The organism is Pseudoalteromonas sp. S3785, assembly GCF_005887365.1.
Lineage (GTDB): Bacteria > Pseudomonadota > Gammaproteobacteria > Enterobacterales > Alteromonadaceae > Pseudoalteromonas.
Genome location: NZ_PNCT01000052.1, coordinates 1 through 57,671 on the forward strand (window position 1 = coordinate 1; position 57,671 = coordinate 57,671).

The 57,671-nt window shown below is 40.6% G+C and carries 55 protein-coding genes (1 of these 55 running past the window's edge); 33 read left to right on the forward strand and 22 right to left on the reverse strand.

Going from position 1 to position 57,671, the window contains the following annotated elements:
- Positions 1 to 90: 90 nt before the first annotated feature.
- The 7 genes from prpB (at position 91) to CWC17_RS13100 (ending at position 12,634) form a co-directional block, all read left to right on the forward strand.
- Positions 91 to 969, forward strand: coding sequence for a methylisocitrate lyase (gene prpB / locus CWC17_RS13070; RefSeq protein ID WP_138540766.1), 879 nt, complete (start codon positions 91 to 93; stop codon positions 967 to 969).
- 42 nt (positions 970 to 1,011) lie between these two features.
- Positions 1,012 to 2,139 (forward strand): bifunctional 2-methylcitrate synthase/citrate synthase, encoded by a 1,128-nt coding sequence (gene prpC, locus CWC17_RS13075; RefSeq protein WP_138613291.1) that lies wholly within the window; start codon positions 1,012 to 1,014, stop codon positions 2,137 to 2,139.
- 116 nt (positions 2,140 to 2,255) lie between these two features.
- The gene (acnD, locus tag CWC17_RS13080) at positions 2,256 to 4,865 is read left to right on the forward strand and encodes a Fe/S-dependent 2-methylisocitrate dehydratase AcnD (protein ID WP_138613293.1); all 2,610 of its coding nucleotides are present in this window, start codon (positions 2,256 to 2,258) and stop codon (positions 4,863 to 4,865) included.
- 12 nt (positions 4,866 to 4,877) lie between these two features.
- On the forward strand, positions 4,878 to 6,044 hold the full coding sequence (gene prpF, locus CWC17_RS13085; protein WP_138613295.1) for a 2-methylaconitate cis-trans isomerase PrpF: 1,167 nt from the start codon (positions 4,878 to 4,880) through the stop codon (positions 6,042 to 6,044).
- Positions 6,045 to 6,564: 520 nt separating this feature from the next.
- Entirely contained in the window at positions 6,565 to 9,591 is a 3,027-nt protein-coding gene (locus CWC17_RS13090) for a hypothetical protein (protein ID WP_138613297.1), read from the forward strand.
- A gap of 64 nt (positions 9,592 to 9,655) precedes the next feature.
- The gene (locus CWC17_RS13095; RefSeq protein WP_138613299.1) at positions 9,656 to 10,747 is read left to right on the forward strand and encodes a hypothetical protein; all 1,092 of its coding nucleotides are present in this window, start codon (positions 9,656 to 9,658) and stop codon (positions 10,745 to 10,747) included.
- A 9-nt stretch (positions 10,748 to 10,756) separates the two neighbouring features.
- Positions 10,757 to 12,634: a hypothetical protein gene (locus CWC17_RS13100; protein WP_138613301.1), complete on the forward strand. Its 1,878-nt coding sequence runs from the start codon at positions 10,757 to 10,759 to the stop codon at positions 12,632 to 12,634.
- Positions 12,635 to 12,705: 71 nt separating this feature from the next.
- Here the strand turns inward: CWC17_RS13100 and moeA are convergent, their stop codons facing one another.
- A complete protein-coding gene (gene moeA, locus CWC17_RS13105; RefSeq protein WP_138540759.1) occupies positions 12,706 to 13,920 on the reverse strand; it encodes a molybdopterin molybdotransferase MoeA in 1,215 nt (404 codons plus the stop codon).
- Positions 13,921 to 13,967: 47 nt separating this feature from the next.
- Between moeA and modA the strand changes: the two genes are divergently transcribed.
- Genes modA through CWC17_RS13120 form a run of 3 tightly spaced genes read left to right on the forward strand, consistent with a single transcriptional unit; the run spans position 13,968 to position 16,423 of the window.
- Complete coding sequence (modA, locus tag CWC17_RS13110) at positions 13,968 to 14,720, forward strand: molybdate ABC transporter substrate-binding protein (protein WP_138613303.1); 753 nt, start codon at positions 13,968 to 13,970, stop codon at positions 14,718 to 14,720.
- Positions 14,707 to 15,393, forward strand: coding sequence for a molybdate ABC transporter permease subunit (modB, locus tag CWC17_RS13115; protein WP_138613414.1), 687 nt, complete (start codon positions 14,707 to 14,709; stop codon positions 15,391 to 15,393). Before modA ends, modB begins: the two co-directional genes overlap by 14 nt.
- Positions 15,386 to 16,423, forward strand: a complete 1,038-nt coding sequence (locus tag CWC17_RS13120; RefSeq protein ID WP_138613305.1) for an ATP-binding cassette domain-containing protein — start codon at positions 15,386 to 15,388, stop codon at positions 16,421 to 16,423. Before modB ends, CWC17_RS13120 begins: the two co-directional genes overlap by 8 nt.
- Before the next feature lie 37 nt (positions 16,424 to 16,460).
- On the opposite strand, the gene moeB is transcribed toward CWC17_RS13120, so the two are convergent.
- Complete coding sequence (gene moeB, locus CWC17_RS13125; RefSeq protein ID WP_138613307.1) at positions 16,461 to 17,219, reverse strand: molybdopterin-synthase adenylyltransferase MoeB; 759 nt, start codon at positions 17,217 to 17,219, stop codon at positions 16,461 to 16,463.
- 286 nt (positions 17,220 to 17,505) lie between these two features.
- Between moeB and CWC17_RS13130 the strand changes: the two genes are divergently transcribed.
- The 12 genes from CWC17_RS13130 to CWC17_RS13185 all read left to right on the forward strand — a co-directional run bounded on the left by CWC17_RS13130 (position 17,506) and on the right by CWC17_RS13185 (position 30,444).
- Complete coding sequence (locus CWC17_RS13130) at positions 17,506 to 18,975, forward strand: NarK family nitrate/nitrite MFS transporter (protein ID WP_138613309.1); 1,470 nt, start codon at positions 17,506 to 17,508, stop codon at positions 18,973 to 18,975.
- 9 nt (positions 18,976 to 18,984) lie between these two features.
- Positions 18,985 to 20,724 (forward strand): bifunctional protein-serine/threonine kinase/phosphatase, encoded by a 1,740-nt coding sequence (locus tag CWC17_RS13135; RefSeq protein ID WP_138613310.1) that lies wholly within the window; start codon positions 18,985 to 18,987, stop codon positions 20,722 to 20,724.
- A 9-nt stretch (positions 20,725 to 20,733) separates the two neighbouring features.
- Entirely contained in the window at positions 20,734 to 21,927 is a 1,194-nt protein-coding gene (locus tag CWC17_RS13140) for an alginate export family protein (RefSeq protein WP_138613312.1), read from the forward strand.
- 253 nt (positions 21,928 to 22,180) lie between these two features.
- Positions 22,181 to 23,707 carry an FAD-dependent oxidoreductase gene (locus tag CWC17_RS13145; RefSeq protein WP_138613314.1) on the forward strand — a complete coding sequence of 509 codons (1,527 nt, stop codon included), beginning with the start codon at positions 22,181 to 22,183 and terminating at the stop codon, positions 23,705 to 23,707.
- 21 nt (positions 23,708 to 23,728) lie between these two features.
- Positions 23,729 to 26,419, forward strand: coding sequence for a nitrate reductase (locus CWC17_RS13150; RefSeq protein WP_138613316.1), 2,691 nt, complete (start codon positions 23,729 to 23,731; stop codon positions 26,417 to 26,419).
- A gap of 16 nt (positions 26,420 to 26,435) precedes the next feature.
- Positions 26,436 to 27,407, forward strand: a complete 972-nt coding sequence (moaA, locus tag CWC17_RS13155) for a GTP 3',8-cyclase MoaA (protein WP_138613318.1) — start codon at positions 26,436 to 26,438, stop codon at positions 27,405 to 27,407.
- A gap of 1 nt (position 27,408) precedes the next feature.
- Positions 27,409 to 28,035: a molybdenum cofactor guanylyltransferase gene (locus CWC17_RS13160; protein WP_138613320.1), complete on the forward strand. Its 627-nt coding sequence runs from the start codon at positions 27,409 to 27,411 to the stop codon at positions 28,033 to 28,035.
- Positions 28,032 to 28,571, forward strand: coding sequence for a molybdenum cofactor biosynthesis protein B (gene moaB, locus CWC17_RS13165; protein ID WP_138528494.1), 540 nt, complete (start codon positions 28,032 to 28,034; stop codon positions 28,569 to 28,571). The genes CWC17_RS13160 and moaB overlap by 4 nt, the downstream gene beginning before the upstream one ends.
- Position 28,572: 1 nt before the next feature.
- The gene (moaC, locus tag CWC17_RS13170) at positions 28,573 to 29,043 is read left to right on the forward strand and encodes a cyclic pyranopterin monophosphate synthase MoaC (protein WP_004587754.1); all 471 of its coding nucleotides are present in this window, start codon (positions 28,573 to 28,575) and stop codon (positions 29,041 to 29,043) included.
- Positions 29,021 to 29,320: a MoaD/ThiS family protein gene (locus CWC17_RS13175; RefSeq protein WP_138613322.1), complete on the forward strand. Its 300-nt coding sequence runs from the start codon at positions 29,021 to 29,023 to the stop codon at positions 29,318 to 29,320. Before moaC ends, CWC17_RS13175 begins: the two co-directional genes overlap by 23 nt.
- Positions 29,320 to 29,799: a molybdopterin synthase catalytic subunit MoaE gene (moaE, locus tag CWC17_RS13180; protein ID WP_138613324.1), complete on the forward strand. Its 480-nt coding sequence runs from the start codon at positions 29,320 to 29,322 to the stop codon at positions 29,797 to 29,799. Before CWC17_RS13175 ends, moaE begins: the two co-directional genes overlap by 1 nt.
- On the forward strand, positions 29,800 to 30,444 hold the full coding sequence (locus CWC17_RS13185; protein ID WP_138613326.1) for an MOSC domain-containing protein: 645 nt from the start codon (positions 29,800 to 29,802) through the stop codon (positions 30,442 to 30,444).
- A gap of 66 nt (positions 30,445 to 30,510) precedes the next feature.
- Here CWC17_RS13185 and CWC17_RS13190 read toward each other — a convergent pair whose 3' ends face one another.
- Positions 30,511 to 31,155, reverse strand: coding sequence for a bifunctional 4-hydroxy-2-oxoglutarate aldolase/2-dehydro-3-deoxy-phosphogluconate aldolase (locus tag CWC17_RS13190; protein WP_138613328.1), 645 nt, complete (start codon positions 31,153 to 31,155; stop codon positions 30,511 to 30,513).
- A gap of 99 nt (positions 31,156 to 31,254) precedes the next feature.
- Positions 31,255 to 33,276 (reverse strand): methionine--tRNA ligase, encoded by a 2,022-nt coding sequence (metG, locus tag CWC17_RS13195; protein ID WP_138613330.1) that lies wholly within the window; start codon positions 33,274 to 33,276, stop codon positions 31,255 to 31,257.
- A gap of 187 nt (positions 33,277 to 33,463) precedes the next feature.
- Here metG and apbC point away from each other — a divergent pair, with 187 nt between their 5' ends.
- Together apbC and dcd are read left to right on the forward strand one after the other, a co-directional pair.
- The gene (apbC, locus tag CWC17_RS13200; RefSeq protein WP_138613332.1) at positions 33,464 to 34,540 is read left to right on the forward strand and encodes an iron-sulfur cluster carrier protein ApbC; all 1,077 of its coding nucleotides are present in this window, start codon (positions 33,464 to 33,466) and stop codon (positions 34,538 to 34,540) included.
- A gap of 2 nt (positions 34,541 to 34,542) precedes the next feature.
- Positions 34,543 to 35,130, forward strand: coding sequence for a dCTP deaminase (gene dcd, locus CWC17_RS13205; RefSeq protein WP_055015027.1), 588 nt, complete (start codon positions 34,543 to 34,545; stop codon positions 35,128 to 35,130).
- Positions 35,131 to 35,211: 81 nt separating this feature from the next.
- Here the strand turns inward: dcd and CWC17_RS13210 are convergent, their stop codons facing one another.
- From CWC17_RS13210 to CWC17_RS13220, 3 genes are all read right to left on the reverse strand, one after another.
- A complete protein-coding gene (locus CWC17_RS13210) occupies positions 35,212 to 35,865 on the reverse strand; it encodes a type IV pili methyl-accepting chemotaxis transducer N-terminal domain-containing protein (protein WP_138613334.1) in 654 nt (217 codons plus the stop codon).
- Positions 35,866 to 35,961: 96 nt separating this feature from the next.
- Entirely contained in the window at positions 35,962 to 36,744 is a 783-nt protein-coding gene (locus tag CWC17_RS13215) for a CLCA_X family protein (RefSeq protein WP_138613336.1), read from the reverse strand.
- A 16-nt stretch (positions 36,745 to 36,760) separates the two neighbouring features.
- Positions 36,761 to 37,357: a tRNA-uridine aminocarboxypropyltransferase gene (locus tag CWC17_RS13220; RefSeq protein WP_138613338.1), complete on the reverse strand. Its 597-nt coding sequence runs from the start codon at positions 37,355 to 37,357 to the stop codon at positions 36,761 to 36,763.
- 137 nt (positions 37,358 to 37,494) lie between these two features.
- Here CWC17_RS13220 and CWC17_RS13225 point away from each other — a divergent pair, with 137 nt between their 5' ends.
- Together CWC17_RS13225 and CWC17_RS13230 are read left to right on the forward strand one after the other, a co-directional pair.
- Entirely contained in the window at positions 37,495 to 37,839 is a 345-nt protein-coding gene (locus tag CWC17_RS13225; protein WP_138613340.1) for an Hpt domain-containing protein, read from the forward strand.
- 240 nt (positions 37,840 to 38,079) lie between these two features.
- Positions 38,080 to 39,297, forward strand: coding sequence for a pyridoxal phosphate-dependent aminotransferase (locus tag CWC17_RS13230; protein ID WP_138613342.1), 1,218 nt, complete (start codon positions 38,080 to 38,082; stop codon positions 39,295 to 39,297).
- An 84-nt stretch (positions 39,298 to 39,381) separates the two neighbouring features.
- Here the strand turns inward: CWC17_RS13230 and CWC17_RS13235 are convergent, their stop codons facing one another.
- From CWC17_RS13235 to CWC17_RS13250, 4 genes are read right to left on the reverse strand one after another with little or no spacing between them, the layout of a single operon-like run.
- Positions 39,382 to 39,849, reverse strand: a complete 468-nt coding sequence (locus CWC17_RS13235) for an outer membrane lipoprotein (RefSeq protein ID WP_138613344.1) — start codon at positions 39,847 to 39,849, stop codon at positions 39,382 to 39,384.
- 56 nt (positions 39,850 to 39,905) lie between these two features.
- Positions 39,906 to 40,523, reverse strand: a complete 618-nt coding sequence (gene lpoB, locus CWC17_RS13240) for a penicillin-binding protein activator LpoB (RefSeq protein WP_138613346.1) — start codon at positions 40,521 to 40,523, stop codon at positions 39,906 to 39,908.
- 11 nt (positions 40,524 to 40,534) lie between these two features.
- On the reverse strand, positions 40,535 to 40,960 hold the full coding sequence (locus tag CWC17_RS13245; protein ID WP_138613348.1) for a YcfL family putative periplasmic lipoprotein: 426 nt from the start codon (positions 40,958 to 40,960) through the stop codon (positions 40,535 to 40,537).
- An 8-nt stretch (positions 40,961 to 40,968) separates the two neighbouring features.
- Positions 40,969 to 42,333 (reverse strand): COG3014 family protein, encoded by a 1,365-nt coding sequence (locus CWC17_RS13250; protein ID WP_138613350.1) that lies wholly within the window; start codon positions 42,331 to 42,333, stop codon positions 40,969 to 40,971.
- A 374-nt stretch (positions 42,334 to 42,707) separates the two neighbouring features.
- Between CWC17_RS13250 and CWC17_RS13255 the strand changes: the two genes are divergently transcribed.
- Positions 42,708 to 43,571 carry a DMT family transporter gene (locus tag CWC17_RS13255; RefSeq protein WP_138613352.1) on the forward strand — a complete coding sequence of 288 codons (864 nt, stop codon included), beginning with the start codon at positions 42,708 to 42,710 and terminating at the stop codon, positions 43,569 to 43,571.
- Between the two features lie 6 nt (positions 43,572 to 43,577).
- Here CWC17_RS13255 and CWC17_RS13260 read toward each other — a convergent pair whose 3' ends face one another.
- The 7 genes from CWC17_RS13260 to CWC17_RS13290 form a co-directional block, all read right to left on the reverse strand.
- Positions 43,578 to 44,264: a M15 family metallopeptidase gene (locus CWC17_RS13260; protein WP_138613354.1), complete on the reverse strand. Its 687-nt coding sequence runs from the start codon at positions 44,262 to 44,264 to the stop codon at positions 43,578 to 43,580.
- Positions 44,264 to 45,394, reverse strand: coding sequence for a succinyl-diaminopimelate desuccinylase (gene dapE, locus CWC17_RS13265; RefSeq protein WP_138613356.1), 1,131 nt, complete (start codon positions 45,392 to 45,394; stop codon positions 44,264 to 44,266). The genes CWC17_RS13260 and dapE overlap by 1 nt, the downstream gene beginning before the upstream one ends.
- Positions 45,394 to 45,738, reverse strand: a complete 345-nt coding sequence (locus tag CWC17_RS13270) for an ArsC family reductase (RefSeq protein ID WP_138540732.1) — start codon at positions 45,736 to 45,738, stop codon at positions 45,394 to 45,396. Before CWC17_RS13270 ends, dapE begins: the two co-directional genes overlap by 1 nt.
- A gap of 4 nt (positions 45,739 to 45,742) precedes the next feature.
- Positions 45,743 to 46,240, reverse strand: coding sequence for a PTS glucose transporter subunit IIA (locus CWC17_RS13275; protein WP_138613358.1), 498 nt, complete (start codon positions 46,238 to 46,240; stop codon positions 45,743 to 45,745).
- Positions 46,241 to 46,630, reverse strand: coding sequence for an ACT domain-containing protein (locus CWC17_RS13280; protein ID WP_138613360.1), 390 nt, complete (start codon positions 46,628 to 46,630; stop codon positions 46,241 to 46,243).
- A gap of 226 nt (positions 46,631 to 46,856) precedes the next feature.
- Positions 46,857 to 49,016: a phosphate acetyltransferase gene (pta, locus tag CWC17_RS13285; protein ID WP_138540729.1), complete on the reverse strand. Its 2,160-nt coding sequence runs from the start codon at positions 49,014 to 49,016 to the stop codon at positions 46,857 to 46,859.
- A gap of 2 nt (positions 49,017 to 49,018) precedes the next feature.
- The gene (locus CWC17_RS13290; protein ID WP_138613362.1) at positions 49,019 to 50,233 is read right to left on the reverse strand and encodes an acetate kinase; all 1,215 of its coding nucleotides are present in this window, start codon (positions 50,231 to 50,233) and stop codon (positions 49,019 to 49,021) included.
- 299 nt (positions 50,234 to 50,532) lie between these two features.
- Between CWC17_RS13290 and yfbV the strand changes: the two genes are divergently transcribed.
- Positions 50,533 to 50,979, forward strand: coding sequence for a terminus macrodomain insulation protein YfbV (yfbV, locus tag CWC17_RS13295; protein ID WP_138540768.1), 447 nt, complete (start codon positions 50,533 to 50,535; stop codon positions 50,977 to 50,979).
- Here the strand turns inward: yfbV and CWC17_RS13300 are convergent.
- The 3 genes from CWC17_RS13300 to xthA are packed head-to-tail and all read right to left on the reverse strand — an operon-like array spanning position 50,963 to position 53,222.
- Positions 50,963 to 51,766 carry a putative RNA methyltransferase gene (locus CWC17_RS13300; RefSeq protein ID WP_138540727.1) on the reverse strand — a complete coding sequence of 268 codons (804 nt, stop codon included), beginning with the start codon at positions 51,764 to 51,766 and terminating at the stop codon, positions 50,963 to 50,965. The two genes, yfbV and CWC17_RS13300, sit on opposite strands and share 17 nt — an antisense overlap.
- Entirely contained in the window at positions 51,763 to 52,410 is a 648-nt protein-coding gene (locus CWC17_RS13305) for an energy-coupling factor ABC transporter permease (protein WP_055017819.1), read from the reverse strand. The genes CWC17_RS13300 and CWC17_RS13305 overlap by 4 nt, the downstream gene beginning before the upstream one ends.
- Before the next feature lie 5 nt (positions 52,411 to 52,415).
- Positions 52,416 to 53,222: an exodeoxyribonuclease III gene (xthA, locus tag CWC17_RS13310; protein WP_138540726.1), complete on the reverse strand. Its 807-nt coding sequence runs from the start codon at positions 53,220 to 53,222 to the stop codon at positions 52,416 to 52,418.
- Positions 53,223 to 53,463: 241 nt separating this feature from the next.
- Here xthA and CWC17_RS13315 point away from each other — a divergent pair, with 241 nt between their 5' ends.
- The 4 genes from CWC17_RS13315 to rluB all read left to right on the forward strand — a co-directional run bounded on the left by CWC17_RS13315 (position 53,464) and on the right by rluB (position 56,247).
- The gene (locus tag CWC17_RS13315) at positions 53,464 to 53,895 is read left to right on the forward strand and encodes an exonuclease III (RefSeq protein ID WP_138613364.1); all 432 of its coding nucleotides are present in this window, start codon (positions 53,464 to 53,466) and stop codon (positions 53,893 to 53,895) included.
- A 221-nt stretch (positions 53,896 to 54,116) separates the two neighbouring features.
- Positions 54,117 to 54,638, forward strand: coding sequence for an EF-hand domain-containing protein (locus CWC17_RS13320; RefSeq protein WP_055015005.1), 522 nt, complete (start codon positions 54,117 to 54,119; stop codon positions 54,636 to 54,638).
- A gap of 152 nt (positions 54,639 to 54,790) precedes the next feature.
- Positions 54,791 to 55,381: an SMC-Scp complex subunit ScpB gene (gene scpB / locus CWC17_RS13325; protein ID WP_055015004.1), complete on the forward strand. Its 591-nt coding sequence runs from the start codon at positions 54,791 to 54,793 to the stop codon at positions 55,379 to 55,381.
- Entirely contained in the window at positions 55,378 to 56,247 is an 870-nt protein-coding gene (rluB, locus tag CWC17_RS13330; protein ID WP_055015003.1) for a 23S rRNA pseudouridine(2605) synthase RluB, read from the forward strand. Before scpB ends, rluB begins: the two co-directional genes overlap by 4 nt.
- Positions 56,248 to 56,319: 72 nt before the next feature.
- On the opposite strand, the gene CWC17_RS13335 is transcribed toward rluB, so the two are convergent.
- A complete protein-coding gene (locus CWC17_RS13335) occupies positions 56,320 to 57,066 on the reverse strand; it encodes a YciK family oxidoreductase (RefSeq protein WP_055015002.1) in 747 nt (248 codons plus the stop codon).
- Positions 57,067 to 57,293: 227 nt separating this feature from the next.
- Here CWC17_RS13335 and CWC17_RS13340 point away from each other — a divergent pair, with 227 nt between their 5' ends.
- A protein-coding gene (locus CWC17_RS13340; RefSeq protein WP_138613366.1) for a VolA/Pla-1 family phospholipase crosses the window boundary here: on the forward strand, positions 57,294 to 57,671 show its 5' portion. It continues 2,052 nt past the right edge of the window; the window shows 378 of its 2,430 coding nt (coding positions 1-378); the start codon lies at positions 57,294 to 57,296; the stop codon falls past the right edge of the window.

The following is a 57,671-nucleotide window of genomic DNA, read 5'->3' on the forward strand; positions in this document are numbered from 1 at the left end:
CTAAAAGCTAAAAGCTAAAAAACAGTCACAATTTAAAATTAAAACACTAAGTTACTCCATGTAGCAACCGTTCAAAGTGAGGAGAAAGTAATGTCAGCAGGATTAAAATTTAAACAGGCTATTGCTAATAATCGCCCATTACAAGTTGTAGGTACTATTAATGCTTACACAGCCATGATGGCTGAAAAAATGGGCCACCAAGCTATTTACCTCTCAGGTGCCGGTGTGGCAAATGCCTCTTACGGTATGCCCGATTTAGGCATGACCAGCCTAGATAACGTGCTTGAAGATATTCGCCGTATAACCGGTGCCAGCGACTTACCACTACTTGTAGATGCCGATACCGGGTGGGGCGGCGCGTTTAATATTGCGCGTACCGTTAAAGAAATGACTAAAGCTGGTGCGGCTGGTTTTCATATTGAAGACCAAGTAGCGCAAAAGCGTTGTGGACACCGCCCTAATAAAGAAATTGTAAGCCAAGGTGAAATGGTTGACCGCATTAAAGCGGCCGTTGATGCTAAAACCGATAGCGACTTTTACATAATGGCCCGCACTGATGCATTTCAAAAAGAAGGCTTAAATGCAGCGATTGACCGTGCCGCTGCCTGTGTAGAAGCAGGCGCAGACGCTATTTTTGCAGAAGCCGTGCATGACCTTGCCGATTACCAAGCGTTTTCGGAGGCGTTAAACGTGCCTATTTTGGCTAACATTACAGAGTTTGGCCAAACACCTATTTACACCAAAGAGCAGTTAAGCGAGGTAGGGGTTGAAATGGTGCTTTACCCACTTAGTGCGTTTAGAGCCATGAATAAAGCCGCACTTAATGTGTACTCTGCCATTTTAAATGAGGGCTCGCAGCAAAGCCAAATTGAAAACATGCAAACACGCGCTGAGCTATACGACTTTTTAGATTACCACACATACGAAAACACACTTGATAACCTTTTTTCATCAAAATCTGACAAATAACAATTATTAAAATCACACACAAATTTAAGATAGGAGAAGATCATGGTAGATAAAGCATTAGGCGGTGCAGGCTTACGCGGCCAAGTAGCAGGGCAAACAGCATTATGCACAGTAGGGCAAACAGGCTCGGGTTTAACGTATTGTGGTTACGATATTAGCGAACTTGCCGAAAAAGCGCAGTTTGAGGAGGTGTCGTTTTTACTTTCTCGTGGCGAGCTACCTACAGCCAATGAATTAGCTGACTATAAAGCTAAATTAAAAAGCCTACGTGGCCTGCCAGGTGCACTAAAAACCGTGCTTGAAAATATTCCTAAAGACGCGCACCCAATGGATGTTATGCGTACCGGTTGCTCTATGCTGGGTAACCTAGAAATGGAACTTGATTTTAGCCAAGCAAATGATGCGATTGACCGTATGGTTGCGCTCTTCCCAAGTATTATTTGTTATTGGTACCGCTTTACTCACGATGGTGTACGCATTGATACACAAACCGATGACGACTCAGTAGGCGCGCACTTTTTAACTTTATTGCACGACAAAGCACCGAGTGAGTTATTTGCACAAGTAATGAATGTGTCGCTAATTTTATACGCAGAGCATGAGTTTAACGCCTCTACGTTTACGGGGCGCGTATGTGCATCTACTTTGTCTGATATTCATTCTTGTGTAACCGGTGCAATAGGCACACTGCGCGGGCCACTGCATGGTGGTGCAAACGAAGCGGCTATGGATATGATTCAAGGTTTTACAAGTGCTGATCATGCCGAGCAAGAAATTATGGGTATGCTAGAGCGTAAAGATAAAATTATGGGCTTTGGCCACGCTATTTACCGCGAGTCTGACCCACGTAACGTTATTATTAAAAAGTTCTCTGAAAAACTAGCTAAAGAGGTGGGCGATGATGTGCTTTACCCTGTGTCGGTTAGGTGTGAAGAGGTTATGTGGCGCGAGAAAAAACTGTTTTGTAATGCTGATTTTTTCCATGCATCGGCGTATCACTTTATGGGTATCCCCACTAAGTTATTTACGCCAATATTTGTGATGAGCCGTGTTACAGGCTGGACGGCACATGTTAAAGAGCAGCGCGCTAATAACCGTATTATTCGCCCAAGTGCAGATTACACAGGGCCAGAGGCACGCAGTTACACGCCAATTGAATCAAGAGGCTGATTAGTTACACATAATACCAATCCGTAATAATACTTAATTAAGCGGATTGGTATAGGGTGAGCAATACGCTCACCTTTTGCCTTTTATTTCCCGTCACTTATTAGCGAACCTGTATTATGACCATAATTAATAACACCCAATACCGAAAACCCTTACCCGGCTCAAATGTAGATTACTACGATACGCAAGAAGCCGTTGATGCAATAAAGCCAGGTGCATATGCCACTTTGCCTTATACCTCACGCGTACTGGCCGAAAACTTAGTGCGCCGCTGTGAGCCAGATATGCTAACCGATGCGCTTACTCAGCTTATTGAGCGTAAACAAGATTTAGACTTTCCGTGGTATCCGGCGCGTGTAGTATGCCACGATATTTTAGGCCAAACCGCCTTGGTTGATTTAGCAGGCCTGCGCGACGCCATTGCTGCAAAAGGTGGGGATCCGGCAAAAGTGAATCCGGTGGTACCTACACAGCTTATTGTTGACCACTCTTTAGCGGTAGAGCACGCAGGTTTTGACCCAGACGCATTTGAAAAAAACCGTGCCATAGAAGATCGCCGTAACGATGACCGTTTTCATTTTATAAACTGGACTAAAACCGCTTTTAAAAATATTGATGTTATTCCGCCTGGTAACGGCATTATGCATCAAATTAACCTTGAAAAAATGTCGCCGGTTATTCAAAACCGCGATGGTATTGCGTTTCCAGATACCTTAGTGGGTACCGACAGCCACACCCCGCATGTGGATGCACTTGGCGTAATTGCTGTAGGTGTAGGCGGGCTTGAAGCCGAAAGCGTAATGCTTGGCCGTGCCTCATACATGCGCTTGCCTGACATAGTTGGTGTTGAGCTAACAGGCACTCGCCAACCAGGTATTACTGCTACAGATATAGTATTGGCTATTACCGAGTTTTTACGCGAGCAGCGCGTGGTATCGACCTATTTAGAATTTTACGGCGAAGGTGCAGATGCACTAACCCTAGGCGACAGAGCAACTATTTCAAACATGACGCCAGAATTTGGTGCCACTGCGGCCATGTTTTACATAGATGATAAAACAATAGACTATTTACGTTTAACAGGGCGTGATGAGGAGCAAATAGCGCTGGTAGAAAACTACGCTAAAACAGCTGGCCTTTGGAACGAAAGTTTAAAAACCGCAAAATATGAGCGCGTGCTTAAATTTGATTTATCAAATGTAGGGCGCAACATTGCCGGGCCTTCAAATCCGCACCGCCGAGTATCCACCAGCGATTTAGCCAAAGAAGGTATATCTGGCACGGTTGAAAACGAGGAAGGCTTAATGCCAGATGGCGCATGTATTATCGCGGCTATTACAAGTTGTACTAACACCAGTAATCCGCGCAATGTAATTGCTGCAGGCCTACTTGCGCGTAACGCAAATGCCAAAGGTTTAATGCGCAAATCCTGGGTTAAAACGTCATTAGCGCCAGGTTCTAAAGCGGTGCAATCATACCTTGAAGAGGCAAATTTACTCCCTGAACTTGAAAAGCTTGGCTTTGGTATTGTGGGTTTTGCTTGTACTACTTGTAACGGTATGAGCGGCGCACTTGACCCTGTAATTCAACAAGAAGTAATTGATCGCGATTTATACGCAACAGCGGTACTTTCGGGCAATCGTAACTTTGATGGGCGTATTCACCCATATGCTAAGCAAGCGTTTTTAGCCTCACCGCCATTAGTGGTGGCGTATGCTATTGCCGGTACTATTCGTTTTGATATTGAAAAAGATAGTTTAGGGCACGATCAAAACGGCAACGAAATAACCCTTAAAGATTTATGGCCAAGCGATGAAGAAATAGACGAGGTAATAAAGCAAAGCGTTAAGCCTGAGCAATTTAAAAAAGTGTACGAGCCCATGTTTGACCTAACCGTAGATTACGGTGAAGAGAACAATCCCCTTTATAACTGGCGCGAGCAAAGTACGTATATTCGCCGCCCGCCATATTGGGAAGGCGCCCTTGCCGGTGAGCGCACTATGACTGGCATGCGCGCCCTTGCTGTACTTGGCGATAATATTACAACGGATCATTTATCGCCTTCAAACGCCATAATGGCAAGCAGTGCTGCGGGTGAATACTTAGCTAAAATGAATGTTCCTGAAGAGGATTTTAACTCGTACGCAACGCACCGAGGCGATCATTTAACAGCGCAGCGTGCCACGTTTGCTAACCCTAAATTACTTAACGAAATGGTACGTGATGAAAACGGCGAAGTTAAACAAGGTTCATACGCACGTATAGAGCCTCAAGGTACTCATACTCGTATGTGGGAAGCAATCGAAACTTACATGCAACGTAAACAGCCGCTTATAATTGTAGCGGGCGCAGATTACGGCCAAGGCTCGTCTCGCGACTGGGCTGCAAAAGGGGTAAGGCTTGCAGGCGTTGAAGTGATAGCCGCAGAGGGCTTTGAGCGTATTCACCGCACAAACTTAATAGGTATGGGTGTATTGCCGCTTGAATTTAAACCCGGCACTACCCGCAAAACACTTAACATTGATGGCAGCGAAAGCTTTGATGTAAAAGGCGAGCCTACACCTGGCGCTACCATTGATTTGGTGATTACGCGTAAAAACGGTGAGGTACTAACAGTACCTATGAAGTGCCGACTTGATACCCAAGAAGAGCTTTCTATTTATGCTGCTGGTGGTGTATTACAACGTTTTGCACAAGACTTTTTAGAAGCAACCCAATCAGCATAAGGAGTGTGCATTATGTTTAAACCACAAATAAAAGTACCGGCAACTTATATGCGCGGCGGCACGAGTAAAGGTGTATTTTTTAAATTAACCGATTTACCAAAGCCCGCCCAAGTGGCAGGTGAGGCGCGCGATAATTTATTGTTACGCATAATTGGTAGCCCCGACCCATATGGCAAACAAACTGATGGTATGGGTGGTGCTACATCAAGTACTAGTAAAACGGTTATTTTAAGTAAAAGCGAGCAAACCGATCACGATGTGGATTATTTATTTGGCCAAGTGGCGATAGATAAGCCGTTTATAGATTGGAGTGGTAATTGCGGTAATTTAACCAGCGCAGTGGGTGCGTTTGCAATAACGAATGGCTTAGTTGATAAAAGCAGAGTACCCGATAACGGTGTAGCTATAGTACGTGTATGGCAAGCTAATATTAAAAAAAGCATTTTGGTTCACGTACCTATTACTAATGGCGAAGTGCAAGAAACTGGGGATTTTGAACTTGATGGCGTAACCTTCGCCGCTGCCGAGGTAAAGCTTGAGTTTTTAAACCCCGCCGATGGTGAAGGGGCGTTATTTCCAACAGGCAATGTAGTGGATAACTTAGAAGTACCAGGTATTGGCACTTTAAAAGCGACCATGATCAACGCGGGTATTCCTACTGTGTTTATTAACGCAAACGATATTGGCTACAGCGGCACTGAGCTGCAAGATGACATAAATAATGATATCGACGCACTTAAAAAGCTTGAAACAATACGTGCCCATGGTGCGGTAAAAATGGGCCTGATCAGCAATATTAGCGAAGCTCAAACACGACAGCATACACCTAAAGTCGCTTTTGTGGCAGCGCCATTAGACTATAACGCGTCCAGTGGTAAATTTATTGAAGCTAAAACAATTGATTTATTAGTACGTGCTATGTCTATGGGCAAGCTGCATCACGCTATGATGGGCACAGCCGCAGTGGCTATTGGCTCAGCTGCAGCTATTGAAGGCACGCTTGTTAATGTGGCCTCAGGTGGCGGCTCATTGAACGAAATTAACTTTGGGCACCCCTCTGGTACATTAAAAGTAGGAGCCGAAGCTCAACAGATAGACGGCGATTGGCAAGTAACAAAAGCGAGCATGAGCCGCAGTGCGCGCGTGCTGATGGAGGGCGTAGTGAGAGCACCTCAATAGTATTTCCAACGTTTTATTGAGTCATTAACGGTGCATACTGCGCGTTAATGACTTTTTAGCGTTTAGTTTTAATATAAAGCTAAATAAACATTCTGTTTATATATTTCATTTCAAAACACCACCCAACCTCATTCTTTTTCATTATATTAGCTTTAGCGGGCGTTTTTTTTAGCGTATCTGTCGCAATTACTTGAAGAATATTATTAACAAACTAAATTAAATGTAATATTCACTTAATATTGTGGATATATGGTACGCCAGAGCGATGCTTCTTAATGGTTTTAACATATGTCATTGAAAATATAGTAAAGCCTATGAAGAAGCGTCGTTTAAAATTAGATAAAAACTTGTACTCAAAACGTATAAAAATGTAGCAAAAACTCGTTACTTAATGTTACTTTAATTTATAAGTAACAAAGGTTGTTATTGTGTGTCTGTTTATGTTGTTTTGTAAACTTTCGCACGTATATTTAATAAAATAATTTTCTGATACTCATTGCAGGCTATCAAGGAGAAATAAATGGCACAGCGTATGACTAAAATTACCCCGATTGCAGCATCTGTTGCACTTACACTAGGTTTGGCGGGTTGTGGTTCAGACAACGACAGAAACACTTATGTTCCTCCAGTTGAATCGGTTACATCATCTGATGACGCTCAATTTAACGTAGAAATAACAGGTAAAGCTGTTAAAGGTGCAATGAAAGGTGCCGTTGTTAGCGTAATGACACTCGACGAAACAGGTCAAAGTGTTCCGGTTGCATTTAGATTAGAGGCTTCAGCAGAAGCTGAAACATTTACCGGCGAAGCAACGTCTCAAGATGCGGCTGATGCAGCAGTAGAAGCAAGCAAAATAGCGGGCAACCCCGATGCGCTAGTAACTGGTGATAATGGTAGTTACAGCATTTACCTTGAAGATGACTTTACAGGCCCTGTGTATATTACAGTTGCAACTGCTGAAGAGGGTGACGACAGTTATTTACGTTGTGATGCATATGTTGGCTGTGGAACTTACGATGAAGCGCCAGAAGCAGGCGATGTAAACGATGGCGACACTAACATTGAATTTGGTGAATGGTATAAAGCTGATCTAGAGCTTTCGGTTATTAAATATATTGCTGCAGCGGACGCTGATTCGTCTGATACAAGTGGTGAAGCAGGCGATGCAAATGTTGCTCGTTCGTTTAAAGCCAATGTAACCTTTTTAACTACGTTGGTTGCTCAAGCACTACTTGAAGCTGAAGCTGACGTTGACGCAGGTGCAATTGCATCAACAAGTTTAAATACGGTTATTCAGGTAATGGGTCCTGATGCAGCAGTATTATTATCTGCACTGTTAGGTGATGTATCTAACGGCGGCGCTGTTGATTTAAGTGATGTAGACGGTGAAGAAGCACTTTCACAAGGTGTATTAGCAATTGCTCAGCTGTCGTCGTCTATTCAAGGCTTATCTTCAATTAGCGAAGTAATGACTAGCATTAAAGAGGGTATTAAAGCAGGTACTTTAAGCACAACCGACGTTGCAGCAACTTTACAAACAGCTGTTTCTAGTACGGCGAGTGTGTTTGTAGCAATTGCAACAGGTGATGAAGCAGCAATTAAAACAGCCCTTGAAGCGGCTTATGCGGCTAAAGTCCCAGCACCTTCGGCGGCAGAGATAGCTGCATTTGCTGAAAACTCAGCAGGCATTGCTACTAAAGCTAAAGAAGCAAAAGACAATGCAGTTAAAAACGGCGCTGCAAGTGATGCAGAGCTGGCTGAAATTGCAACGGCTGTTCAAACAGTGTTAGAAGAACTTGGTTGTACAGGCGATGAGTGTGTAGCGGGCGATGACTTTTATGCTGATTTAGCAGTTGCTCTAAATGCTCAACTTGATGCATCTTCTACTGAGCTTACAGAACTTCAAGCTTCGGTAGATGCTGCTGAAGAAATGCTTGTTGATGTTCAAGCATTAGGTGGTGCTGCAATTACCGATGCAGACTCTGCAATTGAATTTGTTGCTGCTGTTGCAGCGCTTGAAAACGAAGCAGAAGCTGCTGACTTATCAAATATGGCTGATATTTTATATGTTAAATCACAGGGCTATGTTAGCACAGCTTCTTTACTTGTAGAGCAAAGCTCTGACTATCAAGGTGTACTTGATACTTCAACTGATTTACAAGACGCAGCCTTAGTAGAGGTAGAAAACCTAAGCGATTACGATGCAGCAATTGCGCAATTAGTAGCTGATGCACAAGCCGCTATTACTGAGTACGAGATTGAAGTAGCAGCTGCTAAAGAAGTTGCTATGAACACAGCCGATGTTGCAGGTGAAAAGAAAACAGCTGCTAATACTGCAGAAGCTGCATCAACAAGTGCGCTTGCTGCTGCACAAGCTGCTGTTGACTCGGGTGACGATGCACAAGCAACGGTTGCTTTAGTTGATGCTGCGGTTACTGCTGCTTCTGATTTTTCTGCTGCTGTCGATGCGCTTGAGCTTGCGATTGAGCAAGCCTTAGAAGCTGCAACTGAATATGAAGCTGTAGCAGTAACTGAAGCTGATATGGCTGAAGCCGCTGATTTAGTTGAAAGCGCAGAAATGATGGCCGAAGCTGCACAAACTCAGGCTGAACTTGCAAACGAGCAACTTGTAACAGCGCTTAGCTTACAAGCAGAAGCAGACCTTGCAGTGGCGACAGCATCAGTTAAAGAAACGTCAATGTCACTTTCTACAATGACGGTATTAACTAGCACGGGTGGCGATGCTCTATACGACACAGCCGAAGTGTTATTTGATGTGTTTGAAGAACTTGCTGATATGGGGAACTCTGGTGAAGGTACTTCAACAACTCATCCTGAATGGGCATACGACTACAGCCTAGACAACTTGACGCTAATGCTTACAAACTCAGCGACCGGTAGTGAAATTACCGCTTCGGCAGCGTACCAAGATGATCAACTTGTTGTTGCTTGGGGTGGCATGCTAAATACACAAAGCGATGCAACTATTGAGCTTGTTACAGGCGATGTAGACTCGGATGCACTAGAAGAGTGTCAAGCATTTGCTGATGGTACTATTACCGATTCAACACAAATTGATTCGTGTTTAGTATTTACTTTTGACGGTGCTGTAAATGCAGATACCGTTGATGACGCAGAGCTTACTATGGCGCAAGCGTGGAACCGTATTGAAATTATGGACGGTGACTCAGGCTTTATGGGTAACCTAAACTTAAGCGGCATGGATGAAACTGATTCTGTAATGCTAGAAGCTATGGGTATGTCTGGTGACTTAGACTTTAGCGTAATGTCTGAAGTGGATAGCAGTGGTGATGAAGATATGACCATGCTTGAAATTAAAGTTAACGGTGACGCAGCTATGGGTTACACGCTGTCTATGTCGGGTACCGAATCAGCTGGTTACATGGGTGATGTTAAAGCGATGTACAATGGCATGATGATGACCTTTGGTACCGCAACTAAAGTAACAAACGGTGTTTCGATTACTTACATTGATGATGAAGTAATTGAGTACACAGATGTGACTTTAATTGACTCATCTAACTAATACTTAAACTATAAAAGGGAAAAGCGGTGCGCTTTTCCCTTTTTTTATAGAAAGCGATTAAATTATGAAAAAAAAAATTCTCTTGTTAGGATTTTCAACTGCTCTACTTTCACCTCTAGCTTCTGCAAATAATCAATTTCAAATATTTACTCACTTTGACGCCGAAATCTACACTGAGGCACAGCCAGTACAGGCATTTGTAGATGACTTTGACGAGCCTATTAAATCTGGCGATAGTGCATTTACTTATAATATTTTTGAAATTGGTGTGGGCTATAATAATTTTAAAGTGGGCCTGCAGAGCCGTTATGATTATGTACTTAATTTTGACCCAGACACTGCACTTTATACTTATTTAGAAAAAAACGACTTACCCTTTGAAGAACGATTTTACACATATCAGTTAAATGCAAAGCAAGTGACCTCTAATGGGGTATTTGTATCATACGATTTTAAATTTTTAGATAAAAACGCGCTTACTATTACGCCAAAAGTGTCTGTTTTTGCCAGTACACATTTTCAAGATGCTTCTGTAGATGGGCGAGTGTTTAGTGATGATGTTGAAGGCAGTATTACTGCTGATTATAATTTTTCGAAAGATATTTTATTCAAAAAGTTTACCCCTTCTGAAAACCCTGAAGGCCTAGGTTATAGTTTAGATATTTTTGCCGATTGGCAAATAAATGATGATTTAAAAGTAGGCCTAAGTGTAAAAGACTTACTTTATAAAACTGACTTTGATGATACTGGCTCAGTAAAAGGGCAAACGACCGAAATTCCTTTCAGCGAAGATGAGAGTGGTAATGTTACCTCTACACCTACTGTATCTCTTCAAACTTCAGCTTTTGGGAATACCCAGTCACATACACTCGATATGGAAATGCGTATTACGGCTTTTGCCGATTACAGAATAAATAACCGCTACTCAACTGCTTTTACAGTAAAACAGTACGATAAAGATACCTTTAGTCAGTTAAAAGGGCGTATTCATTTTTGGGATCATTGGAAGGTACAAGCTGGCTATGAAACAAAAAGTGAAGCGTTTTTAGTTGGTATCGAAAACGAGTACTTTGGTCTTAATTTACAAACCGACAGCTTAGATTTAGATAAAGCTTATTATGCGAATGTAAATTGGTACATGAACATTAAGTTTTAAGGAATGAAGATGTTAAAAAAACTTTTACCTTTGTCAGTTGCTCTAGCGCTTAGTGGCTGTGGTGGCTCTTCAAATGATAGCAGTGACGAAGCGATTGAAATAAGCGTAGCATCCACCTCTACCGTAAATTTTTATGTGCCTAAATGGCAATCAGCTAAAGGTACGCTTAATCAATTAGACGGCCAAGGCAATGTAGTAGAGTCTGTTGCAGTCGAAAACATAAATACTGCAAGCGTGAGCGTATCGCCTCTTAATTTTTATACATTTGAATTTATACCTTACGATAGTGCTTTGCCATGCCCACGCTTTACCGGTTGCGGCAGAACGCTTCGCGGCGATGTAAACGATATAAATGAAAACCGTTTAATTGATTTTGAAGAGATAACTGGCGTTAATTTAAACTATGCTGCTCGCGCTTATGTTGCACCGGGCGTTAATGAAGTATTTTTCTCGCCGTTAAGTACCGCAATTACGAATGCAAATGTTGACGCGACCCTTGCAAGTTTATCTGCGAGTCCTTTTTATCAGCTTACACACAGCAGCCTAAGTAATACACTAGAGGCAGAAATTGTGGCTGATGCATTTACCTATGGGGCTATTGTAGCTGGTGTGTCTGTTGAAGGGTTTGATTTAGCCACTGCATTTGATGATTTTACTACCGAGCAAGATGATACCAGTGCGTGGCAAACTTACAGTAATTTAGCTGATCAATACATTGCAGATAACCTTTATAGTGAGCAAGGTAATGGTTTAATTCAAAGTGTAGCAGGGCAGGTTAAGCAAACTATTGCGAGCGTGACTAGCTACACCAATTGGCAACAAAAGGTTGAAACTGAGCAAGCACTCGAGTCGCGCGAATTACTCGAAAATATAAGAGACGCACTGGGTGTTATTCGCTTACAGGACACAACCTACGCAGAGGATGTAGATGCTAAACTTGCGCAACTAGAAAGTGCACTTGATGATGATACCCAAAAAGCGATCACTGTGCTTGCTGAAGTACTTAACGAAGTGCTCATAAATTATTCGCCCCTTGCGGAAGTTTCTGCAAGCGAAGGACAATACAGGTTACGCGATCTTGATATTAGCTATTCTACATCCCCTTACGAATGGCTAATTACGGGTACTTACGACGGTTTACCAGTTAGTATAGATATGTCTATTCCTACTTTTAGAATAAGTGGTGTACTGGGCGATAAAGTCGAAGGGGTTATGAATGCTTCTGTTATCAACGGCGATACTCGCTTAGATGTTGATGTGAGCGAATTACTAATTGAATTTGATGGGGTAAGTGAGCAAAGCGAGTTATTACCTGATGCGCAAACAGGCATAGCTAATATTATCACTGATGTTGTTATTGCTAAGCAGTCTGGCGAGCTAACAGGTGAGATATCATTAGATTCAAACCGTTTTGTATCTGCGTTTGCACAGGAAGTTACTTCTCTTTCTTCATTTGATTTTGAAGGGCAGTTTCAAAGCGATATTCAAACAACACCTTTTCATATTACCGCGCTTGAGGCTTCACCACTCAGTGGTGAGGAAAACGACGATTTAATGTTTGGCCTTGAGTTGGCGCTGCCCTTGGGTGGTGCGAGTGATTTTAGCCTGGCGTATGTAGGTGATGTTATTGATTTATCGCAGCTTACTAGTAGCGATGTCTTTATTAGCGTAAAACAAAAAGCCTTAGATTTACGCATTAGAGAAGTAAATAGCAATATTAGTTTAACTGCAAAAGGTGAAAACGGCCGTTGGCTCGACGTAAAACAAGCTGGCAGCAACTACAGCGGTGGCTTGTACTTAGGCGATACAAAAATTGCGGATGTAACTGCAGTACGTGGTATCCCTGGGGTGTTATTTCCTAATGGTGATTTTGAGTCGTTGTTTTAAACGCGACTTAACCCAATTTTAAGCCCAGCAAATTTAGTAAATGTGCTGGGCTTTTTTATGGACAAGGTTTTTTATAATAGCTCTATTTCTACGGTTTCGTTTTTTTCAATATTGCCACTTTCTGCGGGCACTACAATAAGGCAATTTGCATGACTAAGCGATGAGAGTACCCCCGAGCCTTGCTTATTTATAGGCGTTACCAACAGGTTATTGTTTTCGTCGGTACTGGCAATACCGCGTTGAAAGTCGGTACGGCCTGGGCGCTTTTTAATCAGTGTGGTTGTAGTCGCTTTTAAGCTTAACTTAGCAGTATGCTCATTTCCTGAAAGCTTTGTAAGGGCGGGTTTTACAAGTCGCTCAAGCGTTACAGCCGCTGATACTGGGTTACCTGGTAAACCGAAAAAGTAGCTGTTAGGTAATTTACCAAAAGCAAAAGGTTTACCCGGTTTCATGGCAATTTTCCAAAAATGGATATCGCCAATCTCATTTAATACTTCTTTGGTAAAATCGGCTTCACCAACGGATACACCACCAGAGCTTATTACAGCATCAGCTTGCTCATTTGCTTTTAAAAACGTGTTTTTAATGAGCGTTTTATCATCGGGAATTATCCCAAAATCAATCACTTCTATATTGCTATCATTAAGCTCGCTTAAAATAACTGCTCGATTACTTTCATAAATAGCGCCTGCATGAAGCGCATTGCCCGGCTCTATAAGTTCATCCCCGGTAGAAAACACCGCAACTTTAAGTGTTTCATATACGCTTACTTGGCTAATGCCAATAGAGGCAAGTAAGCCTACATCGACTGCTTTTAGTTTTCTGCCAGCTTTAAAAACAGCACTATTTTTTGCAATGTCTTCACCTGCAAAACGTACGTTAGCATTGAGTTCAATTTTGCCTGTAAATGTTATTTCGTTGTTATTTACAGTGGCGTTTTCTTGCATCACTACCGCATTAGCGCCAGAGGGCAGGGCTGCGCCGGTCATAATTCTCACGCATTGCCCTGGGATTAAAGTGCCCTCAAAGGTTTGCCCAGCAAATACACTGCCTACTTGTTGATAAGTTGTTAAGCCTTCACTTAGGCAAAGCGCATAGCCATCCATTGCCGAATTATCGTGACCAGGCACATTTATATCAGATTTAATATCGCGTGCTAGAACACGGCCCACACTGTGCATTATAGAAATGGTTTCTGCGGCTTTATTAAAGTTAATGGCGTTGAGCATATTACTTATTGCGGTATCTACAGGTAATAAACCAGGTGCATTGCATACATCGTTCATATATATTGTTTTTTATAATGTGACTGATTTTTAAAACAATACTTATAATGTTAAAGCTTTACAATACATGGTGTGGTTATTTGTTGTTACTGTTAGTGCTATTTAGCAACTGCGTTAGCGCAAAAGAAACACTGCATATAGCCGTTGCGAGCAATTTTAAACCAGTGCTACAAAAGCTGATTACTGATCCTGCACTTAAAAATATAAATTTTAAAATATCGGCAGCATCTAGCGGTGTATTACACTCGCAAATTATGCATGGAGCGCCGTACGATGTTTTTTTATCTGCTGATGCGTCGCGTCCACAAGCACTTATAGAAGATGGTTTTGCAATTAAAGACAGTTTAACAACCTATGCAATAGGTTTATTAGCACTTTGGCAACCAAGTAGCAGCGTTATGAATAATAAATTAGCCATTGCGAACCCACGTTTTTCGCCTTATGGGCAATCATCAATGCATTACGCAAAAGCGTTTATAAAAACCCCCTATGAGTTTGTCTATGCAAATAATATTACTCATGCCTTTCAATTTGTTGAAACAGGCAATGCCGCTAAAGGTTTGGTGGCGTTATCTACGTTAAAGTCGGCTTATGGTAAAACTAAAAATAAAAAATATTTAAACTACACGCTTATCAACACTAAAAATTACCCTGAAATAACACAGCAAGGCGTTATTATTAGCGCATCAAAGCATTTAACTGTTGCTAAAAAGTTTATGGCTTTTTTAAATGCCCCCGCAACCGCAAAAACATTATTAGCACTTGGCTACAAAGCAAAGGACAGTGATGCTAGCAAGTGATTTAACAGCGCTGTGGCTTACAATTAAACTTGCCTTTATAACAGCCGCTATTTTGTTAGTGATATGTATTCCGCTTGCGTGGCAACTTGCCAGTTATAAAAGTAAGTTAAAGCCTATATTAGAAGCACTTATAGCCATGCCTTTGGTACTGCCGCCTACGCTAATGGGTTTTTATTTATTAGTGCTGTTTTCACCTACGCATGCATTTGGCCAGTTTTGGTTTTGGCTTACTGGTACGCAGCTCGCATTTAGTTTTCAAGGGGTGGTTATTGGCTCATTATTTTATTCACTTCCGTTTGTGATGCAGCCGCTACTAGCGGGTTTTAAACAAATAAATACCACCTATGACCAAGCAGCTATTGCTTTAGGAATAAGCCCATTTAAACGATTTATGTATTTAACGTTACCGCTATTAAAGCCAAGTATAGGCAGTGCCTTTGCGCTGGGTTTTGCCCATACATTAGGAGAATTTGGTTTAGTGCTAATGATTGGTGGCAATATACAAGGCGAAACCCAAGTGGTGTCTATTGCACTTTACGACCATGTAGAGTCACTTAATTATGGGGCTGCGCATCAATTATCGTTGGTGTTGCTCGCAATGGCGTTTGCGTGTTTAGTGTTGTTGTTTAAATTTAATAAAACCGTGATAAACGGAGCTGCTAATCGTGCTTAAAATACAATGCCATCAACGTTTGGACGATTTTGAACTCAATGTTGACTTAGCTATAAACCAATTTGATATTTTAGGGGTGTTTGGTCCTTCGGGCTCTGGCAAGTCGAGCTTATTACAGGCGATAGCGGGGCTTAGTACGGCGCAAAATGTGTGTATAAATAATCATAATATAACCCATCTAAAGCCAGATAAACGCCTACTTACTTTACAGCTGCAGTCGTGCCCGTTATTTCCACATTTAAATGTGATGGGTAATTTACTGTTTACTCACACGCATTGTAAAAATAAAAGTCACAACTTAACGCCTGATCAGGTGATTGATTTGTTAGCACTAAATCCATTACTCAATCGTGATGTAGCGGGGCTTTCGGGCGGTGAGCGTCAGCGTGTAATTTTTGCCAGAACACTTCTAAGTGGGCAATCAGTTATTTTACTTGATGAGCCATTTAGTGCATTAGATTGGTCAACGCGTTTTACTATGTTGGCGGGAGTGCAACAACTTAATAAATCCCATGGTATTAAATTTATTATTGTTAGCCACTCTTTAAAAGAGCTCCTTTATTGTAGCGATACATTAATACATATGGCGAAAGGTAAGGTGCTTAAGTGTGGTGCCACACAAGACGTGGTGCACAGTATTTATACAAATAAGAGCCAAACACCACTGAGTGTACTTAGTTTTAGTAAGTCTGAATTTAATGATGCATTTGGGCTATGCAAGCTAACCCTTAGTAACAGCTTACAACATGTATATGCAGTGCCTTCGCTGGTAAAACAAAGTCATAAGTTAATTATAGAAAGCGGGCAAATAACCTACAGCAAAGTAAAGCCGACTAACCAGTGTAGTGCAAACGTGCTAATAGGTACGCTTGAAAATACCCAGCAGCTTGATGAGCAATGGCTACTTACCGTTAATGTAGATACGCAGTTGCTGTATTGCGTGGTATCTAAAAGGCAATGGCAACAAAGTAATGTGCAACTGGGTGAGCAGGTTTACCTGACAATAAATAATTTAGAAACACTGAGCTAGGCTTTTAAAAGCAGTCATGAATTTTAAATGTATTAAATCAGGCATTGCAAACTGGGCAGTGCTTATTTTTAACAATGTTAAAACGGTTAAACTCCATACTCAAACCATCAACAAGTAATAGTTGTTCAGTGAGTTTACTATTAAGTCCTGCAATAATTTTAAGGGCTTCAGTTGCTTGAATACTGCCAATAAGTCCTACAATAGGGGAGAGCACGCCTGACTCGGAGCAGCTTTGAGTTTGTTCGCCAAAGAGCTGTGACACACACCCATAGCAATGGCTATTAGGCGCCATTGTAAAGCAAGCAACTTGCCCCTCAAACCGAATAGCAGAGCCAGAAACCAAAGGCGTGCAGGTGTTAAAGCAGCTGCTATTGAGTAAGTTACGCGTTGCTAAGTTATCAGAGCAATCAATAACAACATCCACTTTGCTAAGTAAGTGCTCAAGGTGCGCACTTTCGTCTAAAAATTCATCAATCGTGTGTATTTCTATTTCATTATTCAACTGAGTTAAATGCTTTTTTGCACTGTGGGTTTTTAAGCTGCCGATATCAGTGTGTTTGTAAAGCACCTGCCTTTGCAAATTTGTCGAATCAACCACATCGTTATCGACAAGCGTTAATGTTCCTACTCCTGAGGCAGCCAAGTATTGTGCTACAGGGCAACCTAATCCACCTAGCCCAACTATAAGCACATGACTTTGCCATATTTTTTCTTGCCCATCGATATCCAACTGAGGAAGCATAATGTGGCGTGAATAGCGTAATTGCTGCTGATAGGTTAAAGGCGGTTTTTGCATTTATTTTTTCTCATAATTTTTTTAAACAATACCAATTAGTTAAATCTTAGAGCAAGTAAAGCTTAAAATTTCTTTGCACTGTTTACGCTCACAGTGGCTGCTTTAATAGTGCAAAGCAAAAAAAATAACATTTCCAAAAAATATAAGTATATGAAAAGCCTGACTAATAATTATTGGCTTAGTAATTGCTGAAGGCGGTTAACGTTAATTTAACAATCGTCGCAGTGTTTTTACTACCAAAGTTGTATTCGCTGCTTAAAACAATAATCGTTACAAGGAAAAAAACATGCAACCGAGTACTGGGTTTAATCTCATATCGTTTAGCGGAAAAATGAAAATACTACATTTAAGCTGGATGGTGTTTTTTATCTCTTTTTTTGTATGGTTTAACCATGCGCCATTATTAGGTGCCATAGCGAGCTCGCTAGGAATATCCATGGCACAGGTTAAAACGCTACTAATTTTAAATGTCGCTTTAACCATTCCTGCACGTGTTGTGGTTGGTATGCTAACCGATAAATTTGGACCTCGCATTGTTTACGCTGCACTACTTATTACGTGTAGTATTCCGTGTTTTATGTTTGCACTTGCAACAACGTTTGAGCAAGCAGCTATCGCCCGTTTTGCACTTGGCTTTATTGGTGCGGGTTTTGTTGTGGGCATTCGCATGGTGAGTGAATGGTTTCCAGCAAACGAGCTAGGTACAGCCGAAGGTATTTACGGAGGTTGGGGTAACTTTGGCTCAGCAGCAGCTGCTATGTTACTGCCAATATTAGCGCTTATGTTTGGTGGCGAAGATGGCTGGCGTTATGCAGTAGGTGTAACTGGTGTATTAAGCGTAATATTTGGTGTTATATGGTATATAAACGTAACTGATACGCCTAAAGGTGGCACATACTTTAAGCCTAAAAAAGTAGGGGCAATGGAAGTAACCAGTAAAGGTGACTTTGTATTACTACTTATAATGAAACTCCCTATGTATGGTGCATTGGCGTTACTTACCTGGAAGCTTTCTCCTACTGGCGCAAACTTACTTTCTGAAAATTTTGTAATTGGCACATACGTGTTTTTAGTGCTGCTTTATATTTACGAAGTGTATAAAGCGTTTGATATAAATGGCCATATTTTTAAACAACCTGTTCCAGAATCACACCGTTACGACTTCAAACAAGTTGCTGTTTTAAACATTCTTTATTTTACTACATTTGGCTCAGAGCTAGCTGTTGTATCTATGCTGCCATTGTTTTTTATGGAAGTATTTGGTCTTGATATGGTGTACGCAGGCTTATTAGCATCAGCTTATGCATTTATGAACTTAGCCTCTCGCCCCGGTGGTGGTTGGATTTCAGATAGAATGGGTCGTCGTAAAACACTTATTGTACTTACCACAGGCCTAGCTGTAGGTTATTTTGTTATGGGCTTAGTTGACGCAAGCTGGCCGCTTTGGCTTGCTGTTGCCGCTGCTATGGCGTGTTCGTTTTTTGTGCAAGCAGGGGAAGGCGCAGTATTTGCCGCAGTGCCACTTATTAAACGTCGTTTAACGGGTCAAATTGCAGGTATGACAGGTGCCTACGGTAATGTAGGGGCTGTTGTATATTTAACGGCGCTCTCGTTAGTTGATTACCAAACATTCTTTATGATTATCGCTGCCAGTGCATTGTTAGGTTTAGGTGCATTATTTTTCATGAAAGAACCCGATGGCCACATCACAGAAGTAAACGAAGATGGCACCGTTGAACTTATTTCTGTGACTTAAGGCATATTTATGTTTGATGAAACCCAAAAAGCCAGCGCACTTACAAACGAACTTAACGTTGAGTTTGGTGGGCACAGTAGCAAAGGTATAAAAACCGAAAACCAAGATGCGTTTGCTGCCCTTAATACTCAAGCGCAAGAAAAAGAGTCAAAAGGGGTGATTGCCTGCTTGGCCGATGGGTGTTCATCAGCAAAAAATGCTAAACAAGCGTCACAGTTATCGGTAACGCATTTTATAAATGAGTATTTAAATACACCACCAAGTTGGGCCGTTAAAAAGTCGGTATCTAAGGTATTGGCTAGTTTAAATCAGTGGCTGTATTCGCAATCGGTTAATTACAATCACCTTGGCCAGCGCCAAGCCGATTGGATGACCACGTTTACAGCGCTTATTTTAAAATCGGCTACGGGTTATATTTTTCATTTAGGTGATACCCGAATTACGCGTTTACGGACAAAAAATATGGAAGCAATAACACGCGACCATAAAGTTAACGATACCCTAACGCGGGCTTTAGGCGCACAGCTTCATCAAGAAATTGATGTATACGAAGTTGAACTTAAAGCTGATGATATTTATATACTTACCTGCGATGGTGTACACGATGTGTTGCCATACAGTGATATACAAAAGCTAATTAATGAGCATGCTAATCTAGAACACGCGGCAAAATCAGTGACAGAGCTTGCCATAGCAAGAGGCAGTGACGACAACGTAAGCTGCTTACTTGTAAAAGTGAATAGTATTGCAAAACAAAATTTAGACGAGTTATATCACTCTTTAACTAGACGTAAAATTCCGCCACCGTTAAAGGTTGGCCAAAAAATTGATGACTTTACTGTTATCCGTGAATTACACGCCAGTAGCCGCTCGCACATTTATTTGGTGCAACAAACACCCGATACGCCGCCTGTTGTATTAAAGGCGCCTTCGGTAAATTTTGAAGACGACGTGCACTACCTTCAAGGCTTTATAAGAGAAGGCTGGGTAGGGCAACGTATTAATCATCCCAATGTTATGAAGGTTTTAAATACGCAATCGCAAAGCCGATTTTTATATCATATTTGCGAATACATGGACGGGCAAACACTGAGTGATTGGAAACATGATGTGCCGCATCCAGAAATTACCCAAGTACGTAGTATTATTGAACAAATAGTACAAGCACTTAGAGCGTTTCAGCGTTTGGATATGGTGCACCGCGATTTAAAACTCGATAATGTGATGATAGATCCCCACGGCAAGGTAACATTAATCGATTACGGTACGGTAAGTGTTGCGGCAATGGATGAGTCGGTAAAGCAAATTGCTGATGATTGCCCACAAGGGACGGTAGATTACACCGCACCAGAGACACTTATTTCGCTGCATGCTGATTTTAAAAGCGATATGTTTTCGCTTGGGGTGATTGCTTATGAGCTACTGTGTTCAAAGCTGCCCTATAAAACATTGCCGATAAATCATACCCCTATTGATTACAGCCATTGGCAATACACAAGTATTCGTAAATACAGAGCCGATATCCCGTTTTGGTTAGATCAGGCTTTAATGAAAGCATTGGCGCCAAAACCAGAGCTCAGATACCACGCATTTTCTGAGTTTTTAGCAGATATTAATAAACCTAATCCACTTTTACAGAGTTCAGCCAATAAAATTTCAATAATGAAACGCGATCCAGTATTAGTTTGGAAGAGCATTTCGCTGTGTTTATTTATCATTTTATTGTGCGTACTCATAATTAAAAACTAAGAGACCAACATGTTAAATTATAAAAATAACTTACCTATTATTTTAATGATAGGGTGCATTGCTGCGCCTTCAATAAGTCATGCTGCACAAACCGACCTTAACTTTAGACTGCGCTTTGAAAGCGCAGAGCAAGATAACGCATTAAAAGATGCAAGTAGCTTAACGCTGCGCACACGCCTTACGCATAAAACAGATGAAGTGAATGGTTTTTATGCTCTTATTGAAGTTGAAGACAGCCGCAGCCTGTTAGGTGTGGACGATTACAATAATACACTAGGTAAAAATACTGATTATTCAGTAATAGCCGACCCAGAAACCACAGAAGTAGATCAAGCTTTTGTTAAGTACGCTAAAGATGCGTTATCAATTAAAGTAGGTAGACAAGTAATAGCGCTTGATGGACAACGATTTGTGGGTCACGTTGGCTTTAGGCAAGACAGACAAACCTTTGATGCTGCAACGGTCAATTACACATTTAATGATATTAACTTGCACTATAGCTACATAAGCAAGCGCAACCGTATATTTGCCGATAGCAAAGATATTGATTCATCCGATCACCTAATCAATGCACGTTTTAAAACAAGCGTAGGTAAAGTGGTTTTATACGGTTATTTATTAAGTAACGACGCTGTAGATGACGACAGCTTAGATACCTATGGTGTTTCATTTACTGGGAATAAAACGCTCGGCGACACAAAGGTTTACTATAAGGCAGAGTACGCCACGCAATCTGCTTCAACGAGCATGAGTGATTTTGATGCTGATTACTATGCCCTTGAGGGTGGCGTTGATTTAGGCGGTTTAGGTATTGAAACCGTTTCATTAAAAGCCGGTATTGAATCACTGGGTTCTGATAATAGCGATTATGGTTTTGCTACGCCGCTTGCCACAATGCATAAATTTAATGGTTGGGTTGATACGTTTTTAGCAACTCCTGCACAAGGACTTGATGACACTTATGTAAGCTTAAATGGTAAAGCCTTTGGCGGTAAATGGTTAGTGGCTTATCACAACTATGATGCCAACGATAATGCGAATGAGGTTGATGATTTAGGCTCAGAGCTAAACGTGCAATACGTTAAGCCTATTAATAAAACCTATGCCGTGGGCGCTAAATATGCCGATTATTCAGCAGGTGATAGCGCTGCAGGCAAAGTTGACACTCAAAAACTATGGGTATGGGTAAACGCTAAATTCTGAGTACTTACACAAGTACTTAAACACAGGTATTTAGACACAGTTTAATCCTCGTAATTTAAATCGTTACAAGTTGGTGCAATTACGCCAGCTTGTGGTGCTTTCATTTCTTTTTTACTGCACCAAGTTGGATAACTCACTGAAATATATTGATTATATATCTGGCTTGCATATTGCTATAACAACTACATAACAAATTATACGTTTGAAGTATTAATTTATGCATTTAGTACTTTAAATCAAACAGGTGATTTTAATGCCAAGTAAGCAACGTGTTGTCGTCGTAGGAAACGGAATGGTGGGGCATCATTTTGTACAGCAACTAGTGTCGCAACAAGGTGATAGCAAAAATATTGATATTACAGTGCTCAGCGGTGAAGACCGCCTCGCTTATGACCGCGTTCAGCTCTCGTCGTTTTTTAAAGGTAAAACCGAAGACGATTTAGCACTTACCTGCAGTAAAACCTATCAAGATTGGCAAGTGAGTTTTCATACTCATTCTAAAGTGGTTGATATAAACCGAGATGCAAAAACGGTGACTACTTCAAAAGGTAAGTCATTTACGTACGACAAGCTAATATTGGCAACGGGCTCATTTGCATTCGTGCCACCCATTCCAGGTAAGGATCGTGAGCATTGCCTAGTTTACAGAACCATTAACGATTTACATGCCATAAAAAAATCTGCACAGGGCAGTAAAGTAGGCGCGGTTATTGGTGGCGGATTATTAGGGCTAGAAGCCGCAAATGCCTTAAAGCAGCTTGGCTTGCAAACTCACGTGATCGAATTTGCGCCACAACTTATGGGTGTACAAATTGACGGGGCTGGTGGGCGGTTACTTAAAAATAAAATTACTGACCTTGGTGTTACAGTGCATACCTCAGTGGCTACAGAGCAAATTATTGAGGGTGAAAATAGCCGTTATAAAATGTGTTTTAAGGGTGGTCAAACCCTAGAAACCGACATGATAGTGTTTTCAGCAGGTATTCGCCCATACGATAACTTAGCTCGCGAGTTTAATTTAGAATTAGGTGAGCGCGGCGGCATAGTAATAAACAACCATTGCCAAACGAGTGATAAAAACATATACGCCATAGGCGAATGCGCCCTTTGGAATAACTTTATTTTTGGACTTGTAGCACCGGGCTACGCTATGGCGAAAGTAGCGGCGGGGCATGTTTTAAAACTGCTTTCTTTAAGTACAGCTTCAGATACACCTTTAGGCAATTATTCAACCAATACTGATGAATTTAGCGGCGCTGATATGAGCACAAAGCTTAAATTAATGGGCGTTGAAGTAGGTTCAATTGGTGATGCCCACGCCCGCAGTGAAGGCGCAATTAGCTATTACTTTGAGGATCAGCCAAATGGTATTTACAAAAAAGTAGTCACAAATGAGCAAGGCAACAAACTTATAGGTGCTGTACTTGTTGGCGATACCAGTGATTACGATAATTTATTACAGTACCACTTAAATAGTATAGAGCTTAGCGTGCCTGCAGAATCGTTAATAATGCCACTTGCAGGTGAAACGGGTGAACTAAGCGCTGATGATTTACCAAGTGATGCCATTATTTGTGCGTGCCACAAAGTGACAAAACACACCATTGAACACGCTGTTATGCAAGGCTGTAGCGATTTAAGTGATGTGCAACAAGCCACTAAAGCAAGTACGGGGTGTGGAGGCTGTGAAAAACTAGTGCAAAGCGTTATTAGTAGCGCACTTAATAATAAAATTGCCACGCTAACCCCAGTAGATGAGCCTGTATCACAAAGCGCTTAACACTCACTATAAGAGAGCAGTATGAAAACGTTAAACACATGTTCAAATAAGCCTTTGCTTAAACAAACTACTTGCGCTTATTGCGGTGTAGGGTGTGGGGTTGATATTTCATTATTAAATAATACCCCAACAAAACTTGAAGGCACCCGCGAACACCCCGCTAATTTTGGCCGCTTGTGTGTTAAAGGCACGCATTTGTTAGATACAACAGGCACCGACAACAGATTAACATCGCCCCTTATTGATAACGAACCGTTCAGCTGGGATGCTGCAACCAAATATGTAGCTAACAGGTTTAACGCCATTATTAAAGAACACGGGCCAGATTCGGTCGCGTTTTATGTATCGGGGCAGTTACTCACCGAAGATTACTACGTTGCCAATAAATTAATGAAAGGCTATATAGGCTCGGGCAATATAGATACAAACTCAAGGCTGTGTATGTCATCGGCGGTTGCAGGCTATAAGCGTGCGTTTGGTGAGGACGTAGTGCCATGTACCTACGAAGATTTAGAGCAAACTGAGTTACTTATTTTAATTGGCTCGAATGCAGCGTGGACGCATCCGGTGCTTTATCAACGTATGGAGCGCGCAAAAAAGCTAAATCCAAACATGAAAGTAGTGGTTATCGACCCACGTAAAACCGACACAGCTGAACTTGCCGATACCTTTTTAAATATAAAACCAGGCAGCGACGGGGCACTTTATAACGGTTTACTTAATTATTTAAGTGAACATAACTATTTAGATACGCAGTTCATTAACGAGCATACAAACGGTTTTGAAACTGCGCTTGCAGAGGCAAAAAAGTGGAATGTTAAAGCGGTAAGCGACTTTTGTGATATAGACGCGCAGCTCGTCAGTGACTTTTACGCCTTATTTGCAAAAAGTCCAACTGCCATTAGTTTTTATTCGATGGGTATTAATCAATCAAGCTCAGGGGTTGATAAGTGTAACGCTATTATAAATGCGCATTTAGCGTCAGGTAAGTTGTTAAAACCGGGCTGTGGTCCGTTTTCAATAACTGGGCAACCTAATGCAATGGGTGGGCGTGAAGTCGGTGGCTTGGCTAATCAATTAGCTGCTCACTTAGATATAGAAAATGAAGAGCATCAATCCCTTGTACAGCGATATTGGCTTTCACCAAAAATAGCTAAAAAAGCAGGCTGCAATGCGATTGATATGTTTGATGAAATAGCTAAAGGAAAAATAAAAGCTATTTGGGTAATGGCCACCAACCCAATGGTAAGCTTACCTAATAACGCAGCAATACAACATGCACTTGAGCAATGTGAGCTGGTGGTCGTGTCTGATTGTATTGCCAAAAGCGATACCCTAAAATTTGCGAATGTGGCGTTTCCATCTACCGGATGGGGTGAAAAAAACGGCACAGTAACTAACTCAGAGCGCAGAATCTCAAGGCAGCGGCCGTTAGTTGAGCCTTTCTCGGGGGCTAAAAACGATTGGCAAATAATATGCTCAGTTGCTCAAAAAATGGGTTTTGAAGGGTTTGACTTTACAGACCCAAGCGGCATTTTTGATGAATGGGCTCAGCTAACTGATTTTGAAAATAACGGCAGCAGAGCGCTTAATTTATCAGGCTTAGTAGGGCTTACGCAGCAGCAATACGATAATTTAAAACCGGTTATGTGGCCGGTACTAAAAAATGAGCCTTATAAAAATGGGCAGGTTTTTGTTAATAAACAATTTAGCACCGCAGATAAAAAAGCCCGCTTTATACCTATAACGCCTAAACTTCCTGTGCAGCAAACATCAAGTGATTACCCTTTTGTAATGAACTCAGGGCGAATACGCGATCAATGGCATACAATGAGCCGCACCGGAAAAAGTACTGCGCTTTCAACACACATAACGCGCCCGTATATTGAAATTAACCCCATTGATGCCAGCAGATTAAACATAAAGGCAAACGATTTAATAACGGCAAATGCTAAAACGGGGCAAGTCACGGCTCATGCAAAAGTAACGGATGCTGTACGCAAAGGCGAGTGTTTTATGCCTATTCACTGGAACAAGCAATTTGCCTCATCCGCTACGGTAAGTGGGCTTTATCAATCGGTTGTAGATCCGATTTCGGGCCAAGCTGAGTGTAAGCATGGTGCCGTTGATTTAGTTAAAGCGCAGTTTGCTCAGTACATGCAATTTTTTAGCAAAACCGAACTTAATATAAACAGTGATTTTTGGCTTAAAGTTAACGCAAGTAATTGTGTTAATTACCAGTTAGCGCTTGATGAGGCACAAAATGACTTACTTTATTACTGCCAAACACTGACAGGGTTACAAGGGCAGTGGTCGGCAATGAGCACAGCAAAGGCCATGCATGTTCAATGTATCCAAAATGAGCAGTTAGTGTTTGTTGCGGTAATTTCATCTGCTCAAAAAGACATATCACTTGAGTGGATAAATCATTTATTTGCAGAGCCTTTAATAACGTTTAGCCAATTACAGTCATTGCTGTATGCAACCCCCGATGAGGAGTTTACCCAAGGCGCGCAGGTGTGCAGTTGCTTTAAAGTACGTGAGCAACCCATCATAAGTGCCATTAAAAGTGGTGCAAATACGGTGGAGCAATTGGGGTCTAAACTAAAATGCGGCACAAACTGTGGCTCGTGTAAAACGCAGTTAAGCCAACTAATAAAGCAACATAGTACGCAAAGCGCTCAAAGTATTGATGTTGCAGTTGAAATGTAAATAAACAAGGAAGCATATGCTTAATGATCAATTTGGTCGGCAGTTTAACTATTTGCGCCTTTCTATTACCGATGTGTGTAACTTTAGTTGCACGTATTGTTTACCAAACGGGTATCAGTGCGATACTCCTCGTAACTTTTTAAATAAAAGTGAAATAAACACCTTAGTAAATGCATTTGCGCAATTAGGCACTAAAAAAGTGCGTATTACAGGCGGCGAGCCGTGTTTACGCAATGACGTTACCGATATTATAAAGCAATGTAAAAACACGCCAGGCATAGAAAAAGTAGCCATAACAACGAATGGTTTTAACTTATTTAATAAAATTGATGAGTTTTACAGCGCTGGCTTAGATGCGCTTAACATTAGTATTGATAGCTTAAACCCAAGCATGTTTAAATTAATTACAGGGCACGACAAGCTAACCCATATTTTAAAAGGGATAGAGCGAGCAATTGAGCTTGGCATAAAAGATATAAAAATAAATGCCGTGCTGGCTAAGCAGTTTAATAAAAACCAATTAAAGGATTTTTTAAACTGGGTGAAATATAAAAAAGTAACGGTACGCTTTATCGAACTAATGGAAACAGGCAATGGCGCCACCTTTTTTGAACAAAATCATTTAAGCGGGCAAAGTGTTAAAACACAGCTTTTAGCACAAGGTTGGTTACAGGTAGTGAGAGGTAAATTAAACGGGCCTGCAGAAGAGTTTTGTCACCCCGATTTTGAGGGTCGCATTGGCTTAATTATGCCCTACAGTAAAGATTTTTGTAAAAGCTGTAACCGATTAAGAGTATCGTCATTAGGCAAATTACATTTGTGCTTGTTTGCCGAGCAAGGTATAGATTTACGTCCGCATCTAAATGAGCAAGATACGCCAGCTACTGTAAACGCTATTCAAGCAGCAATGGGTAACAAAACCATTAGCCATGAGCTCGATAAACGCTTAACGGGCGCCACAACCCATTTAGCTATGTTAGGCGGCTAAAATGAGCAATAAAACAGTGTTTACGGGGGTTGTGCTCGCTGGTGGGCAATCATCAAGAATGGGTAGCGATAAAGCCAACCTCATTTTAAAAAATAAAACATTACTGCAAAATGCCTGTGAATTATTAAAAGCAGCAGGAGCAAGTAATGTACTCATAAGTCGTAATGTACAAAGTGCTACTGCGCAATATATACCAGATATATACCCTGATTCTGGCCCGCTTGGGGGGATTTATTCAACCTTAATGGCAACAGATCAAGATATACTTGTAACCGCTGTAGATATGCCACTGCTTACCTGTAATTTATTATCACAAATAGTATCTGTAGTAAGTGATAATTCCCACTTTCAAAAAAATCAGCCACAAATACATGCATGGCACTTTGAAAATGAACCGTTACCCCTGTATATTCGTAACACCCAAAGCGTTAAACGTCATTTAAAACAATTACTCATAAACGCAAATAGTCATAAATCAATTAAACAGTTTACCCGTAGTATTGGTGTGCAAACACTTAAATGTGATAAAGCACATGCGCTTGTTAATACTAATACGCCGGCGCAATTTAAAGCTGTTAATGAGCAACTTGACCAACACAAACCTAATTTATTGAGAAGAACCCTATGAGCCACACAACTGAGTCACAAATAGCACTAAACATTGCCGTAATGACAGTAAGCGATACACGCGATGAAATAACGGATACTTCAGGCCATTATTTAATTAAAGCCCTTAGCGAGGCAGGCCATCACTTAGCTGATAAAGACATCGTTAAAGATGATGTTTATCAAATGCGAGCAGTTGCCTCGCAGTGGATTGCCGATGACACTATTCACGCTATTTTAGTCACCGGTGGTACGGGTTTTACCGAGCGCGACTCAACACCAGAGGCATTTGCACCGTTGTTTGATAAAAGCGTGGATGGATTTGGTGAGCTATTTAGACATATTTCTTACGGCGAAATTGGTAACTCAACTATTCAATCTCGCGCACTGGCAGGCCTTGCAAATAACACGGTTATTTTTTGTATGCCAGGCTCTACCGGCGCATGTAAAACAGCCTGGACAGGTATTATAAAAGATCAGTTAGACTCAATGCACAAGCCATGTAACTTTGCCCCGCATATTACTATTGGTAAAAAATGTGAATCACGAGAGCAATAATATGCTGAGCCACGTAGACGAAAATGGCCAAGCAAACATGGTTGATGTATCGCTAAAAGAGGTTACTCTGCGCGATGCATCTGCTGAGGCCTACATTAAAATGAGCAAACAAGCTTTTGAGCAAGTGCTGCTTAATCAAAATAAAAAAGGTGACGTGCTAGGCGTAGCACGCATTGCAGGTATTCAGGGCGCTAAAAAGTGCGCCGATTTAATTCCGCTTTGTCATCCACTTGCACTGAGTAAAGTAGCCGTTGATTTTGAGCTTGATGAAGCAAATAGCCAAATTAAAGTAACCAGCTACTGTAAATTGGCGGGCAAGACGGGTGTTGAAATGGAAGCGCTCACCGCTGTATCTGTGGCGACCCTTACACTATTTGATATGTGTAAAGCCGCCGATCCGCTTATGGAAATACACGGTATGCGTGTAACACAAAAAGCAGGAGGCAAGCATGGCAGTTGGCAGCGAGACTAATTTAGATAATACTAATGCAGCTGCAGGGCAGGTAAAGGTACTATTTTTTGGCCAACTAAAAGAACGCCTAAAATGCGATAAGTTAACCGTTGAGATAGCGCACCCCCTTAGCATTAAAGCGTTTAAACACATGCTGGTTGAGCAAAATCCGCTTTGGCAGGCGTGGCTTGAAGAGCGTGATGTTTTGTGTGCGCTTAATCAAACTATGTCATCAAGCGATGAGCTTGTAAAAGCAGGGGATGAACTTGCTTTTTTCCCACCCGTTACAGGTGGCTAATGAGTATAAGCATTAAAGTACAAACGCACGATTTTTCAGTAGGCGAGCAACATGACGCACTTTGTAGTAATAACAAAAGCGATGGTGCTGTAGTTACTTTCACAGGGCTTGTGCGAGAATTTAGTAGCGGCGATAACGTAATCGCCCTTGAGCTTGAGCACTACCCAGGTATGACTGAGCAACTACTGCAATCAATAGCTGAGCAAGCGCAAACACGCTGGCAACTTGCTCGCATAAGCATTATTCATCGAGTCGGCTATTTAGCGCTTGGGGAGCAAATTGTATTTGTTGGCGTAACCTCCCGCCACCGCCAAGCTGCGTTTGAAGGCGCACAATTTATTATGGATTACTTAAAAAACCACGCCACGTTTTGGAAAAAAGAGCACTTTAAAAATTCATCAAACTGGGTTGAGTTTAAACAAAGAGACAAGCAAGCACTGGATAAATGGCAAAGTATCGAACAGGATGCAATTGAGTAAATGCAGATAATCTCTACCAATATCTCTAAAATAAAAACGGTTGTTCATAACGGCAAAGAAGTTAAAACAGGTATTTTTAAAACGCCAACCAGTGAGCCTGTTGTTATTGAAAAGCTAAATATAATAGGTGATGAACAAGCCGATTTAGTTAATCACGGTGGGGTGGATAAAGCGGTTTATGCGTTTTCACATAATCATTATGCTTACTGGAAACGCACCCTTAAAAATGATGATTTAGCAGTCGGTGCCTTTGGCGAAAACTTTACAATTTCAAATTTTGATGAGCAAAACATTCATATAGGCGATCGTATTCGTGTAGGTACTGTACTGCTTGAGGTAAGCCAACCGCGTGTGCCTTGCTTTAAATTGGCTATTGCACTTAATAATAAACAAAGCCTAAAACTGTTTACGCAGTATTACCACACGGGTGTTTATTTTAGAGTACTTGAGCAAGGTATTGCAAAAACGGGCGATTCAGTCACTATTGAATATAAAGCTAAGCATAATATTTCGGTTAAAACGTTGTTTCAGGCGTTTTTTGATAAACAATACCCAGATTGTGAGAGCGTATTACTAGCAGCACTTGAATTACCCGAGCTTGCGCTTGAGTGGCAAACTAAAATCAAAAAGAAATTAGGTATTTAAAAGAGCGTTATTAAAGCTGGATTACCCTTAATAAAAGCTCACTTTTAGCCAGTATTATTTAGTTTGTTAAGCAAGCGCTGATATGTATTTGCACACCAATTGGCTTAATGTGTCATATTGATGGTTGTTGTTTATCGGCTTACTAAAATCACTACTTACTGCCACTGCGCATGCCCCCGCTTCAAACCAATCTGTTAGGTTGTCTAAGTTAATGCCGCCTACGGGCATTAATGGCACATCAGAAAAAGGCCCCGTTAGCGCTTTAAAGTAATTAACCCCCATACTGCCTGCAGGAAAAACCTTAATAATATCGGCGCCATAGTCTATAGCATTGGCGACATCGGTAGGGGTGAGTGCCCCCATTAACACAGGTAAACCATGGCGGTGGGCAAGCTCTACAACGGCTTGATTAGTATTGGGTGTAACTAAAAATTGCGCACCGGCATCAATCGCTTGTTGCGCAAGGGCGGTGTTAATTATTGTGCCAGCGCCAATCAGGGTATTTTTATAAGCAGCACGTGCTTTTGCTATTTCTTGCTCAAAGCCTGGTGTATTTGAGGTGATTTCTAGTGCGTTAATGCCTGCATTAACTAAGCAATTAATTAAGGGGGCTACATCGCTTTGTTGCTTTAAGCGAATAATAGCCACCAATTTATCTTGCCTTATTTTCTTGCTTATTTTTATTCTGTGGGCATTTAAAATTTGGCTCATAATTTTAATTCACTTTATTTTATTAAGAGACTTATCTATCAGCGGTTTTTTAACTATAAAAAAAACCGCTGATATCAGCGGTTTATTTTAAGTAATATATTACATTACACGCATACCAGGCTCTGAGCCATCATCTGGGTTAAGAATATAAATTTCTTTACCGCCAGGGCCTGCAGCTAATACCATACCCTCTGACATACCAAAGCGCATTTTACGTGGTTTAAGGTTTGCAACCATTACAGTAAGTTTGCCTTCAATGTCTTCTGGTGCATAAGCTGATTTAATACCTGCAAACACTTGGCGAGTTTCGCCGCCTAAATCAAGTGTAAGTTTAAGTAGTTTGTCGGCGCCTTCAACGTGCTCAGCTTTGGCAATTTTGGCCACGCGTAAGTCTACTTTTGCAAAGTCATCAAATTCAATTTCATCTGCAATTGGCTCTTTTGCAAGTGGGCTATTAGGGTCAATTGTTACTTTTGATTCTAGGCTTTCTTTTGATTCTTCTACCATTTTGTTCACTTTATCCATTTCTACACGTTGCATTAACGGCTTAAACTTATTAATAGGGTGGTTTACTAGTGCATTTTGAACACCATCCCACGCTAAGTCGTCGTTTAAAAAGGCTTCTACGTTCGCAGCCATACCTGGTAATACAGGTTTTAAATAGGTAATTAAAACACGGAACAAGTTAAGGCCAAGCGAGCACACTTCGTGCGCTTCTTGTTGTTTTGTTTCATCTTTAATAAGTACCCAAGGTGCTGCGGCATCAATAAATTGGTTTGCTTTGTCGGCAAGGGCCATAATTTCACGAATAGCGCGGCTGTATTCACGGTTTTCATAGTGGGCAGTAATGCTTGGTGCAGCAGCTTGAAATTCTTTAAGTAATTCAGGCTGCATAATTGTGCTGCTTAATTTACCGTCGAACTTTTTGGTAATAAAGCCCGCACAACGGCTTGCTATGTTTACTACTTTACCTACTAGGTCTGAATTTACACGTTGTGCAAAGTCTTCTAGGTTTAAATCAAGGTCAATAATGCCGCTGTTTAATTTAGCTGCGTAGTAATAACGTAAATATTCTGGGTCTAGGTTATCAAGGTAAGTACGTGCTTTTATAAACGTACCCTTAGATTTAGACATTTTTTCGCCATTTACAGTTACAAAACCATGAGCAAATACATTGGTTGGTTTTCTAAAGTTAGCGCCTTCTAGCATGGCTGGCCAAAATAAGCTGTGGAAGTAAATAATGTCTTTACCAATAAAGTGGTACAGCTCAGCATCAGAACCCTCAGCCCAAAACGCATCAAAGTCGAGGCCTTTTTCGTCACACAAGTTTTTAAAGCTGGCCATGTAGCCAATAGGCGCATCTAACCACACGTAAAAATATTTACCAGGTGCGTTTGGAATTTCAAAACCAAAGTAAGGTGCATCGCGGCTGATATCCCACTGTTGCAGGCCATCGGTAAACCATTCATCTAGTTTGTTAGCCATTTCTTGCTGAATAGTACCTGAGTGTAACCACTCTTTTAGCATGCCTTCAAACGCTGGCAGATCAAAAAAGTAGTGCTCTGAATCTTTTAAAATAGGTTCAGCACCTGACATTACCGAACGCGGGTTTATTAATTCGGTAGGACTATAAGTTGCGCCACACGAGTCACAGCTATCGCCATTTTGGTTTTCAGACTTACACGTAGGGCAAGTACCTGTTACAAAGCGATCGGGTAAAAATATGCCTTTTTCAGGGTCGAATAACTGTGAAATAGTGTGCTTTTTAATATGACCAGCATCGTTTAGACGGTTATAAATAAGCTCACTCAATTCTTTATTTTCTGAGCTGTGGGTGCTGTGGTAATTATCAAACTTAATGTTAAAGTCGGCAAAGTCGCGCTGGCGTTCAATGCTTACATTTTTAACCATTTCTTCAGGCGTGATCCCTTGCTTTTGCGCATTAAGCATAATTGGCGTGCCGTGAGCATCGTCGGCGCAAACATAATACGCTTCATGGCCTTGTAGTTTTTGAAAACGTGACCAAATATCAGTTTGAATATATTCCAATAAATGGCCTAAGTGAGTAGGGCCATTTGCATAAGGTAATGCGCTGGTAATGAGGATCTTTCGCTGCGTCATAATCATTCCGAATTGAGGATAAATCACCCTTTTTACTACAAAAAAGGCGATTATCATTAATTTATCAATAAGCTTTGGACTAATAGGTCGCTTAGCTTATGGATTTTTGTTAATTGACTGGTTTTAATGCCCTGAATGTTACATAATTCTGTGGCACTTTTCATCAAAGAAACGCTATTTAATTGCTATGTTTGGACTGTCGAAACTATTCTCCTCTAAATCGGTTCAAAAACAACCGATTATTACCGCTTTAGCGGCGTATCGTAGCGCGGCGTTTGCCGTGGGTATTGATGAAAGCTTTATCGATAGCATTTCACAAAATGACGATAAATCAATACGTATAAAACTGATACTGCCTTTTGCAGCGCAATCAGAAATGCCGCTTGTTGAGCAGCATGTAAGTGAAAGTATAAAAACACCAGTAACCATAAATTCTTCGGTTATCATAAATGAACCTGCAAAATTTAAAGCCATTAAACATATTGTGCTGGTTGCCTCGGGTAAAGGCGGTGTGGGTAAATCAACTACCGCGGTAAATTTAGCGGGTGCGCTAAAAAATGAAGGCGCTAAAGTAGGGATTTTAGATGCCGATATTTATGGACCATCTATTCCTATGTTATTGGGGCTTGTAGGCGCAGAGCCACAAACCAAAGATAACAAACTACTACAGCCATTTGATGCTAACGGCATTAAAGCGCAATCAATCGGCTTTTTAGTGCCAAGTGATGACGCAACAGTGTGGCGGGGCCCAATGGCCTCGGGAGCGCTCAACCAATTATTAAACGAAACCGATTGGGGCGAGCTTGATTATTTAATTGTTGATATGCCGCCAGGTACCGGTGATATACAATTAACCATGAGTCAAAAAGTACCCGCAAGTGGCACTGTTATTGTTACTACCCCACAAGACTTAGCTTTAGCCGATGCGCAAAAAGGCATTGCAATGTTTAATAAAGTTAACGTACCTGTGCTTGGGCTTATAGAAAATATGAGCCATTACATTTGTACTCATTGTGGTGAAGCAAACCATGTGTTTGGCAAAGATGGCGCAGAAAAACTTGCCCATAAACACGGCGTACCGGTGTTAAGCCATATTCCACTTGCCATAGATATTCGTGAATACTCAGAGCAAGGTAAATTAATCGCCAGCGATACCGGCGCGGCTATTAGCAACACATACAGCGCAGCGGCAAGACTGATTGCCAGCACGCTTTTTTATCAGCAACACCAAAGCAGTGTTGAAATTGTGATTACAGAAGATTAAAAATGAGACTTTCAGACACACATATAAAAGAATACCTAAATGACGGCCGTATTGTTATTGAGCCTGCGCCAACGAGCGAGATGATTTCGGGCGTAACAGCAGACTTGCGCCTAGGGAATAAATTTAGAACTTTTAACGCACACAATGCAGCGTACGTAGATTTAAGTGGCCCTAAAGATCAGCTTAATAAAGCCATGGAATCTATAATGAGTGAAGAGATTGAGCTTGCTGATGGGGAAGCTTTCTTTTTACACCCAGGCGAGCTTGCGCTGGCCATTACCCATGAAAAAGTAACATTACCTGCTGATATAGTCGGTTGGTTAGATGGGCGTTCATCGCTTGCCCGCTTAGGTTTAATGGTGCATGTAACAGCACACAGGATCGACCCAGGTTGGAGTGGCAATATTGTTTTAGAATTTTATAACTCAGGTAAGTTACCACTAGCGCTGCGCCCAATGATGAAAATTGGTGCAATGAGTTTTGAAATGCTTTCAGGCCCGTGCGAAAAGCCATACAACATTCGTAAAGATGCAAAATATAAAGATCAAAGCAGTGCGGTAGCAAGCCGCATTAGTGACGATAACTTATAACAATATAAAGTTTTTAAGCGTTTAAATGGCCGTGTTGTTAGCTAGTTTAAACGCTTAATTACTTAACTGAACGAACTAATATTAAATCTGTTTTTTATTTCTGGCTTTATAAACGAGTAAAAGCTCAACTAGAAGAGAGAGTAAAATTACAATAATTACAATACCTTGAATAGTATGTAGTTTTTTAATTCGATCAACACTTTCTTTTTCGTACTGCATAACCACCGCATTAAATGCTTTTAAAAGCGGCTCTTTTGCTAAAGAAAAAAAGCTTTCTTGAGCTGTATCTAAATTAAGTGTTTTTATTTTCAGTACCTCTTCAACTCTATCTGAAAACATCCTTAATTTTTTATCAACATTAATTGGCTCTTTAAAATACATTGCTAATAGCTCGTCTGATAGCGGGCTTTCGTTACCTAATACTTGCGCCCCGTAGTGTTCACTCAATAAGTACTTATGATTATTTTTTAAAGAGTTTAAAGCGTTAATGGTCAGTAATTTTGAATCCTGCGAGCCATACATTAAATACTCTAATGTAAACATGCTTACCCGTTGTGAGAGCATTCTTTGTTGGCCACTTACATTAACTATTTTCCCCGTATCAGATTGCGCTTCAATGACTTCTTCAAGCATAAAGTGTATACAAATAGATAAAATCGCTATAACAGTTAAAGGGACAATATAAACAAAAGAGATAGCACTGCGCTTTTTATATGTAGGATCAGTATTTACCATTTAAATGCTACTTATTTAAACTATTTATTCTCTAGGATAGGATAGTTTAAATATAAGATTTTTCACGTAAATAAAATTTACAAGGTAGCTTGTGACTTATTGAAATTTATGAAGTGCATAACCTAGTAGTTCAAAATATTTATTAAGCGCTTCATTTGCTTTATTAACATGTTCAGCACTTGGGTATATTAAATTACTGCTTTTTAAGCCACTGACTAAAAAGCTATTTTGAATAGTGTTGTGGGCATCTATGCAGGCTTCAAAGCAGCGTGCTGCTAACTCCTCAGGCATGCTCATGTAGTTCATGTTGTGGGCTTGGTCGTGTTTAATGCATGTTTGTACAAATTCATTCGCATCTTCTCCATGACAATCTAAAAATACTTCTTTGTAAAAATCGTTTAGCGCTTTATTTAGAGGGTGAGCTAAGTTAGGTGTATTTGAAAGCCATAATTTTGATGCAAATCCAAAGCGAGGTTTAGCTGCAAATAAATGCTCGCTTATGTGGTGGTCAAATGCATGAAACCATTCGTGAGCAAGTGCGCCACCGCCCGCGTTTTTAGCAAGCGCAAGGGTTTGCGAGGCTGCGTTATAATGCGCTTGCACACCTTTTTGTCCACCGTGCCCAAAGGCAAAATTTAGTTTGCCGCGCAGGCCAATGGCTTTGGGCGGTAAATGTAGTATTTGAGCAAGGTCGGCGAGGGCATCGTAAATTAAGTTTGCACTAATAAAACGCTCTTCTTTGGTTACCCATTTACCGATCACCATAGACCTAAAACCAAAGGTATCTCTAATATCGCTAAAGTCGACTTGGTCGTCAAAGCGATAATCGGGGCCTTGGCGTGTAAAGCCTCGTTTTAGTCTGTTTGGGTAACTACGCATTATAATTTAAGTGTGGTTAATTTAAGTAACGGGCTTTTACGTATTCAGGCATGTGTTGGGTTTGTTTTTTTATTAATTCGTCTAATAAATTATAAAGTGGAGCAGGGTCTAGCTGCTCTAATAAAGACAAACTATGTGCAACGGCCTCAAGTGTAGAGAGACTATCAGCTCTGGGGGCTTTTCGAATAGCATAACGGTTTTTCGGCAACTGCTTAAAGCTCACGGTTTTGAACTTACTTAGCAATGGGGTGAGCTGTAAAATTTTATAGGCTTTTTTCCATGTGCCGTCTATCACAATTAAATGAGTGATATTGTTTATCTCAGCGCTGCGAGCTTTCTCATCTAAATTTATAGCCTGCTCATTAGGGTAAAGTAAAACTGTTGATTCTAAAGGCAGGCTTTTTAGTATTGCAAAGTCATTATTATTTTCACCTTTGACTATTTCGCAACCAGTAAGGCTTAAATTAACTAATTTTGCAGTGTTTTTAGCTATTTTTTCTTCGCTTGGGTGTTGTAGAATAATAACTCTAACTTTGTTGTTTATACGTGAAACAGCCTTGCATATACAGGTTGAGGGCGTGAACTGACAGCGTTCACAAATTTTGCGACTCATTACTTAAACTTTTTATAGTGAGAGTATTCTGATAATTATACATTTATAAAGCAATAAAGTTGGATTTTTTTACGCATAGATATACAGTAATACTATTAATTATAAAATGACACGGAATGTTAAAAAGGGCTTAAAATATGACAGAAATACAAATAGATGACGCTGCCTTGCAAAGTATGCAGTCGTTACTGGGCGAGCAGTTTAAAGATACACTTGAATTTTGCTGTAGTGAGTTCGAGCGCCTTGCAAATGAAGTAATAGCGACTATTGGTAACGATAAAGAAGCGGCTATACGTCACGCCCATAGTTTAAAATCGAATGCAGCTCAGTTTGGTGCGACGAGTTTATCTGAGGTGGCCCGAGAAGTTGAGCTTAATTTAAATCAAGATAATGCAGAAAAAGCAGTTAACGCATCTACTGATTTGTTAGCTCAAGTAAGTGGTTCACAAGCGCAGTTAAGAGCTTGGCTAGAGGCTAACTAGCATTATTTGCCAACGTGAATTTATTTCAGTACTAAGCAACTAATTACGCTAGCATTTTACGCCTTTACTAGGGTAGTCTTAGAACCGTCTAGTGCGTGTTTGGCCTCTCGATAATAAATTAAAGATCGCATAGCCTAAGGAGCATCCTTGGGCTGATACCACAATTTTAACGATTATACCCCTCGCATTACCAAGTTTAATTTTTATACTATAAAGCCAGTTCGCCGCAAAGAGGTAAAAATGTCAGATATTAAAAAGAGTCACAAATTAGAAGGTGTATGTTATGACATTCGTGGACCGGTTTTAGCACAAGCCAAAAAAATGGAGGACGAGGGTCAGAAAGTACTAAAGCTTAATATTGGTAACCCTGCTGCATTTGGTTTTGATATGCCAGAGGACATGCACCGCGATATTATTCGTAATTTGTACTCGGCTCAGGGCTATTGCGACTCTAAAGGCTTATACTCAGCTCGTGTAGCGGTTTATCAGCATTATCAGCAACGGGGTTTACATAACCTTGATGTTGATAATATTTATATAGGTAATGGGGTGAGTGAACTTATTCAAATGATCACCCAAGCGTTATTAAATAACGATGACGAAGTGCTTATTCCAGCACCTGATTACCCGCTGTGGACTGCGTCAGTTAAATTAGCAGGCGGCAACCCTGTTCATTACTTGTGCGATGAAGAACAAGATTGGTTCCCTGATATTGCAGATATAAAAAGCAAAATTACGTCAAAAACCAAAGCACTTGTGCTAATTAATCCTAATAATCCTACTGGCGCGGTTTACAGTGACGATTTATTAAAAGAGTTAATTAATGTAGCACGCGAGCATAAGCTGTTATTGCTTAGCGATGAAATCTACGAAAAGATTTTATATGATGGCATCACCCATACCTCTATTGGTGCACTGTGTGATGACGTGCCAATCATTACCTTTAATGGGTTAGCTAAAACTTATCGTGCGGCAGGTATACGCATGGGGTGGATGGTACTAAGCGGGCGTACCTCAGCAATGGAAGATTTAAGTAAAGGGCTCGATATTTTATCGTCTATGCGCTTGTGTGCCAATGTGCCAGCTCAATATGCAATTCAACAAGCATTGGGTGGCGTACAATCAATAGACAGCTTAATAGACCCAGGCGGGCGATTGTATGTTCAACGTGATATTGCTTGGCGTGGGCTTAATGCGATTGAAGGGATAAGTTGTAAAAAGCCAAAAGGGGCGCTTTACGCGTTTGCCAAAGTAGACACAGCGCATTTTAATGTAACAGATGACGAAAAAATGATGTATGATTTACTCAAAGCAGAAAAAATATTACTTGTACATGGGCGAGCATTTAACTGGCCTGAGCCTGATCACTTTAGATTGGTGTTTTTACCTAATAAGGATGATTTGTCTAGTGCCATGCTTAAAATGCAGCGCTTTTTTAAAGACTATCGCCAAGTTTAGTTAATTCCAACTAACGCGTTGTATAATAAAAAACGAGCTTAAATAGCTCGTTTTTTATTATAGCGATAATGCTAATATGCCCCGTTAATACGCGCGGTCAACTCTTACAGTATTATCACTTAAATAAACAAGGCGTACGTTATCACCTTTACTAAAGCGCATTAACTGATCTTGGTCTTGTACCACCATGTATTGGTCGCCGTTTTCTACTTGAATCAGTAATTCGACTAGGTGCGTTTGCTTATAATAACTTTTTTGCTGATTATTATGGGCAACACTACCACCAATGACAGAACCCAAAATAGTGGCGACCGTTCGCCCGCTTCCACCACCAAACTGATTACCGACAACACCGCCAAGTAGGGCACCGCCAAAGGTTTTCCAACCACTGTTTTTATCTTGGACGAGTTCTTGCTCAGTTATTTTGCGAACAGATTTTACATCACCAAATAACACTTGCTGCACGGGTACGGCTTTGTTTCGCTCATAGTTTGCAAAACTGGGTGCACTGAGTGTGAGCAATGCACACATTGCTATGGTTAAGGCTTTCATAGATGTCTCCTGTTGGTGCTACGCAAAGGCAATATTTAGCCTTTGCGTGGGGTTTATTACCAACCAAATGTCGATTTTTCTTTCGTTTTACGAATTTCAGTTTCGTCTGCCCACTCTACTAGGCCACTTTCCATATCCATTAAGCGCATTGTAAATTTGTAATACACGTCTGACTTATCGGCATTTGACTTAACAATGCTCGAAAGGTTGCCATATAGCATGTATTGCGCACCAATTTGTTTGCCAAAAGCAACCGCGGTAGCAGGGTTTACGAGCGCATCTTCATTTTGAAAGTTAAGCTGTTCGCGCACTGATTCAACGCGGGACATGTCAACAAAACGAAATTTACCGCTTCGTAATAACTGCGTTGAGATTGAGTCGGTGATAGATTCGGTATCTATGTGTTCGCTGGTTTTATTTTTAATGCGCTCGACAAACACCACTGGGCGTTTGTTTTGTGTCATTGTGCCAACAACGGGCGAGCTAAGCAGTGAGTCGGTCATTTGGCTGGCTACTTTTTGCAAATCGGTAGAGCCAAAGTTTATATCGGTGGTTTCTACAGCTTGTGCATCACCGTAACTGACTACGGCTTTATTAGCACAACCGCTTAAAATGAGTGCGCTAAGGCCAATTGCAGCATAACTTGATAATGTTTTAAATTGCGTAGTGATCATTTTTATAACCCTTATTCTTTAAATTCTTGTGCGTCGGTCGACACTTCTCTTACAGCAAGCGAAAATGTAACCGCATCCGGTGTAGGCGCTAAGCCGGGTAATTGTGTTTTAGAAAAACCAAACAGTGTTAAGGCGTGCCAAGGTGAGTGGTTTCCTTTAATTACAAACCCGTCTTTGTCGTACCAATTAAACTGATATTGTAAATATTGCGATTTTTTATATTGGCTGCTTAGTGTTACTACCACGTCGGTTAACTGGTTTGTCTGGCGTGTTTTCACATCGGTAATGGCAAGCTTTTCACCTAGAGCAGGATTATCAACATGTAACTGTTCGTTAAATGTATTTTTGCTTTGCTCAACCGAAATACCTGATGTATCAGGTTGGCTTGCACATGCCCCAAGCATTAATGCGGCCACTAATGGCAAAGTATATTTCATGATGACTCCTAAAGTTGAACCACATGGTAGTTAAAATAGTTATTAATAGAGGTTAGGTAAATTAAGGTTAACCCTTGCTTACTAACGGTAAAATTAATAGGCGTATGGTTACCTATTAAAAGTGAATGCGACCCAGCGCTTAAACTGCTGCGTGCCATGCTTATTTGATTAGGTAAAGTAAGCCAGCTGCGTGTATCGGCCTGCTCAGATGCCAAATTGTAAATATTAGCAATAATATTGCCAACATCGCCTGTGCTACGCGCAAGCTCTGCGCGCACTTTTTCTTTGGCTACCAAACGCAATACTTGCCTAGATACACGAGCCGGTATTTGCTGCTCTAATGTTTTAGCTGCTAATGCTTCTATATGCACTAATGGGTCAAGTTCTAAATTTTGCGAATTTATATTTACGCTATTAACATTAGGTACAAACGCATTATCTTTATAAACTGGCATGGCTAAACTGTAAAAACGCGCATCGTCACCTGAGGTGTAAATAGGCAAGCGTAGTTTAAATTCATCTTGTTTAGGCACTAAGCCTTGTTCAACCAATATAACCACTTCACCGTGTGCAGAAGGTAAGGGCTGTAATGGACTAAAGCGGCGTTCAAACTCTTCTAAATCTTGGCTAAAACCTTGTTTTTTTGCTAATCGCATTACATCTTGCTGTAAGTAGTGATTATTAGGTTGAATCTCTAATGCTTTTTTATAGTCGATGTAAGCGTCATCATATTGTTTATCACGTTGGTACAACAGTGCAGATAAATAAAACGTAAATGCATTTTGAAAACCATTTTTTATATCGCGTGTCACATTACTCATACTTGGGTAATGCTGTTGTGCTTGCTCTATTGTGTCGTTTATCTGTGTTTGATTATCAGCAAGTGCATCTACTTGTACTTTGTTAGCGCGGCGTATCTCAACCAAGGCGCTTTCTAAATCATTGTTGTATACATAATTAAGCGCTTTGTAGCTATGTAGCATGCTCATTTCATATGCCGGTGGTACATAAGTAATGGCAGAATCGTTAGTAAATAAGGCATTACTTTGTTCAAGCCCAGCACTTAATTGAATTTTTGCAGCTTCTCGTTTTGTTTGTACTTGGGTGTATACATTTTCAAATTGTTGTTGTGAAACACTTTGCTCATTAGCAAGGTCTTTTAAACGGGCTTGCTCTAATTGGTTCAGTAAATAGCTACTGTGTAATTTACTGTTGTTTGCAATAAGTGATTTGGCCTGTTCAATATTGTTATTTTGAATTGCGTTTCTTACGGGCGTCATTTGGCTTGCATAGTCGTTAAATAAGTCATTAAAGCCTATGGTGCTGCATCCACTTAATATAAAACAAACACTTAAAATTATACTTTGGCGCACTGAGCACTCCTATATAGTTAGGTTTTAAAGATTAACATACTCTGGTTTTAGATTTATGTGAAATAGTGTAAAAAAGCGTAGCCTACTTTAGGGCATGTAGACCGGTGAGGATTAAAGCTATTCTCCCTAAGGTCAGCACGCGTAGGGCGTGTATTTAAGGTAGGCAAATCATTATGAATTGCCTGTGAATACGAGAGGAGAGGCGTGTAATTACAGCAATTTGGCAGTATAGAAAGTTATAAAGCATCGATTAAAAGTATAGTAAATACAATAATGCGGCTTTACAGCTAAATGGCTCAGCTGCTTAAATACACTGCTGGCTAAGCAAGCCAATTTAAAGCATCTCACTGTAAGGTTTTAGCTAAGGAGCGATTTTGAAAGCCACGTTATACACCCTAGTTGCATTAATTGCCTTTGCGGCAAACTCTTTACTTTGCCGTATGGCGCTCGCGCAAGGGTATATTGATGCGTGGAATTTTACTCTAATTAGGCTACTGAGCGGAGCCATTTGTTTAGGCTTAATTATGGCTGTATATACGTTTAATCTAAAACGTAAGGGCATGCTTAATAACGCTATTTTAAGTGATACGGGAAGTTGGCGTAGCAGTATTAGTTTATTGATATATGCACTTTGTTTTTCTATTGCTTATATAGAGCTTGATACGGGCACCGGTGCGCTCATTTTATTTTCCGCAGTGCAACTTACCATGATTGGTTGGGGCATATATAAAAAAGAGCAGCTGAGTAAGTTGCAGTGGGCGGCTTTTTTTGTCGCATTAGCTGGATTTATATATTTAATGTTGCCCTCTGCCGCAGTGCCTTCTTTGTTAGGGGCATCGCTTATGGCGCTAAGTGGCGTTGCATGGGGTGTTTACAGTATACGCGGTAAAGCGTGTGTATCACCTTTGCGTACCACCGCCTTTAATTTTATAAGAAGTTTAGTGGCTATTCCTGTTTTATTAATTGTAGCAATAAGTTATTTAAAAACAGTGAGTATAGAAGGCGTGCTGCTAGCCTGCGCTTCGGGCGCTATTGCATCAGGCATAGGTTACAGCATTTGGTATGTGGCCATGCCACTACTTAAAAGTACACAAGCGGCGGTTGTACAGTTATGTGTGCCTGTACTTGCAGCATTTGCTGGAGTTATATTTTTATCTGAGCAGCTTACTTTTGAGTTTTTAATAGCAAGCTCGCTGATTTTAGGTGCTGTTTTGGTCTTTATTTTAAACAAAAAATAAGCCCTATTAAGGTGGGCTTACATTTGTTATGAAGCGTTTATAGAGCGCGGGCAAATTATTTAAAATAGCTGGCTTACCTTCTAAATCGCTGTTGCTTATACATTCGTAAAGCATCGCTTCGCTCAATGCACTTACTAACACTTGAGATTGCTTAATATGGCTAATATGCCAAAGCTCAGGTGCTACGCCGCCTAAATCCTGTTTGTAGGGGCGATAAAAACCATATTTAGCTAGATTTTTATCAAGCCACTGACTCAGTGGTGCAAAGGGCCCCCCATGTTGGTATTCATCAGGGGTAAGTTGCAGCTTATAGTCATCGTCAATTGCGGCGCTATCATACACATCCAGGTCAGTGCCTAAATGATGCCGACTAGCACCTGGCAAAGCAGAATAGAGCATAATAGCCGTGCACTTTTCCAGCTCATTTAGTTGGCTTAAATCCACTATCTGTTGCTGTTTATTAAAAACAGGGCGTAGTCCTAAATACTTGTTATTCCAAATCATAGCTTGGCGGTTGAAATCGCGAAAACTTGAGGCAATAGTCAGCTTAAAACCAGCGTTTGTAGCGGCATTTTGCAGGGCTAAAAAGTCATCAATAATATCAGTATGTAACCGATGCGATTGAATCTCAGTGAGGTGTGTATCACTTTGTCCAGTGATACACATAGCTAATGTATTTGTATCGAGTGCCATTAGGTTAACAGTTGCTCTAAAATTTGCTCGTAAATATCTGCTAAGGCGATTAAATCATCTGTGCTTACACATTCATCTACTTTATGAATAGTGGCGTTGCGCGGGCCTAGCTCAATCACTTTTGCGCCTGTTTGCGCTATAAAGCGTCCATCTGACGTACCCCCACTGGTTTCGAGGTTAGTGGTTAACCCCGTGACAGATTTAATCGCATTTACGGTGGCATCAACTAACGGACCATGCTCTGTTATAAACGGCAAGCCGTTTACTATCCAGCTTAATTCGTAGTTTAAGTCATGCGTTTGTAAAATAGCATTAACCCGTTCTTGTAATTGCTGATGAGTTACTTCGGTACTAAATCTAAAATTAAATTGCACCTCAAGTTCACCCGGTATGACATTACCGGCACCTGTACCACCATTTATATTTGATACCTGGAAGCTGGTTGCAGGGAAAAATTCATTGCCGTTGTCCCACACTGTTTGGCTAAGTTCAGTAATGGCGGGAGCAGCCAAATGAATTGGGTTTTGTGCTAAGTGTGGGTAGGCTACATGACCTTGAACACCTTTTACTTTTAAAAAGCCAGTAAGGGAGCCTCGACGGCCATTTTTTACTACATCACCGAGTACATCTCGCGATGAAGGCTCACCCACTAAGCACATATCAATTTTTTCGCCGCGTGCTTCAAGCGTGTCTATTACTTTGGTTGTGCCGTTGATAAAGGGGCCTTCTTCATCAGAGGTAATTAAAAATGAAATAGAACCTTTATGATCTGGGTTTTTAGCCACAAAGCGCTCAGTCGCAACAAGCATTGCCGCCAGAGAGCCCTTCATATCAGCTGCGCCTCGGCCATGCAGCAAACCATCTTCAATTAAGCCTGAAAATGGCGGGTGCTGCCAGTTTGATGCGGGGCCGGTGGGGACTACATCGGTATGGCCTGCAAAGCAAAAATGCGGTGACTCACTTCCTTTTCGGGCCCATGTATTGAGTGTATCGGTAAAAAATAATGACTCGATATTAAAGCCTAGGTCTTTTAAACGCTCGTTCATCATTGTTTGGCAACCCGCATCTTCAGGGGTTACCGACTCGCGCTGAATAAGCGCTTGGGCAAGTGCAATTACATCATTTGTCATTATTTAAATATCTCATCGTATTGCGCAGCTTTAAAGCCTAAGTGGTAGCTGTTGTCATTAACAAGTACTGGGCGCTTGATCATAGCTGGTTGCTCTGTAAGTAATGTAATAGCCGTGTCTTTAGTTAGGTTTTGCTTTTGCTCATCAGAGAGCGCGCGATAGGTTGTGCCACGCTTATTAACTAATTGCTCCCAGTCAATATGCTCAGCAAATTCGCTTACAAGCTGCTCGTTTACACCGTCTTTTCGATAATCGTGAAAGGTAAAATCTATGTTGTTGTCGCTAAGGTATTTTTTGGCTTTTTTAATGGTGTCGCAATTACTAATGCCGTAAAGAGTGATCATAGGTTTAGTTCTTCTTAATAATAGTTAAAAGGGGGTCTACACCCGCATTTACTTGCGTGTGCGAATAATGAAACGTGCCTAAGTTATGGCCATTTAATAGCACTAAGCTGGCCAGTAAGGGCGATTTAAGTTCGCGTAAATCAAAGTAAGCTAAGCGCTGTCCTTTGCTTATTTTGCTGCCATTGAGCTGTGCAATATGTGTATGGGTTATAGGTTGCTGCGTGGGTAGTGACAAATTAATAAGCACCTTTAAGCCATTTTTTGCTTGGAGAATAAATTCACCCCCTGCATTTTTGACCTGTATTGAAGTGCCATCAAAGGGGGCTAAAATTTTATGGCTACTTAACTCAACCAATACGGTTGGACCAAGGATTGAGAACTTAAAAAAAGGCTCAGGGTGTTGGTTTAAATCAATGACTTTGCCGCTAAAGGGGCTCGTAATTTTTAAAGCGCTGGCAGGGAGCTTATTTTGCGCTAAAAACGCGATAGAGGCTGCTCTCATTTATTGATCTACTACTAAATTGTAGCCATCGTTTTTAAGTGCAGTGATGGCTTGCTGCGCAGTGTGTTTTTTTACCAAAATATAATCTGTATCGTAGGTTGAGATAGAAAAAATAGAAATATTAGCCTTTGCAAGTACGCCAGATATATTGGCCATAATGCCTGTTAAAGAAAACCCTAACGGGCCAACGACTTCAAGTGCTTGCCAATCGGGCTCTGTGTCTAAACAGTCAATAGGAAAATGACTAGGGCAAACAATAGAAAGTTCATCGTGGGTTTTTGAAATAAAAAATAGGGGTAACTTTAATAGCGCTACAGGAATGTCAGCATCCACTTCTAAACTATGAATTGACAACAGCGTGCTGTGTAATTGTAATGTTTGTTTTGACATTAATAACCTGCATACAGCGTATAGTGTCAGTTAATAGTATAGATTATTGGCTTTAAATTAAAGGTGTAACAGTTACTAAAATTAAGACTGTGTAGCTGTGGATAATAAGGATCTAAAACTTACCCACAATTTCTGTGGATAAGTATGGGAATTGGCAGGTATAAATAGCCTAACTAACTAATTAATAAGTAAATATTAGCTAGGCTATAAAAAGCACTAGTGTGATTTACGCGTTGTTGAGCGCTTCAACTTGTGCTGCTTGAATAGCCGTAAGTGCGATGGTGTACACTATATCATCGACTAGGGCGCCACGACTTAAATCGTTAACGGGCTTTCGCATACCTTGTAGCATTGGCCCTATGCTGATCAAATCGGCACTACGCTGTACGGCTTTATAGGTGGTGTTACCGGTATTTAAATCGGGGAATATAAATACCGTAGCTTTACCGGCTACTGGACTATTTGGTGCCTTTTTAAGCGCAACATTTTCCATAATTGCAGCGTCGTATTGCAATGGCCCATCAATAATTAAATCTGGACGTTTTTGTTGGGCAATTTGCGTGGCTTCACGCACTTTTTCTACATCGGCGCCAGAGCCAGAAGTGCCTGTACTGTAGCTTATCATGGCAACACGTGGCTCTATTCCAAACGCGGCTGCAGAGTCGGCTGATTGAATAGCGATATCTGCTAATTGTTCCGCATTAGGGTCAGGGTTAATTGCACAGTCGCCGTATACCAGTACTTGGTCAGGCAGAAGCATAAAAAATACAGACGATACAAGTGATGACCCTGGGGCGGTTTTAATCAACTGTAGCGGTGGACGAATTGTATTGGCTGTTGTGTTAACTGCGCCAGATACTAAGCCATCTACTTTACCTTGCTCGAGCATCATAGTGCCAAGGACAACATTATCTTGTAATTGCTCTTGTGCTACGACTTCTGTTAAGCCTTTGCCTTTACGAATCTCTACCATAGGTGCAACGTAGTCGTTGATCACCGATTTTGGCTCAACAATACTTACATGCTCATTAAGCTCAATACCTTGTTGCTCGGCAATACGCATTATTTCATCGCGGTCGCCTAGTAATACGGTTTTTGCAATACCACGTTGTCCACAAATAGCGGCGGCTTTAATGGTACGCGGCTCATTTCCTTCAGGAAGTACCACCGTTTTAGCCGCTTTACGGGCTTTATCTGTAAGTAAATAACGAAACGCAGGAGGAGAGAGCTTACGTGTTTTGCCAACATTTTTTGCAAGCGTATCGAGCCAATCAGAATCGATATATTCTGCGTTGTGATCTTTTACTTTTTCAATACGTTGGTCATCATCGCTCGGTACTTCCATATTAAAATTATGTAGCAGTAATGAGGTACGCCAAGTATCGGCCTCTGTGGCTAATATAGGCAAGCCTGTTTGCATGGCTTGTTCACACAGCGCCATTATACGCGGCTCTGGTTCAAAACCACCGGTAAGTAAAATTGCGCCAATTTTAGTGCCGTTCATAGCCGATAAACACGCAGCAACAAGTATGTCGGAGCGATCGCCCGGGGTTACCAATAAAGCACCCGGTGTAAAGTGGTTTAAAATGTTTGATACGGTACGCGCACAAAACGTAATGCGACGCAGGCGACGGTGTAGCATGTCGCCTTCATTAATAATGGTTGCTTTTAAATAGGCACTTAAGTCTTTAACGCGTGGCGCGACTAAGTCAAAATCCCATGGGATGGCGCCTAACAGCATAAACGGATTTTTTCTGAAAATAGGTAAAGATGCTAAACGGTTTAATTCGTTATCGAGCTCTTCTGCTTTGTATGAATCGACCAAGTCAGCGCGGGCGCGGCCTTCTTCATCAAGCGGGGCGTTCACTTTATTAAAAATACAGCCTAAAACGCGAGGGTGATCAATCCCACCATAATACCCAGCAGCAATTTCTAAACGGTCTTCAATTTGCGTAATGTTATAATTACCAGGTGTTAATACAAATACAATATCGGCACCGAGTGTTTGGGCTATTTCGCGGTTTACACGCCCTGCATAAGGCTGACGGCGAGTAGGCACCATACCTTCAATAATAGCGACTTCGTCATCATTAATTTTACTTTCAAAGCGCTCAACTATTTCTTCAAGTAAATCATCGCCTTTACCATCGCCAATCATTTGCTCTGCATAGCTTAATGCAAAAGGAGTGGGCGGGGTAATTGATGAGCCTTGCATTATAATTTGAGTCGACTTTTCTGGGCCTGTTTCACCTGTGCGTGGCTGGGCTATTGGCTTGAAAAAGTTCACTTTTACGGTTTTTTGCTCAAGCGCACGCACTAACCCGACAGAAACAGATGTTAATCCAACACCAGTAGAAACCGGAATTAACATAATACGACGTGCCATAATTAAAGCTCCTTCACAATGTTAGCGGCATCAAGGGCAATCACCCATTCTTCATTAGTTGGCATTACAACGGCTTTCGTTGCTGCCTTTTCAGAGCTGATAATGCCTTCATTACCAAAGCGTGCATCTAAATTGGCTTGTTTCTCGCAATCTAAGCCTAAAAACGCCAATTGTGTGATTACTTTTTCACGGATAATGTCTGAGTTTTCCCCTATACCGCCGGTAAAAATAAGCGCATCTAATTGCTGTAATGGCACCATGTAGGCGGCAATCTGTTTCGCAAGGCGGTAGCAAAAAATATCAAGCGCAAGGGTGGCTTGTTCATGGCCTGCTAAAGCGGCTTCTTCAATGGTTCTGCAGTCGTTAGACAGTTCACTAATACCTAATAATCCACTTTCTTTATTAAGTAAGTTGTCGATTTGTTTTGCATCGTAATTAAGTTGTGTCGTTAAAAAGTTAAACAAACCTGGGTCGATATCACCACTGCGGGTGCCCATAACTAACCCAGCAAGCGGGGTTAAGCCCATGCTCGTATCTACACTCTTACCGCCTTTAATTGCACACACAGAACAACCATTACCTAAATGTGCACTAATAAAGTTACTTTTCTCAACAGGCTTATTAATTAATTCTGCGGTTTGTCCAGCTACATAATAGTGGCTTGTGCCGTGCATACCGTAACGGCGAACACCGTGTTCTGTATAAAGTTTATAAGGAAGTGCATATAAGTAGGCCACTTTATCCATTGTTTGATGAAACGCAGTGTCAAAAACAGCAACCTGTGGTAAGCCAGCAAACGACGCTTGCGCTGATGAAATTCCCAGTAAGTTTGCATGACCATGTAAAGGGGCAAGGCTTGAAGCATCTGAAATACCTGCAATAACTTTTTCATCCACTAATGCAGATTGAGTAAAGTGCTCACCACCGTGAACAACACGATGGCCTACTGCAATTAAATGCTCATCTAAATGGTGATCTTTTATCAAGCTTACCAACGTATTAATTGCCTCGCCATGCGCTTGATTAGCAGCTAAGGTAATAACGGTTTTATTACCTTGGTATTTATATTTTATAGATGGATTTTCTGAACCTAGGCGTTCAGCTAAGCCCGAAATAATTTCATTTCCGTTATCAGCATCAATAATGGCAAATTTTAAACTCGAGCTACCACAGTTTAATACTAAAACGTGTTGTGACTTTGAGGGCGTAGTTGGCATAGAGGCAGTTTCCATAAACAATAAATTTAGTAAGTGTATATTAAGCTATAAACAATACACTTAAGATGAAAATTAAAGGTAAACTTAGCCACTATAAAGGTAATAAAAAAGCGACTAAAGTCTAATTTTTAAGGTAACTATTTTAACCCAGTTAGTAAATTTAGTTTAGTGTTTAGTTGCTTATATATACAAAAACAATAACTTTTAATGCTAAAGTGTGAAGCTGTTTATTTGTGTTACACTTATAAGCAGTGTCAAGCTGGCGCTGCGGGTTAAAAGTTTAGATGTGAGGGGTCATGATGCAAAAAAGTGTGATGTCACAGTTACAAGCGGGTAGAGAATATGCAAAAAAATGGCCTATGCGTAAAGAGTTAGCACCGTTGTTTAACGAATTTAAAGTGATTAAAGCTACTGAGCTTGCAATTACTGTTATGCCGATATTAGCTATGCTTACACTCTTTTTTCAGCTAAATTATTTAGGCCCTGATTTTTTACCGCAAGCGATTGCCAGTGCTATGTTTTTCTTATCACTTCCTTTACAAGGTCTTTTTTGGTTAGGAAAGCGCTCCCAAACAGAGTTAGAACCAAGTATGCAAAAATGGTACAACGAGTTGTATTCTAAAATGGTTGCAAACGGATATCAGGCTCAATTAAGCGAAAACAAGCCCCGTTATATGGAGCTTGCTCACCTGTTAAAAGACATGTTTGATAAAATGGATAAAGCGTTTACTAAAGATCAGTTTTAGTAAATTGAGTTATGTAAAAAGATAAGGTGACAGTATGCTCACCTTTTTCCTCGAGTGCGCTCCAGTGTTCTGGTCTAAACTTCCACGCAAACGGTGTCATCATTATTAAATTTTTAATATCTGAAAAATTAAGCGTAACCTGCTCTGTAATGAGCTTTTGATCAGCTTTTGTAAAGCCGCTCGGCGTGTCAATTTCTGTGTGTTGTGCTACATCTGCATATATATATTCTTTAAGCTCTTTCAAATGCCATGGCCCAGGGCTTGCAACTACTAATATGCCATTAGGCGCTGCTAAACGGGCCAGCTCTTGATCAAATAAAGGCGCAAAAACACTCAGCAATACGTCAGCAGTGCCTGATTTAAAGGGGGCTTGGCTAATGGATGCAACACTAAAATGACACTGCGAGTAGCGCTTTGCTGCATATTTTACGGCTGATTTAGAAATATCGACACCGTAAACCTGCGCCTCTACTTTATTGGCAATAGCATGAGTATAAAATCCTTCGCCACAGCCAAGATCTATAAGTACTTTTGGTTTGCGCTCACTAATGATATTACTTAATGCGTTCTGTAAAAATGCATAAAAGCCGCGTTCTAAAAAAGCACGTCTAGCCTGTACCATTTCGAGTGAATCACCCGGTTGTTTAGAGTTTTTGTGCTGCACGGGTAGCAAATTTACATACCCTTCTTTTGCAAAGTCGAAGGTGTGATTATTGTCACATCGAAGTGATGAATTATGTTTTAACAGTGCGTGGTTACATAAAGGGCAATGGTATTGCAGACTCATGAGTCTAGGTAGTCCTTATCATAAAAAGTTTTAACCCAGTGTGGTCGATAAGTGATCAAAAGCGTAATGGCCATACCGTTAAGCATTGCCTCAGGAAACCAAATGATAGCACTTAGGTATACGTAATTATCCGCCAATTCTTGCCAATTATATTGCCCTATAAGTAAATAAAATAAAGCCCCTAAGCTTATTTTTAGGCATGCAATAAAGCCCGCTAACATAAAAGAGCACACAAAAATATAAACAAAAAAATGACGTGGTAAATACTGATAACTTATTATAAAGCCAAGGTAGCTTAATAATGTAGGAATAAATGCGCCAAACAGTATTTGCATGGGCAAAAGATTAAGATCAACGTTTGTGAAAGCCGCTAACAAAGCACTGGCAAGCAGGCTACTTAAAATAGTAAGGCGCCACCCTAATATAAGCGTTACTGCAGTTACACCTAAAATGTGTAAATCAAGGCCACTTAAAATCCCCGCTTTAATTTGCCATAACATTGCAAAAACTAACGCGCACGCCAATACACCTATCTGCCGTGCTGGGGTAATATAAAGTGCTTTATAGGTAGTTTTTTCTACACTTATAAAGGTAACAATGATTACAAGGGCCCAAAGTAGCCCTTGTATTTCAAGCGATAACATATGAATTATTTAAAGGTTGACCAAATAGGCGCATGGTCAGAAGGCTTTTCTATACCGCGTAGTTCGTAATCTATACCGGTATCAATACAGCGCTCGGCAAGAGCGTGGGTAGCAAGCACAACATCAATGCGAAGACCCCGATTATCTAAAAATCCTTTAGAGCGATAATCAAACCATGAGTATTTGTCGTTTGTTTCAGGGTTTTGCTCTCTGAAGGTATCTTTAAAACCCCAATCTAATAATTTTGCTAGCCATTCGCGCTCTTCTGGTTGAAATGAGCACTTACCTGTTTTAAGCCAGCGTTTAGCATTCACTTCACCAATACCAATATCTAAGTCGGTGGGAGAAATATTGATATCGCCCATGACAATAACGTCTTCACCTGGCGTGTGGTTTGTATCTAGATGGGTCATTAAGTCTTTGTAAAACTGACGCTTATAAGGGAATTTTGTTTCATGATTTATATTATCGCCTTGCGGGAAATAACCATTCATTACCGTTAGGTCGCGGCCATTTTCTTGCTCAACTGTTACACTTATCATACGCTTTTGTGCTTCTTCGGTGTCGGTAGCAAACCCTTTTAATACCGATTTAGGCTCATTTTTGCATAACATTGCCACACCGTAGTGTGCCTTTTGACCATGAAAATAAACGTGGTAACCCATTTTTTGTACGTCCTCAAGAGGGAACGCCTCATCATGAACTTTTATTTCTTGCAAACCAATAATGTCTGGCTGGTGTTTATCTATAATTGCTTGTAACTGGTGTAAGCGTGCTCGCAGACCATTGATATTGAAAGAAATAACCTTCATAAAATTTACCTTTAATTAGACTCTGTTTTTATAACTAAATTGTATCAGTAAATAAGCCTACATAACATGATCGAAATGAGAAAATAGCTGCGCAAATGTTGATCAATTGGTGTGTAAAGTTTAAACATTGTAAATGCTTTATTAATTATTTAAATAAATAAAAAATTCAATTGATCTCGCGATTATTGAATATATAATGCGCAAAAATTACTTGTTTAGTCGTTCAAATAGGATCTCTCTCATGAAAACACAATTACTTTTAGCTACTGTTTTATTAGCCTCTGCGTCTGTATCAGCAAAAAGCAACACTTACTTTAGCCAAGATAATAAACTTGAATCTAAATTATGTGTATTAAGTGCAAATGAAGGCTTTAGCGCAGCGCGTAAAGAAGCAGCACAACACGGTGTATACTTATCGCGTTTTTCTAAAAGTGTTTTATGTAATGGCCAAGATATCCGCGACATTGCTAAAAAAGTAACGTCTAACCAAGCTGCTAAATCAAAAGTAGAAGTGTTTGCAAAAGATGCACAACAAGAAACACAGCTATGTATCACAGCGTTAAAGAAAGGTCTTACGCCTGTTCGCCAAAAAATTGGTAACTTAAACTCGTTAAAGTGTAACGGTCAAAATGTTACTGAATTTGTAAAGCGTTATCAAAACGCAGCAATCTAATTGCGCAGCAACATGTAGATTAAAATAATGCCCAGTTTTTACTGGGTATTTTTTTGCAAAAATTACAAGGTAGGCAGCAATCATTGCAAAGCTAAGTAATTGATTAATGTATATAAAACACACTAACTTTATGTAACTCATTGATTTTTTGTGAATTGTGCACTTTGGCACTGGACTTGTATTAGTTAAAGTGACATTTACTAACTACAAGGATACGTCTTATGAAAAAGTTAACACTCGCAACAACAATTTTAGCTTCATTAAGTTTAGCCGCTTGTGCCTCTAACCAAGGCCTTGAAAAAATCGATAGTGATTTTGCAAGTCTGGATAACGACAGTGATGGTTATATTTCAAAAGTAGAAGCAGATGACGATAACATTTGGGGTCACTTTTCAAATATTGATACCAATATGGATAACGAAATCAGTCGTAAAGAATTTAACACTTACATGCAGTTAAACACCGGTAAGGTAGCAACTGACAGCGAAGTAAGTGAATCGGCTTTTAAAGCTAAAATTGCTAAATTTGATAAAATCGAAAATGATTTCAGAAGTCTAGATAACGATAGAAATGGTTATATCTCAGTAGAAGAAGCTGATGATGACGATATTTCAAACCATTTTGGTTACATGGATAACAATAACGATAAACGCATCAGCAAAGGTGAGTTTAAAGGTTATATTAGCAAATACGGTAAAGCCGTGGCTGAAGATGATGCACTTAAGCATTATAAAAACAGCTAATATTAGCTAAACATACTATATACAAGAGCCAGCATAAATTGCTGGCTTTTTTTATGCATTTAATTAGGTTTAAAAGCAGATATATTTTCCCCCTTTTGCGATGTTCTGTCATAATAGATAGCTACGTATTTTGAAGGGCAAAGCAGGACAGTATGGCAGGTCGTCGAGTTAGTGATGAGCAATTAATTGAGATCATCGAAGCGGCAATATTTGTTGCAGACAAACCTGTTAGTAAACGCCTCTTAAAAGATACAGTACTTGCTGATTTAGCTATTTCTATGTCACGAATTAACACTGCAATTGAGGCTATACATACTCACTACCAAACGCGTGGTATTAAGCTCGTTGAAGTAGGCAGTGGTTATCGCTTTCAAGCCTGTAGTAGTTTAAGCCCTTGGCTTAGTAATTTATGGCAAGAACGGGCACCTAAATATTCTCGTGCACTATTAGAGACTTTGTCGTTAATTGCTTACAGGCAGCCAATAACGCGGGGTGAAATAGAGCAAGTAAGAGGTGTAACAACCGGATCAGCAATTATTAAAACCCTCCTTGAGCGAGAGTGGGTTAAAGTAGTAGGGCATAAAGAAGTTCCTGGTAAGCCAGCGCTTTATGCTACAACAAAATTATTTTTAGATTATTTTTCTTTAACCGGTTTGGATGAGCTCCCTGCATTGCCTGCGCAACAGGAAAGCAAAATAAACCAGTTATTAAGTGATCCTTCTGTGAGAGAACCATCCGAATGAGTATTCAAGGTGAAAAGTTACAAAAAGTCCTAGCCCGTGCAGGGGTAGGCTCACGACGTGAAATGGAAAAATACATTGATGCAAACCGCGTTAGTGTTAATGGTAAAGTGGCTAAATTAGGTGACCGTGTTGAGGAAACAGACTTAATACGTGTTGATGGCCACACAGTTAAAATTGAAGAGAAAGCTGACCGCATTTGTCGTGTAATTATGTACAACAAGCCTGAAGGGGAGTTAAGTACACGTAAAGACCCAGAAGGACGTCGTACTGTTTTTGACCGTTTACCACGCATAGACGGTGAGCGTTGGATTGCTGTTGGGCGACTAGATATTAATACGGCTGGTTTAATGTTATTTACCAACGATGGTGAGTTAGCGAACCGCTTAATGCACCCAAGTTATGAAGTTGAACGTGAATATTCAGCCCGTGTATTTGGTGAAGTGACCAATGAAACCATTAAAAACCTAACGCGTGGCGTAGAGCTTGAAGATGGACCGGCTAAATTTTTAACGGTTAAATCACTGGGCGGTGAAGGCATTAACCGTTGGTACAATGTAACGCTAAACGAAGGGCGTAACCGCGAGGTTCGTCGTTTATGGCAATCGCAGGATGTAGAAGTGTCTCGCCTTATTCGTATACGTTACGGAAAGTTAGAGCTTGATAAGCGCCTACCTCAAGGTGGCTGGGCTGAACTTGATTTAGAAACCGTAAATTATTTGCGTAAAACCGTTAAATTAGGTCGTGAAACACAAACTAAACTGTCAGTAATGCCTGAAAAACGCAAAGATAAGCGTGCTAAAATTAACCAAATTCGCAAAGCTGTTAAAAAACATAACCAGCGTGTTAAGCAAACTAAGCGTAAGTAATATCGCTTTTAAAATAGATTACTAACAAAAAAGCCGCAATTTATGCGGCTTTTTTTTAATTAAAAATGCATCTTACCTTTTTGGTTGTGCATCAAGAGATTCACCGTTTACATCACTTGAGTCATCACTCATTAAATATAGATACGTTGGCATTAAATCTTCTGGGGTTGCAAGTTTATCGCGATCTTCCCCTGGATAGGCGGCAGCACGCATAGAAGTACGTGTAGCGCCAGGGTTGATACAATTGACGCGGATATTCGTTTTGCCTACTTCACAGGCCCACGTTTGCATCATACCTTCCACTGCAAACTTAGAGATTGCATAAGGGCCCCAAAATTCACGGCCTTTACGGCCTACGCTTGATGAGGTGAAAACGATAGAAGCATTATCTGATTTACGCAGTACAGGGAATAGTGCTTTAGTGATCATAGCTTGCGCTGTCACATTCACTTTCATGATGTTTTCAAACGTAGAAGAGCAAAAGTGCTCAAGTGGTCCAAGCGATCCTAAAATACCCGCATTATTGAGTAAGCCATCTAATTTACCAAATTGGCTTTCAATTGTGGCTGCTAAATCACGGTAGTTTTGTTTTGTCGCGCCTTTTAAGTCCATTGGCACAATAGCAGGCTGAGGGTAACCAGCATTAACAATCTCATCGTAAACGCATTCGAGTTTATTTGTTGTTTTACCGAGTAAAATAACTGTTGCGCCATACTTTGCGTAGGTAATTGCTGCTACACGGCCAATACCATCGCCGGCACCTGTAATTAAAATTACTTTATTTTGAAGTGCATTTGGAGTTGCTTGATAAGTTTGCATATAAATACCAATTTATAAAATTTTTTTGATTTTAACATAGCAAATCGTCAAGTAATCGAATTTATTGAAAATTTAGGTGGCGGAATTATAAACTTTACGTTAAGTTTAACTGGTCTAATGTCTCATTAATAAACTGATTACATTGTTTTAACTTTACTACACTGATTAAACACACTTACTTTGAACGAACACACTATAAAAATAAAGATATGTGCGGAGCTAAAAATATGAAAAAAATGCTACTCTCACTCTCGGTTACAGCTGCCTTGGCAGGTTGTGGCGGCGGAGAAACATTAGAAGATGTTAAAAACGACACTGCAACCGTAATTCCAAATGCCACGGTGACTTTTGACCCTGCTAATGGGGTTCTATCTGTTCCTAACGATTTATTAATGAGCGGCACACAAGATGGCACAATTAATATTCCTGGGGAATTAGATGACGATAATGTTTCAGTACCTCGTACTGCTTATGCAGACCCACAGCTAGCCCTAGGCGCGCTGGATGGCTGGTCATCACAGGTACCTTACAAAATTGATTTAACTTTTCCTACTGGCGTATCGCTTGATGAAACCTCTGCAGCATCGCCCGGTACAGTAAGAATT

What these genes read in the sequence shown, in the direction of transcription:
- yfbV (WP_138540768.1), top strand. Translation starts at nt 50,533, where the DNA reads ATGCAAAAAAGTGTGATGTCACAGTTACAAGCGGGTAGAGAATATGCA.
- CWC17_RS13190 (WP_138613328.1), bottom strand. Translation starts at nt 31,155, where the DNA reads ATGAGCCAAATTTTAAATGCCCACAGAATAAAAATAAGCAAGAAAATA.
- CWC17_RS13315 (WP_138613364.1), top strand. Translation starts at nt 53,464, where the DNA reads ATGAAAACACAATTACTTTTAGCTACTGTTTTATTAGCCTCTGCGTCT.
- CWC17_RS13160 (WP_138613320.1), top strand. Translation starts at nt 27,409, where the DNA reads ATGAGCAATAAAACAGTGTTTACGGGGGTTGTGCTCGCTGGTGGGCAA.
- modB (WP_138613414.1), top strand. Translation starts at nt 14,707, where the DNA reads ATGCTAGCAAGTGATTTAACAGCGCTGTGGCTTACAATTAAACTTGCC.
- modA (WP_138613303.1), top strand. Translation starts at nt 13,968, where the DNA reads ATGTTAAAGCTTTACAATACATGGTGTGGTTATTTGTTGTTACTGTTA.
- CWC17_RS13150 (WP_138613316.1), top strand. Translation starts at nt 23,729, where the DNA reads ATGAAAACGTTAAACACATGTTCAAATAAGCCTTTGCTTAAACAAACT.
- CWC17_RS13095 (WP_138613299.1), top strand. Translation starts at nt 9,656, where the DNA reads ATGAAAAAAAAAATTCTCTTGTTAGGATTTTCAACTGCTCTACTTTCA.
- pta (WP_138540729.1), bottom strand. Translation starts at nt 49,016, where the DNA reads ATGGCACGTCGTATTATGTTAATTCCGGTTTCTACTGGTGTTGGATTA.
- moaA (WP_138613318.1), top strand. Translation starts at nt 26,436, where the DNA reads ATGCTTAATGATCAATTTGGTCGGCAGTTTAACTATTTGCGCCTTTCT.
- CWC17_RS13175 (WP_138613322.1), top strand. Translation starts at nt 29,021, where the DNA reads ATGGCAGTTGGCAGCGAGACTAATTTAGATAATACTAATGCAGCTGCA.
- CWC17_RS13210 (WP_138613334.1), bottom strand. Translation starts at nt 35,865, where the DNA reads ATGGTAAATACTGATCCTACATATAAAAAGCGCAGTGCTATCTCTTTT.
- CWC17_RS13335 (WP_055015002.1), bottom strand. Translation starts at nt 57,066, where the DNA reads ATGCAAACTTATCAAGCAACTCCAAATGCACTTCAAAATAAAGTAATT.
- CWC17_RS13280 (WP_138613360.1), bottom strand. Translation starts at nt 46,630, where the DNA reads ATGTCAAAACAAACATTACAATTACACAGCACGCTGTTGTCAATTCAT.
- lpoB (WP_138613346.1), bottom strand. Translation starts at nt 40,523, where the DNA reads ATGATCACTACGCAATTTAAAACATTATCAAGTTATGCTGCAATTGGC.
- acnD (WP_138613293.1), top strand. Translation starts at nt 2,256, where the DNA reads ATGACCATAATTAATAACACCCAATACCGAAAACCCTTACCCGGCTCA.
- CWC17_RS13215 (WP_138613336.1), bottom strand. Translation starts at nt 36,744, where the DNA reads ATGCGTAGTTACCCAAACAGACTAAAACGAGGCTTTACACGCCAAGGC.
- CWC17_RS13145 (WP_138613314.1), top strand. Translation starts at nt 22,181, where the DNA reads ATGCCAAGTAAGCAACGTGTTGTCGTCGTAGGAAACGGAATGGTGGGG.
- prpB (WP_138540766.1), top strand. Translation starts at nt 91, where the DNA reads ATGTCAGCAGGATTAAAATTTAAACAGGCTATTGCTAATAATCGCCCA.
- moaE (WP_138613324.1), top strand. Translation starts at nt 29,320, where the DNA reads ATGAGTATAAGCATTAAAGTACAAACGCACGATTTTTCAGTAGGCGAG.
- moaC (WP_004587754.1), top strand. Translation starts at nt 28,573, where the DNA reads ATGCTGAGCCACGTAGACGAAAATGGCCAAGCAAACATGGTTGATGTA.
- moeA (WP_138540759.1), bottom strand. Translation starts at nt 13,920, where the DNA reads ATGAACGATGTATGCAATGCACCTGGTTTATTACCTGTAGATACCGCA.
- CWC17_RS13245 (WP_138613348.1), bottom strand. Translation starts at nt 40,960, where the DNA reads ATGAAATATACTTTGCCATTAGTGGCCGCATTAATGCTTGGGGCATGT.
- CWC17_RS13090 (WP_138613297.1), top strand. Translation starts at nt 6,565, where the DNA reads ATGGCACAGCGTATGACTAAAATTACCCCGATTGCAGCATCTGTTGCA.
- CWC17_RS13185 (WP_138613326.1), top strand. Translation starts at nt 29,800, where the DNA reads ATGCAGATAATCTCTACCAATATCTCTAAAATAAAAACGGTTGTTCAT.
- dapE (WP_138613356.1), bottom strand. Translation starts at nt 45,394, where the DNA reads ATGACAAATGATGTAATTGCACTTGCCCAAGCGCTTATTCAGCGCGAG.
- CWC17_RS13270 (WP_138540732.1), bottom strand. Translation starts at nt 45,738, where the DNA reads ATGATCACTCTTTACGGCATTAGTAATTGCGACACCATTAAAAAAGCC.
- CWC17_RS13290 (WP_138613362.1), bottom strand. Translation starts at nt 50,233, where the DNA reads ATGCCAACTACGCCCTCAAAGTCACAACACGTTTTAGTATTAAACTGT.
- prpF (WP_138613295.1), top strand. Translation starts at nt 4,878, where the DNA reads ATGTTTAAACCACAAATAAAAGTACCGGCAACTTATATGCGCGGCGGC.
- moaB (WP_138528494.1), top strand. Translation starts at nt 28,032, where the DNA reads ATGAGCCACACAACTGAGTCACAAATAGCACTAAACATTGCCGTAATG.
- CWC17_RS13300 (WP_138540727.1), bottom strand. Translation starts at nt 51,766, where the DNA reads ATGAGTCTGCAATACCATTGCCCTTTATGTAACCACGCACTGTTAAAA.
- CWC17_RS13275 (WP_138613358.1), bottom strand. Translation starts at nt 46,240, where the DNA reads ATGAGAGCAGCCTCTATCGCGTTTTTAGCGCAAAATAAGCTCCCTGCC.
- prpC (WP_138613291.1), top strand. Translation starts at nt 1,012, where the DNA reads ATGGTAGATAAAGCATTAGGCGGTGCAGGCTTACGCGGCCAAGTAGCA.
- moeB (WP_138613307.1), bottom strand. Translation starts at nt 17,219, where the DNA reads ATGCAAAAACCGCCTTTAACCTATCAGCAGCAATTACGCTATTCACGC.
- apbC (WP_138613332.1), top strand. Translation starts at nt 33,464, where the DNA reads ATGTTTGGACTGTCGAAACTATTCTCCTCTAAATCGGTTCAAAAACAA.
- scpB (WP_055015004.1), top strand. Translation starts at nt 54,791, where the DNA reads ATGGCAGGTCGTCGAGTTAGTGATGAGCAATTAATTGAGATCATCGAA.
- CWC17_RS13305 (WP_055017819.1), bottom strand. Translation starts at nt 52,410, where the DNA reads ATGTTATCGCTTGAAATACAAGGGCTACTTTGGGCCCTTGTAATCATT.
- CWC17_RS13130 (WP_138613309.1), top strand. Translation starts at nt 17,506, where the DNA reads ATGCAACCGAGTACTGGGTTTAATCTCATATCGTTTAGCGGAAAAATG.
- dcd (WP_055015027.1), top strand. Translation starts at nt 34,543, where the DNA reads ATGAGACTTTCAGACACACATATAAAAGAATACCTAAATGACGGCCGT.
- metG (WP_138613330.1), bottom strand. Translation starts at nt 33,276, where the DNA reads ATGACGCAGCGAAAGATCCTCATTACCAGCGCATTACCTTATGCAAAT.
- CWC17_RS13320 (WP_055015005.1), top strand. Translation starts at nt 54,117, where the DNA reads ATGAAAAAGTTAACACTCGCAACAACAATTTTAGCTTCATTAAGTTTA.
- rluB (WP_055015003.1), top strand. Translation starts at nt 55,378, where the DNA reads ATGAGTATTCAAGGTGAAAAGTTACAAAAAGTCCTAGCCCGTGCAGGG.
- CWC17_RS13235 (WP_138613344.1), bottom strand. Translation starts at nt 39,849, where the DNA reads ATGAAAGCCTTAACCATAGCAATGTGTGCATTGCTCACACTCAGTGCA.
- CWC17_RS13260 (WP_138613354.1), bottom strand. Translation starts at nt 44,264, where the DNA reads ATGGCACTCGATACAAATACATTAGCTATGTGTATCACTGGACAAAGT.
- CWC17_RS13225 (WP_138613340.1), top strand. Translation starts at nt 37,495, where the DNA reads ATGACAGAAATACAAATAGATGACGCTGCCTTGCAAAGTATGCAGTCG.
- CWC17_RS13230 (WP_138613342.1), top strand. Translation starts at nt 38,080, where the DNA reads ATGTCAGATATTAAAAAGAGTCACAAATTAGAAGGTGTATGTTATGAC.
- CWC17_RS13140 (WP_138613312.1), top strand. Translation starts at nt 20,734, where the DNA reads ATGTTAAATTATAAAAATAACTTACCTATTATTTTAATGATAGGGTGC.
- CWC17_RS13220 (WP_138613338.1), bottom strand. Translation starts at nt 37,357, where the DNA reads ATGAGTCGCAAAATTTGTGAACGCTGTCAGTTCACGCCCTCAACCTGT.
- CWC17_RS13100 (WP_138613301.1), top strand. Translation starts at nt 10,757, where the DNA reads ATGTTAAAAAAACTTTTACCTTTGTCAGTTGCTCTAGCGCTTAGTGGC.
- CWC17_RS13135 (WP_138613310.1), top strand. Translation starts at nt 18,985, where the DNA reads ATGTTTGATGAAACCCAAAAAGCCAGCGCACTTACAAACGAACTTAAC.
- xthA (WP_138540726.1), bottom strand. Translation starts at nt 53,222, where the DNA reads ATGAAGGTTATTTCTTTCAATATCAATGGTCTGCGAGCACGCTTACAC.